This window comes from Niabella aurantiaca DSM 17617, from assembly GCF_000374125.1.
GTDB lineage: Bacteria > Bacteroidota > Bacteroidia > Chitinophagales > Chitinophagaceae > Niabella > Niabella aurantiaca.
The window spans coordinates 115,344-170,875 of record NZ_KB893645.1 but is presented as its reverse complement, the minus strand read 5'-3'; the positions used below and the strand labels follow the sequence as shown (position 1 = coordinate 170,875).

Below are 55,532 nucleotides of genomic sequence, written 5' to 3'. Positions count from 1 at the left end.
CCATGCGAAAACTATTGCTTACTATTTCCAGGGTGCGCCTCAACATAGCTACAAATATAATCACGTTTTTAATGGCCGCAGCCAGTGTTTTTAAAAATAGGTTTAACCCGTCTAAAAAAGCCGGTTATGACGTGGCCCGGGAGTTGCTGGACACACTGATCCGGTACTGCCGCCGGCAACAGATCCACGCGATCTACCTGGGCACCGTTGACCTGCTGAAAGCGGCACAGCGGTTCTATGAAAAAAATGGCTTTACCAGGATAGATGAAACGGCGCTTCCCTCTTTTTTTCCAAAAGTGCCGGTAGATAACGTTTTCTATTATCGTTCACTCAACAACTGAATTGGTCATGAACACTATTGATGATGCCGGCATACTGGCGCTTGCCACCCGGCTGCAACGGCTTAGCGAAAGCATCCGCAAGCAAGGGTTTGAAGTTTACCGGGCCTGCGGCATCGACTTTGATCCCAAATGGTTCCCGGTGATCTACGCCCTGCATAAAAAAACCAGGCTGAGCGTGGTAGCGCTGGCCCAGGAAATCGGATATACCCACCCGTCTACCATCAGCCTGTTAAAAGAGCTGGACAAAGAAAAGCTGGTGCGCTCCCAAAAAGATCCCGGGGACGACCGTAAACGGCTGCTGCTCCTTTCTTCCCGTGGACGGGCCCTGGTGGCACAAATGCAGCCCCTCTGGCAGGTGCTGATACAGGCCATTACACAACTGACGGCTACGCGGAACAACCTCCTAAAGGCCATTACCGAAGTAGAACAGCGATTGCATGAAACAGCCCTGACCGATGCAGCGCTGGCACTGATGAAACGGGAAAATGCGGGTAGCTGACTTCCCGGTGCTGCTCATTTCCGCTCTTCCGCGGCCTCCCGGTAGCACCAGTTAATGATCTGCTCTATTGCTTTAAAAAGCTGCTCCCGGCCTTTTTCTGTTGTGGTGCTGACCCCGCAGATGGTATTGTTGTTGTAGCGGGCATGCAGGATGATGTAGTAGATCGCCGATACCAGGAGGGCGTTGATGGCCCGGAAGTTCACGGATGTACCTTTAAAATATTTATCCGACAGCTGAAACAGCTGCTCGCCAAAACGTTCCCGCTCTTCCAGTATATCCCGCAATAAGGGATTTTTTTCGCACAACTCCCACAGAATGATATGCTGCATCTCTACTGAGTTTTCAAGAAACAGGAACTGTCCTTTCAGGATCTCCACTACCGTATCCGGCTTCAGATCCGTAAGCGGTACTTTTTCTGTTATGGCTTCGGTCTTTTTCCAAAAATCGTTTTTCTTCAGGTAGGCATCTATCAGCCCACCGAGGCTTCCAAAATAATTATAGATCAGTTTTTTATCAAGTTTGGCATGCGCCGCAATGTTATTGGCCTTTAGTGCCTTGTACCCGTCCTTTTGAAGGATCGCTCCCACTGAGTGCAACAGTTTCTGCATGGATTTCTGCTTATCCCGCTTTGGCTCCTGTGTATTCCCTTGTCTCCTTTTCATGGTCGATAGCATCCAAAGGTCAACGTTTTTTCGGAGTTTCCAAAAAAATACATCCATTAGACATATTGAAAATCTTTCGACAAAACATTAAACATTTAAAAATATTTGCAATTATCCATTAAATTTAATCTCAGCTGGAAGCAGCAGCAATATATTTTTTGCAGTTTTCCTGGCCGCTTAATCTTCGCAAGTCACCGATGGGTGACTTATATTGATTTATTGCCCTACCTTTGCTACTTCCGAAATTGCGGGTGCTGTGATGAATTCATTTACAAGATCCGTTTTTTGTTCGTAAGTGTGCCGTTGCTAAAACAGGCCAGCTAAAAATGCTTTTGGGACAACATGGTTTCTATGGGTTGATAATGGATATGCTCTGCTCTCAAAAGTATGTCCATTTTTTTTGCCCGTTATACAGTGCATGTACCGGTGAACGCATGCCTGCTTTCAGGTTTCCAGCCAGAATGCATCCGTATAATCCTCCGTTGCAGGAACGATGTGCGATTCGTGCAGCAAGGCTCCTATCGTTTCCAGCTTCTCCTCCGGAACCGTCGCTTCAAGATGCGGGAACAATACCCGTTCTTCAAAACGGATATGCCGGTCCAGCAGATCGGCAAAAATAGTCAGACGGTCATTGGCTGCCGCTGAAGCAAGGGTCCCTACCAGCGCTTCCAGCTCCCGGTGTTCCGCAATTGCCTGCAGGCTCAGATCGTCCTGCTGAAACAGCCACCGCTCTTCTTCATCAAAATGCTGTTTCAGATAGGTTTTCCAAAAATAGTCCACATACAAACCGATCCGGGCGGCGGCAATCCCCTTTTTGATGCCCTGCCGGATCTTCCAGCAACATAGCAATCCGTAGTGATGGTCCCGGGAAAAGGGCACCAGACTTTTGTGTCGTTTCATGATCTCATTTTTTAAAGGTTTCTCCCGGTCCATCCGTTTATATTGCTGCGCGCAAACCGGGGTATTTCCGGCATTAAGACGTTGCGGTCTTCCCTGCCCGGCTTTGCGACAGGCAGATGCCGCCCGCCCCCGCCAGCAGCAGCATCGCAGCGCCCAGCAGCCCTTCGTTCATAAAAGGAACCGGCATATAGGCGAAGGCCGCAAAAGCCTGTGTGGCCAGAAACAGCTCGTTGAAGACCACGCCGGCCAGCAATATTGCACCCGCGGCCTTTGCCGTTTTCGTAACTGTGATCATCCGCCGGGCAATATAAAAGCCGATCAGGAATAAACTGTACACCCCCAGCAATACCAGGTGCAGATAAGCAATAACGACGGGGCGGGATCCAAATACCGGCTGGCCCAGTGAAGGAAGTACAGACAGGGTCTGAAGAACAAACTTCAGCGTAAGCGCTAATGCAGCTGCATAAAAAAAGACCTTAGCCCGGCAGGAAACGGTCTGTTGCCGGTTTTGCCGGTACCAGGTCTTTGCCCGGACCAGCAAAGCGATCCAGGCGGCCGGCTGCAATACCGCTGCCAGCGTGATGATCAGGTGCAACCACCCCGGAAGCGCAACCCCGTGTATAGACAGGAAAAAAGCCGGTACGGCGGTGATGATAAAAATCCGGAAGTAGGTCTTTAATGAAAAAAAGGATCCCGGCAAAAGCGTTATTGCCAAAGCCATGCTGCCAAAGAAGAACCAGCCATTGTATTGAAAATGTAAATAAAAATAAATTGAGCCCAGGTAAAGCCTGGAATCCAGGTTTTTGGTGGCCATCATATATGCCAGGAAAAAAGGGCCTGCCGATGACAATACATTCAGCAGCAAACCACCGGTAGCCCACGGTACAGAAGGATGTGCGGCCGGCCACTGCCGCCGGTCCCGGATGAACAAACCCGCAAATACCACCGCTACCAGGATGGACCATGTAGAAAAGATGATCGACACGGCCTCATATCCCTGTATGGTGAATGCGATCAGCATCCCAAATGCCCCCAAAAGATTCAGTACGATAAGAGCCTGATAGTGTTTCCGCCTTCGCGGGGTAATGAAGGGCGCGATCAGGAAAGCAAGTCCCGAATACAGCAAATGACTGACCCAGCCGCCGAAGGCAAAATGGGAATGCGCATGCAATAGGTGCTCCTGTTCAAAAAACGGGAAGTTGTACGCGATCTTGTAGCGCATCATCGTTCCATACAGGGCTACGATCACCAGGTTAAACAATCCCCAGCGCACCCACCTTTTTAATAAACCGGCATCCATCAGCAATGATTAATAAGGTTTATGCCCCCGGATCTTTACTTTTTGGCTGCAGCTCGTCCTGATCAGTATACGGATCACGGTTCCGGGCTACGCCGCCATAGGCGATCCGTATGTTATGCCCCACAGGTATATTCTTCCGATGTTTCCGTTACCTGTAGTCAGCGGACCGTTTCCTGTTCCATTTTGATCGCCTTCGGAAACAGGATATTGTTTTCCAGGTGCACGTGCAGGTGCAGGTCCTCTTCAAATTCTTTCAGCAAAGAAAAAGTTACCTTGTAGGTATTACAGGCATCAGCCGGCGGCGTATAATTACCGGTAAGGGTGGCAATCCGCTGAAAGCGCCCACCTTCAATATCATGCTCATGCCTCATAACGCTGATCGGGTTCTCCACTGTACCAAAAGCAGCATGTACGGCGGCCTTGTTCACCGCCATGTTCCGGATATATGGAAAAAGAAAGGTCTCTTCTTTTTTCATATGCGCAGAAAGTTCGGCCGCGGATTCATGAAACAGTGTTTCCACTTCCTTCAATTCCGGATGCCGGTCTCCATGCACCCGTACCACCTTCCCGAGGAACGGCGTGATCTCTGCAACTTTTGCCGTTACGTAACGGTGATGCTTTTTTTCTATATAGTCCGCCAGCAGGTCCGCCGGCCAGCTGTTATAGGCTGCAGCAGCTGTATCCGCCTGGCCGCGCACGTCCTCCAATACGTTGATCAGCGCCCCTGGTTCCAGTGCTTTCTGCCTGCAGGCTTCAGCAATCGTACGGTTGCCGTTACAGCAAAAATCTATACCGTGTCCTTTAAAGATGGAGGCCGTCCGGTAATCTGCCGCTACCAGCTCCCCGATAATGGTTTGTTCATTAATATCCATAATTATACCTACTTAAAGTTAAAAAAACAGTATTACCCTTGTTATCGTTCGCAAAACGGCGGCCGGCCCCTATTTGAATTCCGCCTCCTCCTCTGCGGGTCCGCATGTTGTTCTTAGACCCCGGTCTTCCCCGTCAGCGCCCAAAAAAACGCAACAGCTTCATAGCAAAGATAGGAAGAAAACACAATAGAAGACAAAAATGTCTTTTATTGTCCAGCTTACAGTCATGCGCCGGTATGCCGGTTTATGGCTTACAGCTTCTATGCGGAAAAAGAAGGTCTGGGAAAGGGGTGCTGATACAGGGTCATTACTTTATATTCCTGAACAAATAAATAAACAGCAGGACACTGCATAAGAAGATGAATACAGCGCTCACTTTGACCAGCCAGTCCGAATAAATAAAACTTCCGGATTCCAGCTGCTTTTTGGTTTTTTGGTACCGGAAAAAAGCGAGGAGAATGATGAGCCCCCCCAACGCAACCAGTGTAATTCCTACAACCTGGGAAAAACCGGAACCCCGGGGCAATGCCTGCGGCGCTTCCAGTACCGCAGCCAGCTGCCGCATAAATAATGAGAACTTAACCACAACAAATCCAAAACCCATGATACCGATACTCGTCCGTATCCAGGCCAAAAATGTTCTTTCATTGGCCAGGTGATCGTTTGCGCCTCCTTTTGTTTTGCTGCTCATATTCTCATTCATTTCTGATATCCTCCAATTTTAAAATAACCCGGTTTCCTGCTTCTCCCAAATATAATAAAGATTTATGCGATGCCGGCCTGGGACACATTCCAAATCCGATAGCATCGGGTATCATAGGGGTATATAAAGAGCGACGCGCTTCCTGCCACTCAGGGGCGTGGCAAACTGATCAATTGCGGAAGAGGCAGTAAAGGCAATCCGATCTTCATTCAGCGAATTCCTGCCGTTCGGGATCTCAGGTCTTTCCTGAGAAAAAGAATGATAAGGAAGCCGGTTGCTACAGTTGACAAAGACGGTGTTCTTACCTGCATTGCTCCCGGAGAAGCCATGGCAACCGTGAAAGTAAAAAATAGAGGATCGGCGCTTGTTACATGCAAGGTGCGGATATCCCCTGTTTTGATAAATGAAATGCACTTCGATAAACAGCATATCCCTCTAACAATTGGGAAAAGTCGCAGGTGACTGTATCCGGATGCAACCAGCAAGAAGCTCATTTGGCGTGTCTATAATTCAAATGTAGCGCCTGCAGATCAGACTGGTTAATACTACAGCAGGATTGGGAGATGGCAGCTTGCTCAGAAAAGGGCTTTTAAAAGCGGAGAGCGAGGGATTCGAACCCCCGGACCTGTTACAGTCAACGGTTTTCAAGACCGCCGCATTCGACCACTCTGCCAGCTCTCCGCGGCAAAAGTAAGGGTTGGCCGTTTGATGACAAAAAAATGTTTTTTGATTTTTCCCGGAACAGGATCCCCCGGTCTTCCGGAAGAAAGAACAGCTGCGGTCAGGGCGTGGTAAAGCCATATTTACGGTAAATCGCCCGGGCCTGGCTGCTTTTCAGAAAATGCATAAAATCCTTTGCCGCCTGCCGGTGCGGCGCCTCCTTTAATATTCCGGCTATATACGTGGACCGGATGTTTTCATGATCCGGTACCGGCACCAGCTCCACCGGATGCCCGATCATTACCTGGTAATATGCCTCCGAATACCAGACAGGTCCTGCATCGCTTTTTCCATACAGCATCCACATCGGCGTTTGACGGTGATGGATCCGGGTAAGCCGTGTTGTATGGTCTTTTACTTTCTGATCCATGATCCGGTCTTTCAGCGGCTCACCACCGGCCTTGATGTAGGCGGCTTCAATTTTTTTGCCAATGCCTTCAAATTCGGGGTTGGGCATTGCCACCAATATCTCTTTTCTGCCCAGGTCCTTCAGCCCGCTGATCTTGCCGGGGTTTCCTTTGCGCACCATTATGGCCAGCTTGTTGTAAGCATATGCTGTGGTATCTGCAAAGAGGGGTGCCATTGCATCCATCCTCGTTTTGCCGGCGGTATATACATCCGGTTTCAGGGTAATGCGGAGGTTTCCCATTGTTAATGACCCACCCTCCATTTGCTTTGCAAGGATCCCCGGGGGTAATGTTTCTGCGAATACCCGGGTATAACACGGGTAAGCTTTTTTAAAAGCATTCAGCAACGCGTCCACACACATAAACTGGTTGCCTGCAAAAAACACCACCAGCTGCGGATCATTAATATCGCCAAACAGATCCGGAACATTATCCACACCCGGAACGGTAAACCTTATAGCGCTCTGCGGTGGCTCGTTCCAGGGTGGGTCAAAACGATGCTCCTGCGCCGCTATAAAACCGGCACTGATCTGGCAAAGCACCAGGATCATAAATACTGTTTTCACTTCTGATTATTTTTTATTGCTCCCGGGCAGCACAGCAGCCGGAGGATATGATCAAAAGATCTTCATTGGTGCCACCCCGGCTCTTGCCTCAACGGGCGAACGGAAGTCCGGAATGGCAATCTGCTCTAAAACAGACCCTGGTCAGCCCGCCGTTCTTCACCAGAACGATCTCAGGGTTTGATCACCGACCAGCCTTCGGCCTGACGCAGGATCAGTTCTCCATTGCCGCTGGGCACCAGCCCTATAAAATCATAGATGCTTTCCCGTTCAATTTTCCGTTCCTTCAGGGTATTGGCACATTGCACCACGATCACGCCTTTTGCTACCAGTTGTTTTAACGCGTTCCCGTACTTACTCCCTTTTATGTAAGCATCTGTGCCTCCGCTGAAAGCCACCAGCTCAGCCTGCAATTTCCCCTTCAGCCGCGGATCGTTCAATGCATTGTTCAGGTTGCGCAATACTTTCTCAATTGACTTCGGATCACCGTTATCCATTTGATAGATCACCCGGTATTGTTCCTGCTTTGCCATTGCGCCGGTAAAACTCCGGTTCTTTTCTTCCTGTTTGGTCAATTGCTGTGCGGATATTGCCCCATTCAATATCAGACATCCTATCACCAGTAAGATCTGTTTCATTGTTCTTTTTTTTAAATATGAAATGGAACTATCATTCCATCTAAAGTATTTTTTTCAATGCCGCCTGTGCGATCTCGATCGGGCCGTAAGGGCCATACTTATGCTGCCGTTCAGAAAAGCTGTCGATATAGGGCCCGTAAGGAGCATCAAGCGGTTTTTTTGCAAGCAGCTTCCAGTCTGCCCGCTGATCAAACTGCGGGCGTGGCTGGCTCTCGATGTAGGCCGCAACATCCCATGCTTCTTCATCAGTAAGCCGGGGGCTGCGATACGTGGTTCCCAGCGGCATATTGTTTTTAATAAACCCCGCCATCGCCCGCAGGCGAAACAGCCCCGCGCCGTCATTAAAGCTTCCGGCCCCCCATAAAGGCGGGTACAGATGCCCGGTGCCCCCGGCATCCGGCTGGCCGGCACCATCGCTTCCATGGCAGGTTGCGCACCGGTCCCGGTAAACGCTCTTTCCCTTTGCCGGATCGGCGGCCCTGTCCAGAAAGCGCAGTTTCATAATGGTCGTTCCAGGCAATGCCCTGCCCTTGGGAACCCCATCCCCTACCCACCGGATGTAGGCATAAAGGGCCTGCATCTCTTTTGAAGCCGTATCCAGCGTCTTCCCGTTAAGACTTCGCTGAAAACAATCGTTCACCCTTGTATAAATATCCTGGATACCGTTATTCCGTGCCCGGTACAACGGGTAGGTTGCAAACACCTTTCCAAAATTGTTTCCATAAGGTACTGTTCCTCCTTTCAGATGACAGTTCTGGCAGTTCATACCATTAGTCAGCGCCGCTACGGTTCCCTTCGGACCCAGGTAATAAGACGTATTTGTGATCAGGTCATAGCCATACCGGATCAGCCGGCCTTCTTCTGTGTAGTCCGGTATCTGGTAACAGTTCCAGCCCGTCCAGACGGCCTCCTCTTCCGGGGCAGCCGCTCCTGTATTTCTGTCCTGTCCGGAACCGGAGCGTTCCCGTCCGGCGCATCCGTTTTCCAAAAGGATCACAAGGATCATCACCAAAAATATAACTCCGGGTATCAAAAAAGCTTTCATCTGTGCTGCATCTTTTATACAGCAAAACTAAGCGGACCCGCAGGAAGAAAGAAATGATGAATCCAGATAGCCCATAACTTCAAATTATAACGACAACAGTCTGCTATTCAAATAGGATATTACGATCCGGACCTGTCCGGAGGGGCTTTCCACAGCAGTCATTCCTGTTCCAGCTGTTTCTTATATTGCCGGATATGGTCCTTTATTTCCTTTCCGGGTTGGGGATAGCAGATATCCTTATAGGTCTTCAGCCGCTCCAGGAGAATGGAAGCCACCAGAAAACGGCAGATATCCTTATCATCAGCGGGGATCACATGCCAGGGCGCTTTTGCCGGACTGGTATGCCGGAGCGCATCTTCATAACAAGACATATAGCGCCCCCATAATTTTCTTTCCGCAAGGTCGCCCGGTGAAAATTTCCACTGATGTTTTTCTTTTTCCAGCCGTCTGAGCAGGCGTGCCTTCTGCTCTTCTTTACTGAGATGCAGGAAAAATTTAAACAGGAGGGTCCCGTTATCAACCAGCTGCGCCTCAAAATGATTGATCTGTTCAAAGCGTTTTTTCCAGAAATCCTCCGGCAGGTCGTTTACGGTTTCCACGCCCGGTATATTCTCGTGAAGCAAGTATTCCGGGTGCACCCGGGTCACCAGCACATTTTCATAATGCGTCCGGTTGAATACACCAAATTTCCCCTTTTGCGGCAACGCAATGGCATGACGCCACAGATAATCGTGCTGCAACTCAAGCGCAGAGGGCGTTTTAAAGCTGTTGACCACCACACCCCGGGCGTTGAACTCTTCAAATACCTCACGGATCAGGCTATCCTTGCCTGCGGTATCCATTCCCTGCAGGCAAACCAGCACACTGTACCGGTTGTGCGCATACAATTTCTCCTGAAAGGCGCTTAATTCTTTGCGGATTTCTTTCAGCCGCTCTTTCGCATCTGCAGCCTTTATTTTGGAGGAGATGTCGGTGGAATAATTTTTTAATTTAAAATTCCCGTCTGCCTTAAATTGTTTTTCGAAGTCCGTTTTCATATGCATTTCTTTGGAAGATGAAAGATACTAAATTAGAGATTCTAAACGCCAATTTCTAAATCCCAGGGATCCGGGAACCAAAATTACACCAGCATGTACCCAAAAAACAAATAGCGACCCTATTGTTTTGAGGATAAAGTAAAACCCTTCGAAATTCAATCATTAACAAGGCGATACCTTCATTTCGCCAATAACCTAAAGAAAAAATGAGAACAAAAGTCACATTCTTTGCTATCATTGCTGTGGTCTTACAATTAGCAGCATGTTCAAAAGACAGGAACGGTCATAAAGAAGGATACTATTTTGATGCAAAGGTTGACGGAACCACTAAAAGCTACCTTTACGGAGCAGACATTTTGCCTTATTTCCAGGGAATAAGGAACGCCGCGGGCACCAAATGGGAAAATGTATTACTAACTGCCGGCTCGGCTATGGTCAATGACAATTCCTCGTCGGTATTTTTACTTCAACTATATAACGATGGCGGAAACATCGGAAAAGGGACCTATACATTGGGCAAATATAAAAATTAGTCTCCCCTTCAGCATAGACATTCGTCTGTCATACAGTTGTTGCGCGATCAGCCCCCCTCTGTATCAGCACAGGATCTTCAGGTTCCGCTCCCCTGTCACGAATCCATCGCCTTCCGGCTGTTCCGCTTCAGGATCACTGCATGCAGGATCAGGGTGAGGCTGATGATGGTAAACCCCAGGTAGAACCCGTTGTTCAGCGATTTGTTCTCCTTCAGGATGATGAACGCCATCAGGATCCCGTACAAGGGTTCCAGGTTGTAGGACAAACTTACTGTAAAAGCGGAAAGCTTTTTCAATGCGCTCATGGAAAACTGAAAGGCAACCACGGAACAGAGCCAGGCCAGCACCAGCAACCATAAAAGATCGCTTACGGAAGGCAGCAGCGTTTGCACCGGGAACATCCGGAGGTAAAAAGGCATAAGGAGCGAAAGCGTGATAAACCCACCGGTCATTTGCCAGGTCAATACCGTTTGCATGTTGACCCGCTTCATTGAAAACTTCAGCAGGATGGGGAACAGCGCTGCAAAAAAGGAAGAAACGAACCCCAGTATGATCCCCAGCTTGTATTGGGCATCAAAATGAAAAATAAGATAGATCCCGAATACCGAGCAAAGCCCCAGGATCAGTTCCGCTCTCTTTATCGGAACCCGGTTAAGCAGGGGTTCCAGCAGGGCCGAAAAAAATCCTACTGCCGACAGGCAGACCAACCCGATGGACACATTGCCGTATTTGATGGACGCATAAAAAAATACCCAGTGTAATGCCGACAAAAAGCCGATCCCGGATATTTTCAGAACCTCTTTTACCGGCAATTTTTGCAGCTTGCCCGTTACGCGCATCAGCACCCAAAGCGTCACCGCTGCAATCAGCAACCGGTACCAGACCAGCAGCCCCTCATTTAACGTGATCAGCTCTCCCAAAATACCCGTAAACCCCGCCAATAACACGGCGATATGCAATTGTAAAAACGCCTTTTTCATCAGCATGCAAGCTAATTAAAAGAACTTGGATGCGGAACATTTTGCCGGATACCATTTTGTATTAAGAGCAGCGGACACTATACCGCACCAGGGCCGTGTTGCCCCCGAAACTCTCACCGGCCTCCCTTCTCCGCTATAAAAACGCCTGCAGCAAAAAATGTTAACGCACCGAACGTTGACCGAAAACATTCATTCCCTTATTTTTGTTAATAACAAGCGTTAGCTTTCAATTATTCTATATGCAAATAAATGTAACGTCGGAGATCGGTTTACTAAAAAAACTATTGGTGCACAGCCCGGACAGTGGTATCGGAAAAGTGATCCCTTCCAAAGCACAGGACTGGCTGTTTGAAGATATCGTGCACCTGGACACCATCCGGCGGAAGGAGTACGATTATTATACAAAGTTGCTCCTGTATTTTCTGGATCCTGCACGGATAAAAGGACGTTTACGATCCATCGATGACCCCAAAAATGATCATCATTTTTTCAAGCCCGGGAAAGCCGGTTTCCACAATTCGCGGAACGTTATTGAAATAGAGGTACTGCTGGCAGAAATACTCCGGACCGCCGCTATCAAACAAAAACTGGTAGCTTCCGTGTGTGCGATCGAGAACTGCTCCTACCAGACCCAGGAAATGCTGCTGACGCAAAAGCCCGAAGAGTTGGCCAAAATATTCATCAGCGGTACCGGCAACGACCTGGAGATGCTGTTTCCCCCGGTGCCCAATTTTATTTTTACGCGCGATATCGGTATTGTTATAAAGGACCACATCCTCCTGAACAAACCAGCAAAAAAAGCTCGGCTGCGGGAAGCATTGCTGATGAAGTATATTTTCTTTAACCACCCGCTCTTTAAGGACTACCGCCAGAACATCATTGAACTGTCTGACAGCCCCTATCATTTTCTGCTGCCGGTAGACGCTGATGAGTACAATGTTACGCTGGAGGGCGGTGATGTTATGGTGGTCAGCAGCAACCATGTGGTCATCGGCATCAGCGAACGCACCAGCATGGCTGCGGCGCACCAGGTGGCCACCACGCTTTTTAAAAAGAATATCGTCAGCAAAGTGACCCTGGTGCAGATCCCGCAAAAACGGGAGTACATGCATATCGATACGATCTTTACGCAGGTAAAAAAAGACACCTGGGTCATGCTTGGAGCCTTTTCAAAAAAACGTGCTAAAAAAGAAATGAGCGATGTGATCCTGAGAGCCATCGAAGACCAGAAGCCCGAAATGGCGGTTTCCATTATCCAGTTCCGGAAAAACAATCTTTCCCATCCGGTGCGCTTTACAAATCTTGAGGACCTGCTGACTGACATCAGCAGGAACGACCTTAAGGTAAAAGGAAAGGTAACGATCATTCATTCCGGCAATGACGAATTTCCTTTCGACCTGAGGGAGCAGTGGACGGACAGCTGCAACCTCCTGGCCCTGAAAGACGGCGTAGTGGTGGGTTACGACCGGAACGACAAGACCCTGGAGGCTTTTCGCAAAGAAGGATTCCGGATTATCGACATTAAAACCCTGCTGCCGCAACTGGAAAGCGGAGCTGTTGAGCCGGAAAAGCTGAACAATGCATTCATCACTATTCCGTCGGCAGAGCTTTCAAGAGCCAGGGGTGGCTTTCATTGTATGAGCATGCCGCTGTTGCGGGAAGCACCATAGGGATATGTCCCCCCTGGGGGAATGCCTCCTGCCGGGTTTGTGAAAACAGGCACCAACGCCGGTGCGCCGACGGCATAAACTTTTGTATCTTTAACAATTGCTCATTTATTAACAGATATGCAGACAACCGCTCACTTATTGATGATCCGGCCCATTGCCTTTGGTTATAACGCCGAAACGGCAGTGAACAATGCTTTTCAGAAAAAGAACAATGATTGGAACGTTAATGAAAAAGCCCAGGAAGAATTTGACCGGTTGGTAACCCTGCTAAGAAGTCATCAGATCGACGTTCATGTTCTGCAGGACCAGCCCCAGCCTTACACGCCCGATGCTGTTTTTCCGAATAACTGGATCTCCATGCATGCAGACGGGCAAATCGTGCTCTATCCCATGTTTGCACCCAACCGGCGAACGGAGCGGGCCAAGGACGTTGTTCATCAACTGATGGAACAGTTCATTATTTATTCAAAAGTAGATCTCACCGGCTACGAGAAAGAAAATCTTTTCCTCGAAGGAACAGGCAGCATGGTGCTGGACCGTGTTCATCAAAAGGCTTATGCCTGCCTGTCGCCCCGTACAGACGAAAAGGTGCTGCGCGATTTTTGCGAAGTGCTCGACTTCACACCCGTGCTCTTTCATGCTGCCGACGACAGCGGCACCCCGGTATACCATACCAATGTGATGATGAGCCTTGCGGAGGACTATGCCCTCATTGCAGAGGAAACGATCACCGATGAAGCAGAGCGCAACCAGGTGCTTGGATCACTTACCGGAACGGGAAAAACGATCATCCCCATCAGCATCGATCAAATGGAACACTTTGCGGGCAATGCCTTACAGGTAAGAAATACAGAAGGACAGCGGTTCCTGGTTATGTCCTCTGCCGCTTTTGATTCGTTAACGGAAACGCAACGGCGGCAGCTGGAGGCGTACAATCCCATTTTGCATACCCCCCTTACCACCATTGAACAAAACGGCGGGGGAAGCGCCCGCTGTATGATCGCAGAGATCTTTCTTCCGCAACAAACACATCATTCATCGCAACAGCACTTATGAAACAAATGATCCTCTCTATCCTTGTCCTGTCTTTTGCGGCCACTGCAAGCACACAGGAACTTTACAAAGACAGTATCGACCGGTTTATTGCTGACTATGTAAAGAACCACCAGGTGGTTACCGGTGCGCACAAAAAGCAGTTCCGTTTTTTTCCCGTTGATGAAAGCTACCGGGTAACCGCCCGTTTCACAAAAGAAACAAACAGCACCTGGATGCCGGTGGCCACTTCCAGCGGTAAACCCAAACAATACCGCATTTATGGATGGCTGGAGTTTACCCTGGCCGGAAGCAAACAAAAACTGGCCCTTTACCAGTCGCAGTTCTTACTGCAGCAAAAAGTATATGCCGATTATTTGTTCCTGCCCTTTAAGGATGCTACCAACGGCAAGGAAAGCTATGCCACGGGGCGGTACCTGGATCTGAAGACAACCGATATCCGCAACGGGCAGTTAATTTTGGATTTCAATAAGGCCTATAACCCTTATTGCGCTTACGTTAGCGAAGGGTACAGCTGCCCGGTTCCGCCCCGGGAGAATCATCTGAAGATCGCCATAAACGCGGGCGAGCAGCAATTTGCAAAAGAAGAATAGGCGCTTTATCCCCCAAGCGTTCTTTGCAACCCTTCCTGAAAAGATAAGGGCCTGTAGCCCAGCAGTTGTTTTGCGCGGGACACGTCCAGGCCGCTTTTTAACGGGCGTTTTGCCACGGCATGCAGCGAAGCCGTGGTTACCGGCTCCAGCAAATGATCTGCAATGCCCATATACTCCGCCACCTTCATTGCCATCCGGTAAGGCGACAACACATCCTCACCACACAGGTGAAAGATACCCGGCGCTCTTTTTTCGATGATCGCCGCAATTCCTTTTGCCAGGTCGCCGGCATACGTGGGTGTCCGCTCCTGGTCGTCCACCACTTTATACGGTTCACGATCCCGGAGTTTTTTGGAGATCATGGTCACAAAGCAATCACGCCCATGCAGGGGCTTTCCATACACAAATACCGTACGTACAACCGCCCAGCCATGCGCATATTCCTGCACGGCCTCTTCCGCTTCCAGCTTGGTCCGGCCATAATAGTTGACCGGGTCTGCCGGATCCTGCTCCCCATGCATGCCTTCCTTCCCGTTAAAAATAAAATCGGTTGATAAAAAGATAAAAAAGCTCCGGCACGCGGCTGCATTCAACAGCAGCTGCACCGTTCCCACCGTATTGACCCTATAGGCTTCCGCCTGGTCTTTTTCACAATCATCTGGTTTGCTTTGGGCACCGCTGTGCACCACTACTTCCGGCTGTATCGCTTCAAAAGCGGCATCCAGCGCATACGGATCAGTAAAATCCATTTGTACAAAGCGGTAATTGGGCGCTTTAAACGCAGATCGGTCTTCCGTACGCGAAGACGCAAACACGGTGTGCCCGGCCTCCAGCAATTGCTGCACCACATAACTTCCTACCAGCCCGTTTGAGCCTGTTACTAGAATTTTCATGCTATTTTAATTGATTCATGATTTCAGCATTGCTTCCAACTACGTTCACCTCCCATTTACCGGTATCGGGATTCTTTTTAAGCGGCGTGCCGGTACTGACTTTACGGATCACTCCGTTACGGTCTATAAAGAAATGAGCGGGATAACCATCAATCCCGAGTTCTTTAAATAGTGCACTGCTGCTTACAATATTAAAATTAAACGGATGGGCTGCCAAAAACGTTTTGAGCTCCGCCTCAGATTCAGGGGCAATGGCAAAGAATAAAGCTTTTTTGCCTTTATACAAGTCCTTCAATTGATTGAGATCCGGTATTTCTGCTACGCAGGGACCGCAGAAAACCGACCAAAAGTTGAAGTAAAGCACATAGCCTTTTAATTTCCGGCTATCGTAACGCCTGCCGCGTATATCCGAAAAAGAGAGTGCCGGCAATTGCTTCTTTTCATATTTTCCCACGATCTCCTGTGGGGCTATTTTATTTATCTTGCTGTTAACAAAAATGGTATCCCCTTTTTTTTCACTGCTGATCAGGGATATGGCCACATTTCCGGCACCCAGAATACTATCAAACTGCCTTTGATCGTAAACCGGACCGTTGTCCAGCCGGTACATTTTGATCTCATTTTGTCCCGATGCATTCCAAACGCATAATACCACGCAGTGTAATGCAACCACTTTCTTCATAGCGGAAAATAAATCTACTCCGGCAAGAACAAAAAAAAACCCCGAAAATAGTCCGAAGCTTTTTATTACTTTATCAAAAATTCAACCTATCCCAGGTATGATTTCAGTGCACTGCTATAACGTGCTTTCTGCAAACGCTTGATGGCTCTTTCCTTTATCTGGCGGATACGCTCCTTGGTGAGGTCATATTTCTGACCGATCTGCTCGATCGTCACACCATTTTCCCCATCCAGGCCAAAGTACGCGTTTACGATTTCAGCTTCTCTTGGAGAAAGTGATTTCAAAACACGGCGGATCTCATTGCGCAACGAATCCTTCATCACATCATCATCTGTATCCGAACCGCCTTCCAGCAGGTCGCCCATGGCCACATCTTCGGCTTCATGCACCGGGGCATCCAGTGAAGTATGGCGGGTATTGCTCTGAAAAATATTATTGATCTCTGTTTCACTCATTTCCAGCAGCTCCGACAACTCTTCTGTGGAGGGCTCCCGCTCGTGCTCCTGTTCAAAAGCCATATACGCCTTATTGGCTTTATTATAGGTTCCGATCTTGTTCTGTGGCAAACGCACCAGTCTTCCCTGCTCTGCCAGAGCCTGCAAAATGGACTGGCGGATCCACCAAACCGCATAAGAAATAAACTTAAAACCTTTGGTTTCATCAAAACGTTGCGCAGCCTTGATCAACCCGAGGTTCCCCTCGTTGATCAGATCGCTTAACGAAAGCCCCTGGTGTTGGTATTGCTTTGCTACGGACACCACAAAACGCAGGTTCGCCTGAACCAGTTTATCCAATGCACGCTGATCACCCATTTTTATCTTCTGGGCCAGTGTTGTTTCCTCCTCAGGCGTGATCATGGAAATCTTCGAAATTTCCTGCAGATATTTTTCGACCGCCTGAGAATCACGGTTAGTAATTTGTGTAGCAATTTTTAGCTGGCGCATAATAAAATTTAGTTATAATAGCCTTCCGGAAAGGGCCCGGATTTCCTATAGGATAATATTAACAGTTTTTTTAAAAACATTCAAAGATACAACAGAATTTGCGAAAAACCATCTGGTATCAGAACTTATCTGTAATATAACAGTTTTTTAAAAAGATAGTTATCCTTAGATTATGACGTTTTTAAAGGGGTGTTTCCTTCCCGGTTCATGCGTTTTAATGCAATGATCATCAGAATTCCGCCAATGACCATCAAAAACGAGATCAGTTCCGCCTGTGTGATCTGCATGCCGAGGAATTCCATTTTCACGTTTACCCGGATCTTTTCTATGAAAAATCGTTCCAAGCCATTTAATATCAAATAGATGCCAAAAAGCATGCCGGGTGTTTTAAAGCGCTTCCGGATCAGCCACAGTAGGCCAAAAAGAAGAAGTCCCATAATGATCTCATAAAGAGAGGTAGGAAATACGGGAACCGGGAGGTGATTGCAGTATTTGCCGGTGCAGCCTGCAAGGGCTATACCGGTTTCGTTCACATTGTGCGGAAAATCATAGGCAAAAAACCAGTCGGGCAAAAAGCTCAGGAATCCCGGTTTCGGAAAAAATGCATGATGTGTGGAATTGTGTGCAAAGAAGTCTGCCTGCTGCGCCACGGTTGCCTGAAAATCGCTCAGGGAGGCCGGAACAACTCCTCCGGCTGCCGTTGTTTTGAACGCAGCATTATAAATGCCCCAGTCCCCATCGCCGGCAACCTGGCAGCCGATGCGCCCCAGGCCGTATGCCAGCATCATCACCGGGGCCATTACATCGAGGAAATGCCGGAAAGGGATCTGGTGCTTACGGGTATACCACCAAAGGGCGATACCGGCACAGATCAGTCCGCCATAAAAGGTCAGCCCCGACATCGAAAAAATAGAGGACGGGTCTTTAATGAATGAATCCCAGTTCTCAAAAGTGTCGAACAATTTAGCGCCCAGCAACCCGAAAATGATCGCGATCATGGTGATCTCCCCCACCCGGTCGTGCGGCCAGACCCTGATCGTGCGCGTTTCGGGCGTGGCCAGCTTCTGCCGGTTCTTTTCGCGCCATTTTATAAAAGCAAATACCAATCCCAGCCCGATGCCCGCCAGCCAGTTGCCGCGGGAAGAAAAGATATATTCCTGCGGGTTAACAGCATTGCCGTTTGCAAGGAACAGTCCGATGATCTTGTATCCAAGCAGAAAACCAAGGCCAAAGTTCGCGCCCAGCTCCGCCGTTGAAGCCGGTTTGCCCACCACCACTTTTTCCTCTACCGGGCCCAGCAGCCCTTCTTTTCCTTTCCGGCGAAGCTCCTTTGCCAGTACAATGGAACAGATGATAAAGGCCAGCGCAACAAAAAAACCAAAGGAATTTACAAAATGCAGAAAGTTCCACTCAATTCCGAAAAAATCTTTAAATACGTAATACAGGTTTGGATACATGCGTTAAAATTGAGCACAATATTACAAATATAAGGCAGGTTTAAGGTTTAAACACTTAAAAGTTTTCCTTTTAGCACCCGCTGTAGTTTCGAAACGGGCAAAAGAAAAGGTCCTGCATTCTTCCATGTAGGACCTTCTGTTCATTAACCCCCGGGGCGTAATTAATTGCAATACTCGTCAAAAGCAGCGATCAGATTCTGAGCGATCATTTGCGCAGAGCGCCCCTCGATCTGATGACGTTCGATAAAATGCACCAACGCTCCGTCTTTAAACAAAGCAATGGAGGGAGAAGACGGCGGGTAGGGTAACAAATGCTCCCGTACCTTGCTTACCGCATCCATATCGAACCCGGCAAAACTGGTGGTCAGATGGTCCGGCTTTTTTTCCGTATTGGCTACTGCCAACAAAACACCGGGCCGTGCCGTTCCGGCAGAACATCCGCATACCGAATTAATTACCAAAAGATTGGTTCCTTTTTTTGCTAATGAAGCTTCTACAGCTTCCGGGGTGGAAAGATTTTCAAAACCGTTGTCGGTCAATTCTTCCATCATCGGGATCACTATTTCCTGTGGATACATAATTTATATTAATTTAAAACGATAACACAAAAATAGATAAAAAGTTGGTGCGATGATGAAGAGGAGCATTCCGGTTCTTGACGGTGATTTATAAAAGAGCCGAATGACGCCCCGGAGAACCAGGGGAGGCGCAAGAAAATATGTAAAAGGGCCTTACGGATTTCACAGACTGGCACAGACTTAAAATGATTCAATACAAATCTGTAAAACTCTGTGCCATCTGTGAGCATAAAAAACGCTGCGGATCCGCGGCACTTATACTATGAAGTTCTTAATTCTTTGCCGCCGATGCGCAGATCATGAATGGCCGGCAAGTGAATCGCGGCAACATCCAACCGATGGATCTGCGGCATCCTCTCTCCAGCAAACTGACAATTCATACGCTAAACACTATCGAATAATGACATTTTGTCAATAAAATTGGACAAATAATGTCATTATTTCCGATACTTTGAATTGGTCGCTAATTTGAACTATTGGAAACGAATCAAAATTTTAAAATTTATTAAAACGAATAGCAATGACAAACGTAAAATTCAACGGTACCCCTTTCGAAAGAACATTGACCAGCCTGGTAGACGATTTCATGACGGAGATCCCCACTCTTTTCAAGACGGAAGTAAAAAATCCGAATATTAAAGGATTCGTACCCGTAAACATCCTTGAAAAAGAAAACGAGTACCAGATCGAAGTTGTAGCGCCCGGATTTGAAAAAGGCGATTTCAAGATCAACCTTGACCAACAAATCCTGACGATCGCTGTTGATAAAAGCGAGGAAGCCTCTGCCACAACGGGTAAAACGATCCGCAAGGAGTTCCGGACCCGGTCTTTTAAAAGGACCTTTACCGTTGACGACAAAGTGGATACGGATAAAATTGAAGCCAAATATGTTAATGGTATCTTAATAGTGACCATTCAGAAAAAGGAAAATATAAAAACGGCGTCAAAAGATATAGAAGTTCTTTAATGATCTAAAAAGACACATAAATTTTTCTCATAAGCAGTTAGTTTTGGTTTAGAGCCCGTTGTTTCTACAATGGGCTTTTTTATTTTCCGCGCTTCAAATAAAACCTTATTCCCGCGCAGTTCGTCATAATCCAGTAAATTCGCAAATCATTTTAACCGCCCATTATGATCATGCTTAGAAAAATAATATTTTTTACAGCGCTTGTGCTTACCGGTTCCGGAGCACTCAATGCCCAGGTTATAAATGACTCTGTAAACCTTCCCTCGATCAATAACAATGTTTACCGTCATATCGATACAGCCCTGAGGATCATTAACCTGAACCCATTTTTTTCGTTGCACGTAGACTCCAGCCTGTCGTATAAACTACAGATCAACAAGCCTGTCAAAAACTATTACTGGTTCCTGAAGGATGCGCCAACCGGATTGCGGATCGACAAGGACAATGGTACCCTCTCCTTTAAGGCCAATAAATCCCTGTTCATGGCCGGCAGGTTGAAATACGACACCAAATATCCCGTACAGATCGGGGTACAGAACCTTTCGGATCCCAATGACCGGGTAGACACTTCGTTTACGATTTCATTTTACAGCACCGATATTATTTTTCCACGGGTAAAGCCGTCCGTTGTAAGCCCGGTGTATATTGAAGAAGGCAATAAACTGGCCTTCAATATTCTTTGCGATAACGGAAATTTTTCCATTGAGCGGATCCTCGTTTCCAGTAACATCTCCATTGGCAATTTTAAACTGCCCAAGAGCTGCGATGATACCTTTGAATGGACGCCGGGCTACGACTTTGTGAACGAAAAAGACTCAGCCCGTGTAAAGATCGTAAACCTGATGTTCATCGGTACCACCCAGTTTAATTTTACGGATACAGCCCGCGTACGCGTCGTTATCAGAAACGCCCTGAATTTTGACATCGCTACCCGGGAATATAATGACGCCGTGGAAAATATGAACCGCTGGCTCCTGCGGTATAAATACACTTTTCTCCAGCTGGATAAAAAGCTAAAGAATACAAAAAGCTGGCGGTCTGGTTTCGACATTACCACGGCAACCACTACCCTCACCGGAACTGTTCTGGCAACCACTGCGGATCCTAAAGATGAAAAGGACAAGGGAAGGGCCAATACCGGGAAGATCCTGCCAAGCATCGGCATAGTGGCTTTGCCGGTAAAGGAAGCTGCAGCACCGGTAAAAAATGTGGAACAAAACCAGGCCAGCCTGCTCCGGGCCAATATTAAACGGCTCGAATATGTGCTCTTTGATAATAAACTGTCCAGCGACCGCGACCCGAATATTGCAACAAAAACGGAAGCTATTAAAAAAGAGCTCCGGCAAAGCCAGACCCAGCTGGCAGAAGTGCCCACCGAAATAGCGGAGACGATGTCGGAAGACCAGATCAATAAATACTTTGACAGTCCCCGGGTGCAGCGCAAATACCGTTTAAAATAACGCTTTCTTCATCCTTTTTGGCGCAGTTTCTGTTTTAGAATGGAAGAGAATAAGATTTCTGACATCCTAAACCGCTATATTATGCAACAAAAAACAGAAATGACCACACTTACCCAGGTGTTGGAAAAACTGAAGCAAAAAGATATTGATCAGGAAATCACGATGAACGACCGGAAGCAGATGGTTTCAGAAAAGCACCGCCTCGTATACCAACCCGAAGACCTCCTGATCATTAAAACCTTCCGTTTTGAAGACGAATCGGATCCGGATAACAATACGGTACTCTATGTAACAAAGGACCAGGAGGGTAACCACGGTTATATCCTGGATGTTTATGGCCCGTACAGCAGCCATGAAGGCCCCGAGTTTGACGATTTTATCAAAAAGATCCCGATGGATGAACGGAACGACCAGGAATTGTTTGAATAGAATATTTCCGCACGCGATCAACGGAACAGCCGGCTAATCCTTTTTCCTTTTCACATCCTTTTCGTGTTTTCTTTTCAGATCTTCTTCTGAAGAGGGATGATGCGGAAAACCAGGCAGATCCTGTGTGATCTTCGGATCATTGCTTTGCTCCACTTCCTTTTTTTTATCGATCGGATTTGCCGTCTTATGCTTTTTTACACCCATAACACCTCCTGTTTTCTATAAATAAGACAAAATATGATGCCAAACACCCAGGCTACCGCTGTTAAAACCGGAAGATCTTTTCATCGCTTATCACAAAAAAACGGGGATTATTTTCCTTATTGAACGATGTGCATAAGCCGGTAAAAGCGCTGAAGGCAGGTAACAGCAAATGATCGGGCCCATGCACAAAGCAAGGCAGGCAAAGCGATTGCCGGGCTTTTCCGCTGATCGTATAGCCCGGATGTATGTGCCCGGAGATCGTGATCCACTCTTTACATACCGTCTCCGCGGCGTGTATAAAACGGAACGGGGTCTGAAAATATTCCGGACCGGTAACCTGTACTGCCAGCGCTCCGTAGTCCATATCCATATGCCGGTCATGATTACCGGGTACCAGCACAAACTGTAATGCCTTGTAGGATTGCCGCCAGTCTTTAAAAAACAGGATATCCTTATTAAACCGGTGATGAAACAAGTCGCCGGCCACCAGTACCTGCTCCGGCTTAAACTGTTCAATCAGTTCCGCCAGGCGCTGCAGGTCATCCTGCGTTACCCCGGTAGAAACGGGGATGCCATGCGAACGGAAATAACCGGTTTTTCCAAGATGCAGGTCTGCCAGCACCAGCATTTTCTGAGCAGGCCAGTAAACCGCTCTTGCGGCAGAAAGGATCAGCAATTCATCCCTGTAAACGATTTCCACACTATTTGTTCCCGGCATCTTTTCTCCTTGTTTTATGTTGGGCCTCTTCCTGCATCCGCCGGATCTTCGTGTCCAGCTCTTCGCTGCTTAAATTCTGACGGAGGCTGTCCACCTTTATCGGAAAACTCAGTGGTGTAAACGCCCCGGCCCGGATGATCACTATTTTGCTTCTGAGTATACGCTGCAGGGCAGCCATCAGCCGCGGTTCTTCCAGCTGCTGATAAAACACTTCATCAAATGCCTGCCGCAACAAAAGGTTCTGCGGATCATATTGCTCAAAGATCCGGAAGATCAGGCCCGAAGACGACTGAAGGTTTTTATTGTTTTTTAAATGCCCGGCATAGTTGCGCATTACCAGGCCCGCTATAACCGAAATATCCCTGAATTTACGGCCCGCCATCTCTGCTGCGTTAATGCTTTTGCTGATATCTGCCGTCAGGTTTTCGGTTGAAAAGATCGTTTTCAGTTGCTCCGGGGTAAATTCCAGTTGCTGATCGCTCAGCAGCTCAAAGCCATAATCATTCATCGCCATGGAAAAGGTGATGGGCCGGATCCTGCTAAAGCGATAGGCTACCAGTGCCGCCATCACTTCATGCACCAGCCGTCCTTCAAAGGGGTACATATAGATATGATGGCCGTCCTTTGTTTCGATCAACTCGATCAGGAATTCGTCTTCCGCCGGTACATGGGATACCTGCTGCTGCTGTACAAATAAAGGATATAACGCTTTCAACTCTTTGTCGTGGGTACCGGGGTTCAATGCATCCGTGTACTTGTGCCGCAATAAGGCACTGAGGTTGGAAGAAAGCGGCAGCCGCCCGCCCATCCAGCTGGGGGTGATCGCCCGCTTCGCCTTGCTATGCCGCACCAGTACCGTCATCTCTTTGATCATCACGAACTCCACCACTTTTCCGGCCAGGCCGAAGGTGTCGCCCGGCAGCAACCGGGCAACAAAATATTCCTCCACCATTCCAATATACCCCCCCGACAAATACTTCACTTTCAGCATGGGGTCGCTGACGATCACACCCAGGTTCATCCGGTGCATCATCGCGATCTTCCGGCTTTTTACCCGGTAAAGGCCCTCCTCTATGACCACTTTCTGGAATTCGTCGTAAGCATGCAGCACGTCACCGCCCCAGGTCACGAACCGCAGCAGCCATTGCCATTCTTCCGGCTTCAGCAGGTGGAAACAGTAGGTTTGTTTTACTTCTTCAAACAGCGCTTCTTCCCGGAAGCCCTCACCCACGGCCAGCGTTACCAGGTATTGTACCAGCACATCAAACGCAAGCACCAGCGGCACGCGGTCCTCGATGATCTTTTCCTTTGCGGCTTCCTTCAGCGCTGCAGCTTCTACCAGCTCCAGCGAATGCGTGGGCAAAAAATAGATCCGGGAAGTTTCAAACGGCGAATGCCCGCTGCGCCCCGCCCGTTGTAAAAACCGGGCTACACCCTTTGGCGAACCGATCTGTATAACGGTATCCACCGGTTTAAAATCGACCCCGAGATCGAGCGACGATGTACAGATCACCACTTTCAGCTGACCGGTATGCAACCGTTCCTCGATCCAGGCGCGCAATGCGGCATCCACAGAACCATGGTGCAGGGCTAGTTGCCCTGCCAGGTCCGGTGCTGCGCTCAGCAGCACCTGGTACCAGAGCTCCGACTGACCGCGCGTATTGGTAAAGATCAGGGTGGTATTGCTTTCCTGGATCACCGGTAGCAGGCGCTTTGCCAACCGGGTACCCAGGTGCCCGGCCCAGGGCAACTCCTCAATATGGTCCGGTATGATGGACAGGATGGACGTTTTCTTTTGCTCCTTTGCCTGTATCCGGATCCGCCGGCCCGATGCATGCGGCAGCAACACCGCCAGCGCTTCGTCCACATTCCCGATCGTTGCCGAAATACCCCACACCCGCATGCCAGGAGCAATTCCCTTTAAGCGGGCAATGGCCAGCTCGGTCAATACCCCCCTTTTGCTTCCCAGCAGCTCGTGCCATTCATCCACCACAATGCATTGCAGGGACTTAAAAAGAGCCGTATTATTTTTTTGGGCAAACAACAGATGCAGGCTCTCCGGGGTAATGATCAGCACTTCGGGCATTTTCTTTTTCTGCCGCTGGCGCTCGGCCACCGGGGTATCGCCATTCCGCACTCCTACCTCCCAATCCAGTCCGATCTCCTCCAATGCGGTCTTCATGGCCCTTCCCAGGTCTTTGGCCAGCGATCTCAGGGGTGTTACCCACAATAGTTTCAGCCCGTTGCCATAGGAACCGGGATCGTTTAAATAGTGGATCACCAGGGCCAGGAACACGGAAAACGTTTTGCCAAAACCAGTTGGTGCGATCACCAGGCCGGAATACCCTTCTGCAAACCTTTTCCAGGTTTCCTTCTGAAAATGAAAAGGGCGCCTGGACGCGCGTTGCATCCACTCATCAATTATCTGATACCCCACCGATCTTTCAAAACGCGCCACACCATGATGTTTTTGTAGTAAGTGCCTCGAATTCGTCTTAAATTGAGGACGAAACAGGTAAAATTACTTAGAAAAATGCGTTTAAGAACATTCGAATCTTTTTGGCTGATCAAGAACGGGCTGCTTTACAGCTACCCGTCCCTGCAGCAAAACCTGGATTCCGAGATCATTGTGATCGGTGGCGGAATCACAGGCGCGCTGATCAGCCATGCGCTGTTGGATGCCGGGTACGAGGTAACCCTGCTTGATAAGAGGGATATTGGCCAGGGAAGCACGGCCGCCACTACCTCCGTACTCCAGTACGAAATTGATGTACCGCTTTATAAACTGGCAGAACAGATCGGAGCACCGGAGGCGGCCCTTTGCTATACCGCCGGCATCAAAGCCATTGACCGGCTTGGGGAGCTGGTAAACCAGGAGGCGATCGAATGCGGTTTTGAGCCAAAGCAATCGCTCTATTTTGCGCATAACAGCAAAGCTGCCCGGTGGCTGAAAGAGGAGTATGAAGTGCGGAGCCGGTACCAGCTGGGCGTGGAATGGCTTTCCGCCGGGGCCATTGATCGGCGCTACGGGATGAGCACGCATGGGGGCATCCGTTCTGCAAAAGCGGCCAGCATGGACGCCTATCAATTCACCCACGAGCTCATCCAAAAAAATATAGCAAGGGGACTCAAAGTATTTGACCAGACAGCCATCAAAAAGATCAGCTATGCGCCTGCAGGTGTATCCCTTCAGCTGGAGGGCGATGTGATGGCTTCCTGCAGGAGGATCGTTTTTTGCTCCGGTTTTGAAACCGTATCCATGTTCCCGGAAAAGACGGCCAACCTGTTCAGCACATTCGCCTGTGTTAGTGAAACAAATACTCCGATGCCCGAAGCCCTTCGGGAGCTGGTGGCGTGGAATACCGAAGCGCCCTACCTGTATTTACGATCCACGGACGACGGAAGGCTATTGGTGGGCGGAGCAGACAGCCCGTTCAATTCCGGCACTTTCAGGCAACGGGTCAAGGAGAAAAAGACAACCCAGCTGATAAAAAAGCTCAACCGGACCATACCCGGCGTCCAGTTCATTGATGACTTTTCATGGGCAGGATGCTTTGGGGCTACCCGGGATGGCCTGCCCTATATCGGGCGGCATGAAAAATACCCGGGCGCTTTTTTCGTATTGGGATTTGGCGGCAACGGAATTACCTTTTCGGTTCAGGGGATGGAGCTGATCTTAAAACTGCTCCGCAATGAGCCGGACCCCCTGCTGGAGTTGTACCGGTTTGGCCGTTAACCATCTAATGAAGAGACCGGCCGGTCAATGCACATCGCTGCGGCCGATGCTCTCATAATGAAACCCGAGCTCTTTCATCTTCTCCAGTGAATACACATTTCTTCCGTCAAAAATGACAGGTGCCTTCAGGTTGTTCTTAATTTTTTCAAAATCAGGGTTCCGGAATGCGCTCCATTCCGTTAAAATAAGCAGGGCATCCGCATCCTTTAATGCCTCATACTGGCCATCGGAATAGATCAGTTGGTCGCCAAACACCTTGCGGACATTTTCGATCGCTACGGGATCGTACACCGTTACCGTAGCACCGGCCGTTAACAACTCACGGATGATCTCAATGGATGGTGCATCCCGGATGTCGTCCGTTTCCGGCTTAAAAGCCAACCCCCATATGGCAAATTGCCTGTCTTTCAGCTGCTCCTTAAAATACCGGTTCAGCTTCTGAACGATCCTTCGTTTTTGAAGCGCGTTTACCGTAAGGACCGATTGCAGCAGCTGAAACTCATAATCGTGCTCCTGCGCGGTAAGGTTCAGAGCCAGCACATCTTTCGGAAAACAGCTTCCACCGTAGCCGATGCCCGGAAAAAGAAAGCGCTTTCCAATACGCTGATCACTGCCGATCCCGATACGTACCCAATCCACATTGGCGCCGGTGCGCTCGCACAGGTTGGCGATCTCGTTCATAAAGGAGATCTTCATCGCCAGGAACGAATTGGCGGCATATTTGGTCATTTCGGCACTACGGGCATCCATAAAATAGATCGGGTTTCCCTGCCGCACAAAGGGGCTGTACAGATCGGTCATGATCTTAATGGCCCGCTCCGATCCCGCGCCCACTACCACCCTTTCGGGTTTCAGGAAATCGTCCACGGCAACGCCCTCTCTTAAAAATTCGGGATTGGAGACCACATCAAACAACCCCCGGGACAGCTTTTCCGACAGGATAGCGCTCACTTTTTCGGCGGTTCCCACAGGCACCGTGCTTTTGTTCACGATCACCTTATAAGAAGTAATAAGCCCGGAAAGCCGTTCTGCTACCTGCAGCACATATCTGAGATCTGCAGCCCCATCTTCGCCGGAAGGCGTAGGCAGGGCCAGGAAGATCACCAGCGCTTCTTTTGCGGCCGTTTCCAGGTCATCGGTAAATGCGATCCGCTGTTCTTTGATATTCCGGGTCAGCAACACTTCCAGCCCTGGTTCATAGATGGGGGTAATACCCTTTTGCAGGGCTGCGATCTTTTCCCTGTCCACATCCACACAGATCACCTGGTTGCCCGTTTCAGCAAAACAGGTGCCTGTCACAAGTCCTACGTATCCTGTGCCAATAACCGCTATTTTCATATATTTCTATTAAGACCGGAGAAAGTGCTTCCCGTTGTTTTTTCCAAGAAAAATCAGGAATTCAGCCTGCACACAAACAACTCCGGGTTTTGTTTTTCTGCTTCCTCTATAGTTGCATAGTTGGAGAGTACATCGGCTTTCCCTGGCCGGATGCATACATCATGTTCAAAATGCACCGAGGGGCTTCCATCCTTTGTGCGCACCGTCCAGCCGTCGTCTTCCGTAAATACTTCTTTTTTCCCCAGGTTGATCATCGGTTCTATGGCCAGCACCATTCCGCTCTGGAGCTTCATGCCGGTGCCTCTTTTTCCATAATTGGGAACCTGCGGATCTTCATGCATCCGCTGTCCCAGTCCATGCCCGACCAGCTCCCTTACCACGCCATAGCCGCGCTCCTTTTCGGTATAATGCTGAATGGCGAAACCAATATCGCCGATCCGGTGCCCTGTGGTGGCCTTTTCAATACCCTTGTATAAGGAGGCTTTTGTAACAGCGATCAGCTGCTGCACTTCGGGAGCGGGCTCTCCGATTGCAAAGGTGTAAGCATGGTCACCATGCCATTTATCCAGGATCACACCTACATCGATGGAAACGATGTCGCCCTGCTTCAAAACGGACTTGTTCGGAAAACCATGCACCACCACGTCATTTACTGAGATACAGGAATTGAACGGGTACCCGTTGTAGTTCAGAAAAGAAGGGACCGCATTATGATCAGCTATGAACTCACCGATCATCCTGTCCAGGCTCAGTGTTGCAACACCGGGCTTCAGAATCTTTGCGATCTCCGTTAGCGTTTTACTTACCAGCAACGCGCTCCTGCGCATCAGTTCCACCTGTTCGTCCGATTTGATTTTTACCATAATATTCATTAAAAAAGCCCCGCAACTTGCGTTGCGGGACTGCAAAGTTATTGAATTTCTTATAACGAATTAAATCTGAATAGCTGAAGAGCTCTGGCGTCCCTGGATGCGGCCACTCTTCATAAGGCCATCATACTGACGCATCATCAGATGGGTTTCTACCTGCTGCAGCGTATCCAGGATAACCGCTACGTTGATCAGCAGTGAAGTACCTCCAAAGAACATAGCAAACCCTTGTGTCATGCCAAAAAGCTTCTGGATCACGCCCGGCAAAATACCTACCAATGCCAGTAAAACGGCTCCGGGGAAGGTGATCCGGTCCATGATGGTACCAATATAGTCCGTTGTTGGCTGACCTGGTTTTACACCCGGGATAAAGCCATTGTTTTGCTTCAGGTTGTCGGAGATCTGCTTGGGATTAAAGATCAATGCCGTGTAAAGGAAGGTAAAGCCGATCACCACTACTGCGTAAATCAGCATGTACCAGCCATTGGTATGATCGGTAAACATCCTTCCCAGATCCGCGTTCTTGCTCCCCATGGTAAACAGGGTGGGCACAAACATAATTGCCTGGGCAAAGATGATGGGCATTACCCCCGCAGCATTTACTTTCAGCGGAAGAAATTGCCGGGCACCGCCAAACTGCCGGTTCCCAACGATCTGTTTCGCATAATTTACCGGTACTTTCCGTACACCCTGAACCAATACAATACAACCCAGGTTGATGGCAATGAATAAGGCGATCTCGATGATAAAAATAAGGATGTCGCCGGTACGTGTGGAGCGGAAGGTCAATTCCTGCGCGATCGATTGCGGAAGACGTCCCAGGATCCCCACCATAATGATCAGGGAAACCCCGTTTCCGAGGCCTTTATCGGTGATCTTTTCCCCGAGCCACATTACAAACAGGGTGCCGGTGGTCAAAAGGATCACGGTGGTCAATGAAAAATAGAAGCTGCCGTATGCGGCCATAATCGCCGGACCGGAAGTCTGCTGCAGGTAGGCCAGGTATGCAAATGCCTGCACGAATGTTACCAGTACGGTCAGGTAGCGGGTGATCTGGTTGATCTTTTTACGTCCGCTCTCTCCTTCCTTCTGCATTTTCTGGAACGAAGGTACCAGTACTGTTGCCAGCTGCATAAAGATGGAAGCGGTAATATAGGGCATAACCCCCAACGCAAAAATAGAGGCCTGCTCAAAAGCGCCTCCCGCAAAGGTGTTGATCAGGTCCAGGATCCCGTTCTGCGCGTTATTCTTTTGCAGGGCCTCCAGGGTTACCGGGTTGATGCCGGGCAAAGGAATGTATTTACCGATCCGGTAGATAAAGACAAGCAACAAAGTGAAAAGAATTTTACTCCTTAGCTCTTCAATGCTCCATATATTCTTAAGTGTAGTAATTAGTTTTTTCACCTGATTCTTCTTAAATTGTCAATTCTCCAAAATTAAAAGACGCACTACGTGCGTCAAAATTTATTTTTGAGAAATTATTTTAAAATCTCAACGGATCCGCCGGCGCCTTCAATCGCAGCTTTGGCTTTTTCGCTGATGGCGTGAACTTTAAAAGTGAATTTGCCCTTAATTTCTCCATTACCCAAAACCTTTACTTTGTCGGTTTTGCCAATAAAGCCCATTGCGTAAAGATTTTCAGCAGAAAAATCAGAGATATTATGTGTTTCGGCCCATTGATCAACCTGACCAATGTTGATGATCTTATAAACAATTTTGTCCGGGTTCTTAAAGCCCCTTTTGGGTGTACGGCGCTGAATGGGCATCTGGCCCCCTTCATGTCCTAATTTCCGCTTGTAACCGGCACGGCTTTGGCCTCCTTTATTTCCTTTTGTAGAAGTACCGCCATAACCACTGCCTTCACCACGGCCAATTCTTTTTTCTTTGTGTACAGCGCCTTTTGCAGGCTTCAATTCATGTAATTTCATTGCTTTATTTTTTACTTACGCTCCAAAAGCGGGAGCTCGCTTTTTGTAAACTTTTTCCGGGTTTTGCAGCCCGGAGCGGTGCAAATATAGATATCAAATCGGAATTTACAATTCTTCCACCTTCAGCATATGCTCCACTTTGCGGATCATTCCCAAAATCTGCGGAGTAGCTTCTACTTCTTTGCTGCTGTTGGTCTTATTCAATCCTAAAGCCTTCAAGGTAAGTTTCTGCCTTTCCGGGCGGTCAATCGGGCTTTTAACTAAAGTAACTTTTATCTTTTTCATAATCTCAGATTTGAGATTTGAGATTCGGGATTTGAGATTTTTATCTGCCTCAAACCATCAACCTCAAACCATAAATATTTCTTATCCGTTAAATACTTTCTTTAAACCTAAAGAGCGGGTCTTTGCAACATGCACCGGTTCCCGCATCATTGCCAAAGCCTTAAAGGTTGCCTTTACCACGTTGTGCGGGTTTGCGGAGCCCAGGTTCTTTGCCAGCACGTCTGTAAGGCCTGCTGCTTCCAATACGGCCCGCATAGAGCCTCCGGCGATCACACCGGTACCTGCAGATGCCGGTTTTACCATTACCTTGGCTGCACCTTCTTTCGCCCACTGATCATGCGGAATGGTTCCTTTCATGATCGGAACTTTAATAAGGTTTTTCTTGGCGTCTTCTATTCCTTTTGTAATTGCTTCCTGTACTTCCTTTGCCTTTCCCAGACCATGTCCTACAACACCGTTGCCATCTCCCACAACAACCAACGCGGAAAAGCTGAATGCACGACCGCCTTTAGTTGTTTTTACTACACGATTAATAGCTACCACCTTGTCTTTCAATTCAAGGTCGCCGGCTTTAACATTGTTGAAATTAACTGTTGACATTATTTCGTTTTAGATTGAATAACTTTTTAAAATTGCAAACCACCCTCTCTTGCGCCCTCAGCAACGGCTTTCACGCGTCCATGATACAGGTATCCGCCTCTGTCAAAAACCACTCCGGTTACTTTCAGCTCTACTGCTTTGCGGGCGATGGCTGCGCCTACCAACTTACTCTTTTCAGATTTGGTACCTGACTGAGCCTTGATATCCTTGTCTTTTGTAGAGGCCGCAGCAATGGTTACACCACTGTTATCATCGATCAACTGGGCATAGATGTCCGTATTGCTACGAAATACAGCCAGTCTCGGCTTTTCGGACGTACCGCTGATTTTCTGACGAATGGAGCGGCGGATGCTGGTTCTTCTTTTAACTTTTGCGTTTGACATTATTTCTTTATTTATTCCCTGATGCTGCCAGGGCCTTTTATGTTTCAAGTTCAAGATTTCAGGTTTTGCGTTCGAACATGAAACTTAAAACCTGAAACTTCAATTATTTACCTGCAGACTTACCTGCTTTCTTACGTACCACTTCACCCACAAAGCGTACCCCTTTTCCTTTATATGGTTCGGGTTTACGCAGGCTGCGGATCTTTGCACAAACCGCGCCAACCAGCTGCTTATCGCTTCCGCTGATGGTAATGGTAGGATTCTGTCCCTTTACGGTTTCTGTAGCAACCGTCAGTTCCTTGGGAATATCGAAAATGATGTTGTGGGAATAGCCCAGGGAAAGATCCAGCTGATTGCCCTGGTTGGTTGCTTTATAACCTACCCCTACCAGCTCCATTTTCTTTTCAAACCCGTTGGTAACGCCCTGTACCAGGTTGGCTACCAGCGCACGGGTTAATCCATGCAGCGCACGGTGATGGATCTGATCCGAAGGACGGGTGATCGCGATCTCTCCGTCTTTTACTACTACTTTGATATCGGCGTTTACGGATTGTTTCAACTCTCCTTTCTTCCCTTTAACAGTAACAACATTGTCGTTTCCTACTGTTACCGTAACTCCTTCCGGAACTGCGATGATTTGTTTACCTATACGAGACATAATCTTAATTTGAAAATTTGAAAATTTATATACTTTGAAAATGTAAGTCTGAATGCTTTCAGTTATCGTATAAAAAACTTAAGATTCCCATTCATCCCCTTGAACTTATAACTTGAAAACCATCTTCAAATTTTCAAATTATCTCATCCGCACATTTAATAAATGTGACAAAGTACTTCTCCGCCTACATTTTGATTACGGGCATCTTTATCGGTCATTACGCCTTTAGATGTAGACATGATCGCTATGCCCAGCCCGTTCTTTACCCGGCGGATATCCGCCGGTTTGGCATATTGACGCAAACCGGGGCGGCTTATTCTTTCCAGGCTTTGAATGGCCGGCTGCTTGGTAGTAGCATCGTACTTCAAAGCGATTTTAATTACCCCTTGCTTATTATCTTCTTCAAACTTATACTTCAGGATGTATCCCTGACTGTACAAGATCTCGGTCATACGTTTCTTCAAGTTAGATGCAGGAATGTCCACGATGCGGTGGCCTGCCATTTGAGCATTACGTATTCTTGTTAAAAAATCTGCAATTGGATCTGTTACCATTTTATATGAGTTATATCAGTTCTAAATTTAGTGGGTGGTTTATTTTAAAAGCCCATACCCTGTCTTACGGCTTTGGAATATCTGTTATTTGTTACTGGCGATCCGTTATCAGGTATCCTATTAACGACTCGTCATTAACGATGCACTGGTATTACCAGCTTGCTTTTTTCAGTCCCGGAATTTTACCATTCAATGCCATATCCCTCAAGGCTACCCGGGAAATCCCAAAGTAACGTACATACCCTTTAGGGCGGCCTGTTAATTGGCAGCGGTTTTTCAAACGCACTTTAGAAGAGTTTTTAGGAAGCTTGTCTAAAGCGGCATAGTCACCGGCTTTTTTCAGCTCCTCTCTTTTAGCGGCGTATTGCTCCACCATTTTTTCTCTTTTTAACTGACGGGCTTTAATTGAAGTTTTTGCCATGTTTCATTAAATTCTAAATTCCAAATCCTAAGTTTTCCGGCGGTTGCCGTTTCAAGCTTCAGAACCTGTGAATTGTGATTTTATAATATTACTTTTTAGCGTTTTTAAAGGGCATTCCCAGTTCTTTCAACAACTCATATGCCTCTTCATCGGTACCGGCGGTGGTCACAAAAGTGATATCCATACCGGTGATCTTGTTCACTTTATCAATGTCGATCTCGGGGAAGATGATCTGTTCGGTAACGCCCATGGTATAGTTTCCGCGGCCATCAAAGGATTTTTCATTCACTCCTTTAAAATCGCGCACGCGAGGAAGCGCTACAGCGATCAGGCGATCCAGAAACTCGTACATCTTCTCTCCGCGAAGGGTTACCCGTGCACCGATCGGCATGTTCTTACGCAGTTTGAAGTTAGAAATATCTTTTTTAGAGTTGGTTACCACTGCTTTTTGTCCGGTAATGGTGGTCAGCTCATCAACCGCCACATCAACCAGTTTCTTATCAGTTACCGCGCCATTCACACCACGGTTGATGCAGATCTTTTCCAGTTTGGGAGCCTGCATTACAGATTTGTAAGCAAACTTCTTCACTAATGCCGGAGCCACTTCATTTTTATATTTTGTGGCCAGCCTGGGGATATATGTTTTAGTACTCATGGTCTATTACTTTATTTGCGATACACAAAAGATTAGATTTTCTCTCCCGATTTTTTAAAGATGCGCAGCGTTTTACCTTCTTCCCGCACACGCTTCACTTTAGAAGGTGCTTTTGCCTTGGCATCCCACAGCATGACATTGCTGATATGGATGGGAGCTTCTACTTTTACAATACCACCCTTTGTGTTCTGGGCGGAGGGTTTGGTATGTTTGGTTTTAATGTTGACACCTTCCACCAGCACTTTTCCTTCGTCTACCAGGACCTCTTTCACTAAACGTGGTTTGTAGTCAAACTTACCATTATCATCTTTGCGGGGTTTTGCGGCGCCGCTGATAACAATAACCAGATCACCTTTTTTAATATTGTACTTGGGTTTAAATCTTTTGCTCATTTTATTTAGCTTTTAGCTATCAGCATGTAGCCTTTAGCTGATTATCTATATTTTAAAATGTCTTTACTAATAGCTAATGGCTAATAGCTGACTGCTTTTGTTTACAATACCTCAGGAGCTAATGAAACAATCCTCATGTATCCCTTATCACGAAGCTCCCGGGCTACCGGCCCGAAAATACGGGTACCTCTTGGCTCATCAGCTGCGTTCAGGATAACAACAGCATTGTCATCAAAACGGATATACGAACCATCTTTACGACGCAATTTATTGGTAGTGCGTACGATCACCGCTTTTGCCACTGTTCCTTTTTTGATACCTCCTGCCGGAGTAGCGTCTTTAACCGTTACAACGATCTTGTCGCCAATTTTTGCATAACGCTGGCCACTATTACCCAGTACACGGATGCAAAGCACCTCTTTCGCGCCACTGTTATCCGCAACATTCAACCGGCTTTCTTGCTGAATCATTTTCTTAGAGATTTGAGATTTGAGAGTTGAGAATTGAGATACTCATTCCCCAAAATCTATTTTAAAAAATATTACCTGTTTTCTAAATTTTGAATACTGACAGCTCAATACCCAATGCTTATTTTACTTTTTCGATCACCTCAACCAGTCTCCAGCGCTTCAATTTACTCAAGGGGCGGGTCTCCATAATTTTTACGGTATCGCCTATGTTGCACTCATTCTTTTCGTCGTGTGCGTGAAACCGGGTGGTTTTTTTAAGGAATTTACCGTAAATAGGGTGCTTTACTTTTCTTTCAACCGCAACGGTGATGGTCTTTGTCATCTTGTTGCTGGTAACCACGCCTATTCTTGTTTTTCTTAAATTTCTTTCAGACATTTTATTTACCTTTTGGCTTGTACAAAATTGCGGTTACGCTTTTGCAGCTTCGCTGTTTTGACTTTGTTTTAAAAACGTTTCAATCCGGGCGATATCTTTGCGCAGTGCACGGATAGACATCGGATTTTCAAGCGGAGAGATCGCGTGTGCGAATTCCAACTTTTTCAGGCGTTGTTTGGACTGCTCCAGCTGAACCTTCAGATCTTCAGCGCCTAATCCTTTTATGCCGTCTACAAATTCTTTTTTCTTTGACATCTTAATTTGATTTATTAGTGAGTAACTAAATCCCTACGCATGGTGAACTTAGTCTTGATCGGCAATTTACCAGATGCTAAAGCCAGCGCTCTGCGTGCCACTTCCTCGCTTACACCGTCCACTTCAAAAATGATACGGCCTGGCTGTACAACGGCAGCCCAGTATTCCAGGTTACCTTTACCTTTACCCATACGTACCTCTGCAGGTTTCTTGGTGATGGGCTTGTCCGGGAAGATACGGATCCATACATTCCCTTCCCTTTTCATGCTACGGGTAAGCGCCTGACGGGCGGCCTCAATCTGCCGGTCAGTAATCCAGTGAGAATCCTGGGCCTTTAAAGCATAAGAACCAAACGAAATGGTCGTACCTCTTTTCGCGTCGCCTTTCATGCGACCTTTTTGCATTTTCCTGTGCTTTGTTCTCTTCGGTTGTAACATCTTTCTTAATTTGAAAATTTGAAAATGTGAGAATGTGAAAATGAACCCTCACAACCAAACAACTATTTTATACGATGGATACCAGGAAACACAAATTTTCACATTCCCTAATTTCCACATCTACACATTAATTAATTCCTTTTATCTCTTCCACCGCCGCGGCGATCTCCCCTGCGGTCATCTCTCCGGTGATCCCTGCGATCTCCACCGCCTACATTCTTATCGTTTCCGGAAATAAAGTTGGGGTTCAGGTCGCGTTTTGCCAATACTTCACCCTTACAGATCCATACCTTGATCCCGATCTTTCCGTAAACTGTTTGTGCAAATACGTTGGCATAATCAATATCCATCCGGAAAGTATGCAACGGAACACGTCCCTGTTTGAACTCTTCGCTACGGGCAATTTCAGAACCACCCAAACGTCCGCTCAGCTTTACCTTGATCCCTTCGGCACCCATCCGGAGCGCGGAAGCAATGGCCATTTTAGTGGCGCGTTTAAAGTTGATCCGGTTCTCGATCTGGCGGGCAATGGTATCCCCAACGATCATCGCATCTGTTTCAGGACGGCGGATCTCCAGGATGTTGATCTGCACATCATCGTTCTGTGTCAACTTTTTCAGCTCCTCTTTGATGCGGTCCACCTCGCCACCACCTTTACCAATGATGATCCCCGGCTTTGATGTATGAATGGTGATGATTAACTTACCTAAGGTTCTTTCGATAACAATCTTAGAAATCCCCCCCTTGTTAATGCGGGCATTCAGGTAGGTTCTGATCTTATTGTCTTCGATTAACTTAGAAGCAAAGTCTTTTTTGCTTCCATACCAGTTAGATTCCCATCCGCGGATGATGCCTAACCTGTTACCAATTGGATTTGCTTTTTGACCCATATTTATTGGTTATGCTTTTTTAGATTCTTTAGTTGACTTTTTTGCAGCAGCTGTTTTCTTAGCCGGAGCCTTTGCGCTTGTTTCCTGCGCTTCTGCAACGGGCGCGACCTTAGCGGCGGCCTTTGCTTTTTTTTCCGCTTTCTTATCGACACCATTCACATCTACAATGAGTGTTACGTGGTTGCTGCGTTTGCGCACGCGGTAGCCACGGCCTTGCGGAGCGGGGCGCATGCGTTTCAATGTACGGCCGCCATCTACGTAAATGGTTTTTACGATCAATGCAGATTCATCTTCTCCCTCGTTTGCCTGTTTCCAGTTGGTAATGGCGCTCAATACCAGCTTACGCAAAGGTACTGCAGGGTGTTTGGGATTGTGCTCCAATTCGGCCAACACCAAATCCACTTTCTGGCCACGAATCAAATCAGCCAACAACCTCATTTTCCGGGGTGAAGTTGGATAATTCCTAAGTTTTGCTACTGCTTCCATTATTTTAGTTTGAAGTTTGAGGTTTCAGGTTTTATGCTTTGCATCTTTCCCTGTGAACGATCAAACGATCTTTTTTATTAATGCTTTTATTGAATGTTACTTCTTGTCGCCCGCGTGTCCTTTAAAGTTGCGGGTGGGTGCAAATTCACCCAATTTATGTCCTACCATAAACTCTGTAACATACACGGGAATAAACTTATTACCGTTATGTACCGCAAAAGTGTGGCCTACAAAATCAGGTGTAATTGTAGAGCGGCGGCTCCAGGTTTTAATTACAGCCTTTTTTCCTTTTCCTTCATTGATAGCCAACACCTTTTTTTCCAAGTGAGTTGCTACATAAGGACCTTTTTTTATCGAACGAGCCATATTTATTTTTTAAATTCTAAAGTTCAAATTTCAAATTACTTAGCCAGTTTGCTGCCGTTTTTACGCTGGATGATGAGCTTATCACTCGCCTTACCCACGGTTCTTGTCTTTTCTCCTTTTGCGTATTTACCGGTACGGCTGCGGGGATGACCTCCAGAAGCCCTTCCTTCACCACCACCCATCGGGTGATCTACGGGGTTCATGGCCACACCTCGGTTCCTCGGGCGGATACCTCTCCAACGGTTCCGGCCGGCTTTACCCATGCTTTGCAGGCTGTGATCGCTGTTGCTTACTACACCAACAGTAGCAAAACAATTGATCAGCACTTTCCGCAATTCACCGGAAGGCATTTTTAATACCGCGTACTTTTCTTCCTTGTTGGTCAACTGGGCAGAAGCACCGGCACTGCGGGAGATCTTACCACCCTGGCCCGGGTTCAGCTCTATGTTGTGTACGTTGGTACCCAGGGGCATATTCTTCAATTGCAGCGCATTTCCGATCTCAGGAGCTACGGCATTACCGCTGATCACAGCTGCACCCACCTTTAATCCTTGCGGAGCAATGATATAACGTTTTTCACCATCAGCATATTCCAGCAGCGCGATGAATGCAGTACGGTTCGGATCGTATTCGATGCTTACTACTTTTGCAGCAACATCATGCTTATCTCTCTTAAAATCAACAACACGATATTTTTTCTTGTGGCCACCCCCTCTGTAACGCATGGTCCGATGACCGGAAGAGTTCCGTCCACCAGTGCTCTTCTTGGTTTCTACCAGGCTCTTTTCGGGCTGGTTGGTGGTTACCTCGGAAAATGAATTCCCGATTCTCCAACGCGTACCGGCTGTTACCGGCTTAAATTTTCTTACTGACATCTTTTAAAAAATTTCAAACTCCAAAAATCAAATCTCAATTCCAGATCGCTTGCTATTTGCTTTTTGTTATTTGGCTCTTGGTTATTTTTACAAATTCAACACTTCGCGGCGGCTGATTGCCCTTCTTTTTGTTATCTGTTGATGGTTATTCGTTATTGGTATTTCCAATTAACGATTCACCATTTATTTATATGTTCGCATACAGGTCGATCTCTTCGCCTTCTGCAACGGTTACATATGCCTTTTTGTAACCGGGCTTCCGTCCCTGAATAAATCCGGCTTTTGTATAGCGGGTTTTATTCTTCGCAGGAGCCACAACTGTATTTACGCTGGTAACGGTAACACCATAAAAAGTTTCAATTGCCTTTTTGATTTCCAGCTTGTTTGATTTTTTTGCTACCTTAAAAGCATACCGGCGCAGTTTTTCCTGTTGGGCGTTCGCCTTTTCGGTTAAAATCGGTTTGATTAATATTTCAGATGGTTTCATTTTTTGAGATTTGAGATTTGAGATTTGAGATTTATGCCTCTACAGCTTCTTCTAAATCTTCAGAAAATATTTTTGCCGCACCTTCAGACAGTACCAGTACTTCTGAATTCACAATATCATAGGTGTTGATATCGCTCAGGGGAAGGGCCAGTACGGAAGGCACATTGCGCAGGGACAATTCAACATTTTCATTGGGCTCGGCCAAAACGAACATTGATTTTTTATCGCCTACATTCCATTTGCTTAAAGCAGTGGTCAATGTTTTTGTTTTTGGAGCTTCCAGGCTAATATCTTCTACCACCAGGATGGCGTTTGCTTTTGCTTTATAAGAAAGTGCAGAGATCTTTGCCAGGTCTTTTACCTTCTTGTTCAGCTTAAAGCTGTAATCGCGGGGTTTGGGTCCAAAGATGGTACCACCACCTTTGTATAACGGGTTCCGGATATTTCCCTTACGGCTGCCACCGGTTCCTTTTTGCTTGTGCAGCTTCCGGCTGGCACCCTGCACTTCTGCGCGTGTCTTTACTTTGTGGGTTCCCTGACGCTGGGCTGCCAGAAACTGTTTTACAGCCAGATAAATTACGTGGTCATTAGGCTCGGCTCCAAAAATATCATCAGGCAGTTCAACAGAACGACCGGTGCTTTTACCTTCTATATTTAAAACTTCAATTTGCATTTTCAAAAAATTTTATCCTTCGCTGGGCTCAGGATGACATTAACAAATACTAAATTATTTTTGGACAAAAACAATGGAACCGATATGGCCCGGTACGGAACCGCTTACCAGGATGTAATTTTTTTCAGTGAAGATCTTTACCACTTTCAAACCTTTCAGTTTTACGCGGTCGCCACCCATACGGCCTGCCATGCGCATACCTTTCATTACACGGCTGGCATCGGAAGAGTTACCCAAAGAACCGGGAGCGCGCTGACGATCGTGCTGACCGTGTGATTGCTCACCTACCCCGTGGAAACCATGACGCTTTACAACGCCCTGAAAACCTTTACCCTTTGTTGTACCTACAACATCAACTTTTTCACCTTCTTCGAAGATGTCTACTGTAATGGTATCACCCAGACTTTTTTCTAAGGAATAATCTCTGAACTCTTTTGAGAATTTTTTTGCGGAAGTGTTAGCTTTGGCGAAGTGGTTTTTCTCTGGTTGTGTGATGCGATTTTCTTTTTTATCGCCGAAAGAGATCTGAAGCGCATTGTAACCATCTGATTCTGTTGTCTTTACCTGCGTTACAACACAAGGACCTGCTTCAATGATCGTGCAGGCTGTTTGTTTACCTGAGGGATCATAAATGCTGGTCATTCCCAATTTTTTCCCAATAATACCTTTCATTGTTATGTAGTTTTACGCCCTGCAGGATTATTGGGACTTCCGGTTATATACCGGAATCGATCCCCGTTTGCTGCCGACCTTTTCCGTTGTTTCCCGCCTACAGCGGGATTGGGAAGTACCGGCAGTAAACAAACCCTGAACGGCTTGTTTTTATGTTTTACTTCGTTTGATACTCTAAGAAGTTGGATTTCAGAGCTCTTTTCGTCCCAAAACGGGATTTGAGAGATGAAAATATTTTAAAAAGAACTAACGCCACAGGCTTTCAAAGCCAGCCGGGACTTAGGCTTTGATCTCCACTTCCACACCACTGGGCAGATCCAGCTTGGAAAGCGCATCTACGGTACGGGAAGAAGAAGTATAGATATCCAATAATCTTTTATGTGTAGCCAACTGGAACTGCTCACGGCTCTTTTTATTTACGTGCGGAGAACGCAACACAGTAAAAATTTTGCGGTGAGTGGGCAAAGGAATGGGCCCTGTAACAACTGCACCAGTGCTGCGCACTGTTTTTACGATTTTTTCTGCTGATTTATCAACCAGATTGTGATCGTAGGACTGTAATTTAATTCTGATTCTCTGTGACATTGGATAAACCCAATTTTATTTGGGAGTGCAAATGTACAGCTAAGTTTTGAAACTATCTAATTTTTTATCACTTTATTTCATATTCCTGTCCGATTTATTCACCGGGTCTACGCTTTATTGTCCGGATCCGGTTCACGGCTTCCGCATTGCCGGAATGACAAAATCATAAAAATGTGATAATAAGTTCATTACAAACGATCCGGAACCTCACAGCTGCCAATCGGTACAGCAATCCTCCCACCGGCAGGAAAAGAGACCCGGCAGCATGCTGCCTTATTTTAGATATGCCGAAAGTTCTTCTATTTTATCCGTGTTGAGATACCCTACCCCCAGCTTTTGAAGGACCGACCAGGCTTCCGCGTTATCGGGAGCGCCCCAAAAACGGATGGGTTTTTGTGCACGGTCTGCGATCCTTATTGCGTTTATCAGGGCCGCTTTCGAAGCACTGTCGGGCGCGCCTGCTCCGTTCCATTTTGAATAATTCTTAAAATTAGCGCTGAAAAGCGCGACCCTGGCCAGGTTCTCAGGAGTATAGGTATGGGTAAGATCCCCATCGAACCCGATGAATGCGGGGTAGGCGAACAGGGAGTCTTTGTTGGGCTGGTTGCCCGTGATTACGATCCTTATGCTTTTGTTCTGAATGATCGCGGGGTATTGCTCCACCTGTGCGATGATGGCCTTCAGGGTACTCCCGCCCTCCGTTTTACAATCGATCAGCAGGAGCAGCTTCTTTGCGGAGTCCTTGTAAACCGATCCGCCATTTTTCCGGATACACTCCTGCAACGGGTTCAGGTACAGTTTTTTGAGGTCATTTCCAAACCGGATGTCTTTTGCATTGTGAGCTACGGGAAGCCGCCCGTTTACCAGAAATACATCCGCTTCTATGGAACCAAATCCGTGGTTGTAGGCCTCCCAAAAAGGCCGTTCCTGTTCATAATCATTATGGGAGTGGGCATTCTGTACGGTATAGGTCCCGGGCTGCGCCCCGGCGGCCAGTGCTGTAAAAAAACAGATAAAAAACAGGTTGATCCTCATAATTCCGGAATAAACAGGTTTAAAGCGACGGACGCTTAATTAAATGACATCTTATAATCTACCCGGATCTTTCCGTTGGCGATATCATTCAGCTTGCCCTTGATCAGTTTTTTCTTTAAAGGAGGCAAATAATCAATAAACAGCTTTCCTTCAATATGATCATACTCATGCAGGATCACCCGGGCAGTAATGCCGCTGAAGGTACGGGTATGCTGCTCAAATTTTTCATCCTGGTAGGTAATGGTCACGGTTTCATTGCGGGTTACGTCTTCCCTGATCTTCGGAATGCTCAGGCAGCCCTCATTATAACTCCACAACGCGCCTTCAAGCGTTTTTATATGCGCATTGATAAAGGTCTGTTTAATGCCTTCATCACCCGGGTACAGGTCTTTTTCATCCTCTTCCAGGTTTTCAATGATCTGCCGGCTATCCACTACAAAAAGCCGGATCGCCCTGTTTACCTGCGGGGCCGCCAGCCCTACCCCGTTACTGGCATACATGGTTTCCCACATGGATCCGATCAGCGATTCCAGCCCCGGGTACGCGGCGTCAATATCTTCAGCTACTTTTCTTAAAACAGGATTGCCATAGGCAACGATTGGTAATATCATAGCTGCAAAGGTACCAAAAATAGGGTTGTCGATTTGAGGTTGCACGCTTAAAATTTCACGTTTAAGGCCTGATCCCGGTCCGTCCGGAGGAACGGGCTTCGGGATCGGTTCTGAGAAGCGGGTATCCGTTTTAAAAGAACGCCTGCCCTTCCGGCTTTATGATTAAAATGCGTTTGCCCTGACAAGACTGCCATACCGATTGCTTCACCGGATGTAGACACGCCTGTCACCCTGTAAGGCCGGATCTGAGGTTTGAGCTGGTGTTGCTAATGGTATAGCGCTGTTGCACTTTGCCGGTTGTTGCCGTCTTTATTTATATGAGAAGAAAGACACTGCTTACGATACTGCTGTTTACCAACCTTCCTGCATTTTCACAGGATACCATTTTTTTAACGGATCAGCGAAAACTGTATGCCAAAGTTTATGAGGTGAACCGGATTTTTGTGAAACTCCTTTTTCCCGGTAACAAGAGCTTCAGAAGGATCACCCTGAGTGTTGTTGATTCCATCAAATACGAAGACGGCAGTATCGACGAAACCGTCAGCAACTATTGGCTCTGGCGGCATGCCGCCCAAAATGCCCGCCGGGAAAAAAGCAGGATCGCCCGTGAAAAGGCAAAACGGGCTGTAGCCAACAGAAAAAGACGCAACAGCTTTATTGATCCCAATCCCAACGGTTTTTCTATAGGTGCCCAGGCCATCAGCACTTCGCTGTTTATGGCCAAGGTGCTGAGCCGCGGTGCAGATATTTCTGCCGCACTCGGCATGCACGCCACTTATGAAAGAACCCTGGTTAAGAACCGGGTCGGAATTGCGGCATCCGGTTTTTGGAGCTGGAATCAGACAGCTACAGGCGGTATGATCACCGCAAAGTACTTTCCTGTTAACAGGCCAGCCTTCCGTCTTGGTGCAGGGCCGATGTTTGCGTACTCAAAAATGTATTTCAGACCCATAAAAAAAGGGGGAAGATATCGCGCGTATGATATCGACACCGATCCGGATCTTATTCATAAGGATACAACCATACAGACCCGGGCTACAAGCATCGGGGCCACTGTCGGGGTACAGATAAATACCGGAAAGCGATTCTTCATCGCACACGATTTTTTTGTTGGCGTCACCAATTATGAAAACAGCAGTTCCGAAAAAGCCATTTTCATGTATCGGTTAGGGTTTGGCATCCGGTTTTAAAGCCGCCCGTTATTTGTGATTTGCTGTTTGTGATTTAGAATTTAGTACTTAGTACTAACCCTTTTTCCCCAAATACTCCTGCAGCATGATGGTAGCGGCTATTTCATCCACCAGGGCCTTGTTCCGTCGCTGCATTTTTTTCAGTCCCATTTCCAGCATGGCATCTTTGGCCATTTTTGAAGTGTACCGCTCATCCACAGTTTCCAGCGGCAGGTCCGGAAAATTCTTTTTGATCTCCCCGATTGCCTTTTTCACCAGCGGGGTGGCATGCGTATCCGAGTCATCCCAGTTCCGGGGCTCCCCGATGATGATCTTTTCCACCGGTTCCTGCGCCATGTATTTTTTCAGGAAGGCGATCAGCTCACGCGAATCGATCGTGGTCAGCCCTGTGGCAATGATCTGCAGGGGGTCTGTTACAGCGATACCGGTGCGTTTTAAGCCATAGTCAATGGCGATGATTCTGGACATGGGGATTTGAAATTTGAAATTTGAAATTTGATGTTTGAAACCGGGGTGGCTGGTTTCCGGATCCTCAATTCCGGCTACCGGAACCTTAAACCCTCGAGCTTTAAACCCTGGGCCTGATCATCTCAGGAACAGGTCTGCAATCACCAATACCGCAAAAACCACCGAAGCAATACCGTTGGCCGTCATAAAAGCGAGGTTCACACGGCGCAGATCTCCTGGTTTTACGATGCTGTGCTGGTACACCAGCATCCCCACAAAAACGGCAACGCCGGCCCAGTAACATCCTCCAAAGCCTCCTTTAAAGGCGGCAGCGATCACGGAGGTGGCGCTCAGCAGATGCAATAGCTCCGATACCCGCAGGGCCCTTTTTCCACCCAGCACGGAGGGAATGGAATACAATTGGTTCGACCGGTCAAACGATTCGTCCTGCAAGGCATAAATAATGTCAAACCCGCTTACCCAGAAAAGCACGGCAAAGGAAAAAAGAATGGGCAGTGTATCAAAAATACCGGTAACCGCCAGGTAAGCGCCGATGGGAGCCAGCGACAGCCCCAACCCCAGCACCAGATGGCAGAGCGCCGTAAACCGCTTGGTATAACTATACCCCAGTACCACCAGCAAGGCAACCGGCGACAAAAAGAAACAGATGCTATTGATGAAATAGGCCGACACCATAAACAACAGACAATTCAATACCGTAAACCACAAAACACTTTTTGGAGAAAGGATGCCCGAAGGAATTTCACGCACCGCCGTGCGCGGATTGAGGGCATCATACTTACGGTCGAGGTACCGGTTAAACGACATGGCCGCATTGCGTGCAAAGACCATGCACAGCAGCACCAGCAGGAAAAGCCATCCTTTTTCCCGGAAAAGATATAGGGTCTTGTTCCACATGGTTGGCAGGATACCGGTAGCATTGGGCGACTGATCACTGATATCAAGGTTGCGGATCCCCAGGCAGAAGCCAATAAACGCAAAGGGCATGGCAAAGATGGTGTGCGAAAATTTCACCAGGCTCAGGTAATTCTTTGTAACAGACATTCGGCAAATGTAGGCTCTTTCCTTTCACAGAAAGCATCCTTTTTCAACTTTAGGCGTCCGGTGCTGAGCGGCTTCCCGTTGGTATTGAGATTTGAGAATCGAGCATTGAGATGGCTGCATCCACTATCAGCCATCAGCCTTGAGCATCAAATGTCAACCCGAAGCCAACCTCAAATCTTTATCGTAAAACATGACCGAAGGAAGCTTTTGAAGAAACCTGAAACAACAATCAGCTTTCGGATTCAGCATTGGACCCTAAACTGCGAAATACCCGTCAAACAGCAACCGGTGCCAGCTTGAACACACACATTAAACCTAACACTTTAAACGTCGAACTTCATCCCCCACCCATCCTGGTGCGCACCAGCTCCCATAAAACCACACCCGCCGCCGTGGCAATGTTCAGGGAATGCTTCATACCCAGCTGGGGGATCTCCAGGCAGCCGTCACATAAGGCAATGGTCGACTGCTCTACCCCGCTTACTTCATTGCCGAACACAACAGCGATTTTTGCCCGGCCGTCCCAGTTCAGCTGGTGAAGTTTTGTGCTTTGGGCCACCTGCTCCACCGCCAGTACGGTATAATTTGCCTCCCTCAGTGCGGCGATCGCTTCCCCCGCATGGGCAAAATGCGTCCAGCGCACGGTCTCTTCCGCTCCCAGTGCGGTCTTCTTTATTTCTTTATGAGGGGGTTTTGCAGAATAGCCGGTAATATAAATGGCCTCGATGAGGAAGGCATCACTGGTCCGGAACACGCTACCCACATTATAAGCACTGCGGATGTTTTCCAGTACGATCACAATGGGGATCTTTTCCGACTCTTTAAATTCCGCCACCGTCTTCCGCCCCAACTCTTCCATGCTTAATTTACGCATGGCGCAAAAATAATAAACCATAATAGCAGCGTAAAATCATTTTCACCAAGGCCGGCTATTTTTAAAAAAAACAATACTATTGCAGGAAATATATTATGCAATATGAACTTTACAGCACATAATATCCGGCTTAACGGACAAACAACTACTATGCCTGCAGATACCCCGATACTGGCAGAGAGCGTTATGTGGCAAGCTATTGCTGAAACGGTTGACCTTTTTTTCCCTAAAGGCCGGGAGGAACGGTCTGGCATGAAAGTAGTAGACCTGGGCTGCCTGGAAGGGGGTTATACCGCAGAATTTGCCCGAATGGGCTTTGATGCCCTGGGTATTGAAGCAAGAGCCGATAATTTCCGGAACTGCAACCTGGTCAAAGAGAACTTAGGCCTTCCAAATCTGAATTTTGTTCAGGACGATGTCCGGAATATGGCGCGCTATGGCCCCTTCGATATTTCCTTATGCTACGGATTGCTGTATCATTTAAATGATCCTGTTCATTTTTTAAAAACTGTTGCCGACAGTACAAAAAAATTATTGCTGCTCAATACCCATTTTGCACCGGAACATGACATACGATATTATTTAGGACCCGTTAACCGTTACTTCCTGGCACCCATTCAGAAAAGGACCCGTTTTCTGGAACACCAAAAGAATTTCCGGCTTTCCCCCATCACCCTGCACGAGGGATACCGCGGCAGGTGGTATAAAGAATGGAACAAGCATGCCAATAAAAGCAAGGTCGAAAAAATCCTGTGGGCGTCCTACAATAACAACCGGTCCTTCTGGCTCTGCAAAAAGGATCTGACAAAAGTACTTCATAACGCAGGATTCAAACATGTGTTCGAACAATTTAACTTCACAGGCGATCTGGTACCAGACCACTATACCAGCCGTTACAACCGTACCATGTTTGTAGCATTGAAAGCCTGAAAATAAAAAAATTGCATTATCGGGCCCTGTCATCGCTGAACCGACTTAAACAACCGGCCGCAGTGAAGCAGGCATTCAAAAATGGAGCCGGCTGGAAGCAGCGCCGGGCAGCAGAACACATAGTAACGGCTTTCCGGGATGGAAACGATAAGGGACGGCAGCAACAGACCTGCCCGCTATGTCAGTAACCCTAAAAAACAGGAGATCAGGACCGACAACGCTAAGCAAGCCGAAGGATATAGCTACATTCATACACCTCCCCTTCACGGTCTTTCCCAAAAGGAAAGACCGCCCCAAATACCTTGAGACGGTCTTTTATCACTTTCTGCTATAACAAACAGCGCGTTCTTATTTATTTCATTTCATCGCGTACCTGTTTCAGCTTCGATCCCGGCAAATGGATCTGGAAGCCCAGGCTCAGGCTCGGAGCAAATGCGGCGCTCTTATCGCCGGCGCCGGTTATAAAATTGGCTTTTGCCAACAGCTCCAGGGCCACATTTTCCGTTACAAAATAAGCCAGACCCGGCCCGATGCCGCCCTCAAAGCCATTTGTAGAACTTCCGCCCCCATTTGTTCCGCCAACCCCGGCATTTGCTTCCCCAAAAAAGCGGGTCTGCTTTACCAGGTTCACCTGGTCCTCACCAAAATAATACCGTGCCATAGGTCCTACAAAATAATTAAAAGAAGGTCCCCGGCCGCGGCCGGCATCAATCCCAAAACGCAGTTCACCTCCTAATGCCAGGTTGTCCTGTATAAACCAGGCTGCTTTGGGCGACAAATTCAGTTTGAAGCTTTTCTCAGTGGTGTTTCCGCTAATACCTGCAATACTACCGCCGATAATGTAATATCCTTTCTGGGTCTGCGCCTGCGCAGTCAATGCCATCGTAGCAAGAACTACGGTTGAAAGCAATAATTTTTTCATAAACTATCTATTTAAAAGAACCATGCCCAACAATTATGCCACAACCGGAAATATCCTTGTAAATCAATTCGTTTATCGATATACCGCCGCGCCGGACCCTTCTTTTTTGCCCGCTGTTACTGCCAGAACAAACGCGGTTTTACCCTATTTTTGCGCTCCATGGCAAAGGCAAAGAATCATAACCCACAGGATACCCCGCTGATGCAGCAGCACAAGGCAATCAAACAAAAATACCCCGATGCCGTGTTGCTGTTCCGTGTAGGCGATTTTTACGAAACCTTTGGCCAGGAAGCCGTCATTGCCTCCCAGGTGCTGGGCATTACGCTTACCAAAAGAAACAACGGGGCCGCCGCATCCCTGGACCTGGCGGGTTTTCCCCACCATTCGCTGGATACCTACCTGCACAAATTGGTGAAAGCCGGCTACCGCGTGGCGATCTGTGATCAGCTGGAAGACCCCAAACAGGCAAAAGGGATCGTTAAGAGAGGGGTTACGGAAATGCTGACGCCCGGAACAGCAATCAACGACAAACTACTGGAGCACAACAGCAATAATTTTCTGGCGGGCATTCATTTTGCGGACGATGACCAGTTTGGCCTTGCCTTCCTCGACCTCTCTACCGGGGAATTCTTTGCAGCCGAAGGCGACCGCGAATATGCCGACAAGCTCTTACAAAGCTTCCGCCCGGCCGAGGTTGTGTTCCAGCGCCACCAGCAAAAGAAATACAAAGAATATTTCGGCAGCAAAACCTATACCTATACACTGGATGAATGGATCTTCGACAAAAATTATGCGGCGGATGTATTGTTAAAACATTTTCAGACACATTCGCTGAAAGGATTTGGGATCGAAACAATGGAGCACGGTATTACCGCAGCGGGCGCTGTGATCCACTACCTCAAAGATACCGAGCACCCCAACCTGCAGCATATTACTTCCATCGGCAGCATTCATAAGAACGAATTCTTATGGATGGATAAATTCACCATCCGCAACCTGGAACTTGCAGGCGGGCCGGCAGACGGTCATACCCTGTTGAAAGTGCTGGACAATACCGTGTCTCCGATGGGCGCGCGCCTGCTCCGGCGGTGGATCATCTTCCCCCTGATCGACATCCATAAAATAAACGAACGGCTGGATGTTGTTGAGGTCATGATCAAAGACCCCGGGCTCCGGCAGTCATTGATACAGGCCATTAAGCTCTGTGGCGATATTGAGCGGCTTGTGGCTAAAATACCTACCAAAAAGATCAACCCGAGGGAGGTGCTGCAGCTTGCCCGGGGATTGCAGCAGGTAGCCCTCATCAAACAGGTATGCCTGGGCCAGGCCAACCCCTACCTGAAACGGATCGGTGATGCGCTGAATCCATGCCCCGTCATTGCGGCAAAGATCACCGCAGAGATCGTTGAGCAGCCGCCCGCTACGATCATCAAAGGCGGCGTGATCCAAAGCGGCATACTGCAAGAACTGGATGAGCTGCGCACCATCTCCAGGGATGGGAAAGCTTACCTGACCCAGCTACAGGTAAAGGAAGCAGAGCTGACCGGCATCAGCTCCCTGAAAGTGGGGTTCAACAATGTATTCGGCTATTACCTGGAGGTAACGCATGTACATAAGAACAAAGTGCCTGAAAACTGGATCCGCAAACAAACGCTGACCAATGCGGAGCGCTATATAACACCCGAGCTGAAGGAGTACGAAGAAAAGATCACAGGCGCCGAGGAAAAGATCTTACAGCTTGAGCAGCAATTATACGACCAACTGCTGACAGAACTATCCGACTACCTGGCCCCGGTGCAGGCAAATGGCAACCTGATCGCGATTTTGGATTGCCTGGGCTGCTTTGCCCACAATGCCATCCACTACCAGTATAAAAAACCAACCGTTCATGAAGAAGTGGTCTGGAGTGTAAAAGGAGGGCGCCATCCGGTTATTGAGCGCAACCTGCCCGTTGGGGAAACATATATCCACAACGATCTTGAACTGAATAAGACCGACCAGCAGATCATCATCCTTACCGGTCCGAACATGAGCGGTAAATCGGCACTGCTGCGTCAGACCGCGCTCATTACCCTTATGGCCCATATGGGCAGTTTTGTACCCGCTACGGAGGCCAGCATTTCGCTGACCGACAAGGTCTTTACACGGGTGGGCGCATCCGATAACCTCAGCGGCGGGGAGAGCACTTTTATGGTGGAAATGAATGAGACCGCCTCCATCATCAACAACATTACCGATAAAAGCCTGGTGCTGCTGGACGAGATCGGCCGGGGCACTTCTACCTACGATGGTATCTCCATTGCCTGGAGCATTGCAGAATACCTGCACCAATCGCCGCATCAACCCAAGACCCTGTTTGCCACACATTACCACGAGCTCAATGAGCTGGAAGAAAAGCTGCAGCGGGTAAAAAACTACCACGTTACTAATAAAGAGATCGGCAATAAGATCATCTTCCTTCGCAAGCTGGCCCGGGGTGGCAGCACCCACAGCTTCGGGATCCATGTGGCCAAAATGGCCGGTATGCCGCCGGCCCTTATCCAAAGGGCCAATGAAATCCTCAGCCAGCTGGAGAATAAACATATGCATGAAGCAGACGGAGATGCAGGAACCATCAGGGATAAGATCAAAGAGGTCAACGCTCCAAAATTCCAGTTGTCGATCTTTGACGAGCACAGCGAAACCTTTGATGCCATCCGGAAGGCACTGACCGATATCGATATCAACCGGCTTACGCCTGTGGAAGCACTGCTGAAGCTGCAAGAGATCCGGGATAAGATCAAATAGCAGCAGGCGGTGGGGTTTTAGGTCCGCGCCCAACCACTCTTTTTTCCGTTGCAGGTGCCTGTTCCGTTTTTCTAATATACCCCGATTGGCCCTGTGGATTTTATGTTTTCTTATTATATAAAATAACTATATTGCTATCCTGTTTGCTGATAGCTGGGCATTTATATAACGATTCAACATTAACAACCATTCATGAAAAAGAACATACTGCTGCTTATCGCCCTATTGAATATTGCCGCCTTGTTTGGCCAGCAAAAAAAAGTTATTGTACACGGAAAAATTGAGCAGGTAACTTATTCCAATTATATACGGTTTGGCTTCAACGGCGTAAAAGTGCCGGTCAGCAAGGACGGGTCATTTGAATACCAGGATACCATCAGCGCTTCCAGGTACACGCAGATCTGGTCCGCAAATTCCCAGATGGCTTATGTAATCTGGTTACAACCCGGTACCTATACGATTACCTGTAAAGAAACAATGGTTCCCGACGCTGCAGGCAACCAACTGATCGTGCTTTTGGGCAAAATACTGGATGGCCCTCAGGACTCAAAATTGTACGACGGGTTGATCGAAAGGCTTTATGAAAAAACCGATGCTTCCTTTAACGAAAACAAAAAGCAACTCAGGATAACCCGGTACATGGATAGCGTGTTGCGGCGATATCCGCATCATGTCCTGGCGCCCTACCTGATCAGCAAAGCCTACTCTTATGTGAGTGACGCTTCAACTAAAAAATATATTGGCCTGCTTGACCAAAAGCAACAAAATAACGAAGCAATTGCAGTCATACAGGAAGACTTTAAGAGAAAAGAAAAACTGACCGGCGAAAAACGGTTCTATGACTTCAGCATGAAAACGATTGACGGTGCTGCTTTTAAACTCTCCGATATTAAAAACAAAAAACTGATCCTGATCGATATCGGCTACCGCACCTGCCCGGGATGCAGGGCCGGGCATCCCGCACTTACCAGATTATATGAAAAGTATGCCGGCAAGGGGTTTGAAATCGTATCCGTGTCCTTTGACAAGCGCAAAGAAGACTGGTTAGCAACCGTTAAGGAAGATAAAATAGACCGGTGGATCAATGTATCCGATCTAAAAGGCTTTGACTCGGAGCTTGCCCGATATTATAACCTCAAATGGGTACCTTTCCGCGTTCTCCTCAATAAAAACAAAAAACTCGTGAAAATACTGGATCTTGTACCCTCCGAGGAAGATATTGAGGCATTTCTCTAAAACGCAGAAAGGACCTGTGAGCAGGACAGCATTGAAACCTCCGTCTCTTCCGCTCTTTGCAGTTAACGGGCAACCGTCAGGTTTGTAAGGCTCCTTTTCGCCATCCCGGGCCGTCCGCTACCCGGCAGGAGCGATCCGGATCGCTCCTGCCGGAACCACCGGGGCTCAATTCCCGCCCCGCTTTAAACTTTCTTGCTTTTTCTTTTGTTTCTTTGCCGGTGTATTAAGAGTTTCTTACAGCCCGAAAAAAACAAACACTCGTTCATGAAATTAGATATCCTTGCAATTGGCGTGCATCCGGATGATGTGGAGCTCTGCTGCGCCGGAACACTGCTCAAAGAGATCCGGTCCGGCAAAAAGGCCGGCATTATCGACCTTACCCAGGGGGAACTGGGTACCCGGGGCACCAGTGAAACCCGTCACCGGGAAGCGGCCGAAGCAGCCCGCATCATGGGCGTGTCCGTACGGGAGAACCTGAAAATGCGGGATGGCTTTTTCAGGAATGATGAAGAGCACCAGATCCGCCTGATCCGTGCGATCCGTAAATACCAGCCGGATATCATTTTGGGCAATGTGCTGGCAGACCGCCATCCGGATCATGGCCGTGCCGGGCAGCTGATCAATGACGCCTGCTTTTTATCGGGCCTGTCCAAAATTGAAACAACCGGTGATGATGGCATTCCACAACCAAAATGGCGGCCCTCTTATTTTTTCCAGTATATGCAGGACTGGTACCACGAGCCCAATGTCCTGATCGATATTACGCCGGTCATCGACCTCAAAATGAAAGCCATTGAGGCTTACGCAACCCAGTTCTACACCGGCAAAACCAATACCGATGATCCTGAGCCTCAAACCTATATCTCCACACCGGACTTCCGGGAAAGCATCCTGGCCAGAAGCCGGATGCTCGGAAAGCGCATCGGGGTGAAGCACGCAGAAGGCCTGCTCACCACCAAGCTGATCGGTTTGGAAAACCTCTCACCGGTGATCCTCAACGAAACCTGACGTAGAAATGTTAAAACAAAAGAAAATATTTTATCATAATTTGCCACAGAAGGCTAACGCATTTTAGTTACCTTTGCAGCCCAATAAAATAATTCTAACAATGGCCTTTCCAAAGTTTGCGACTCCTCCACCTCCCTCATTTCATACGGTTCTCAAAAACCGGATACACGACTATTTTGCGTCAAAAGGGGTGCGCAGCACAGGTAATTTCCGCCTGTATTCAAAAGCCTTGTTCCTTGTGGTGGGGTTTCTGGCCACTTATATACACCTCGTATTCTTCACTCCCGCAACCGTCTGGGCAATCGGCGAATGCCTGTTGCTGGGTTTGTTTACTTCCGCCATCGGCTTTAACATCATGCACGACGGGGCACACGGAAGCTTCAGCAGCAAGCCCTGGGTGAACACATTGGCCGCCTCCTCATTAAACTTCCTGGGCGCCAATACATTTATGTGGAAAATGAAGCACAACGTCATTCACCACGCTTATACCAACATCGACGGTATTGACGATGACCTGGATGCCAAGCCCTTCCTGAGGCTGTGCGAATCCCAGAAGTACCACAAAATGCACCGGTATCAGCATCTTTATTTCTGGCTTGCTTACTCCCTGTTGTATCTTTTCTGGATCTTTTTTTCCGACTACAAAAAATATTTCACCGGAAAAGTGGGCGATATTCCTTTGAAGAAAATGAAAGCAAAGGACCATATTACCTTCTGGGGATTCAAGCTCCTGCACATTTTTTTATTTGTAGGGTTCCCCATTTACCTGCTGGGCTTCCAGGATTGGTTAATCGGGTTTCTTGTTTATACACTGTTTTCCGGCTTTGTACTGAGTGTCGTTTTTCAGCTGGCGCATACAGTAGAGCATACCCATTTTCCCGTTGTTAACGCGCAAAATAACAAAGTCGATGACGAATGGGCGATCCATCAGCTGAAGACCACTGCCAATTTTGCCACAAAGAACAGGCTGGCCTGCTGGTTCATGGGCGGTCTCAACTTCCAGGTGGAGCATCATCTTTTTCCGAAGATTTCCCATATCCACTATCCCCGGATCAATAAGATCATCAAAAACACCTGTGCTGAGTTTAACGTAAACTATATAGAATATCCCCAGGTGCGGCATGCTTTTGTTTCCCATGTATCCTATTTAAAGGACCTGAGCCGGCCGTAAGGCAGGCATCTATACTGCCCGGGAAAAACCTGTGGGGTCTGTAATCCGCGGATTGCAGACCTCACAGGTTTTTAACAACGTCCCCAAACCGGCATCCGGAATCCCACAGGCCGGTGTTACTTTTCATTTATAAAATCGATACATTTGACCTATTAATGCTTTGCGGTCATGAAAAAAATTCAATCAATCCTTATTCTCATTTTCTTTTCAGCTATGAGCCTACATGCACAGGAACAAAAAAAATCCGTCGTATTGGCGAACCATCAGGCCATTTATGTAACCGATCTGAAAAAAGCAGCCGCTTTTTATGCCGATATCATCGGGCTGGAACAGGTGGAAGAGCCTTTTAAAATAGGCAAGCATGCCTGGTTCAGGACCGGTCCCAAAACCACATTGCACATTATTTTAGGTGCTGAAAAGCCAAAGGAATACTTTAAAAATAACCATATGTGCTTTTCCGTACCTTCCCTGGAAGACTTTATCAGCAAGCTGAACAGGAATAAGGTTCCCTACGAAGATGTCAGCGGCAAACGGTCGGCCGTTACCACCCGCGTGGATGGTGTAAAGCAGATCTGGCTCCGGGACCCGGACCATTACTGGATCGAGATCAATAATGATCCGTCGGTGTTTGAGTAAGCTTTCAGCATTGAGCCCTAAACTGCAAACGTTAAACCTGAAACATCAAACCGTTCTAAACCCCCTTCAACGCTTTTTTAACCAGCTGTTCCAAACTGAGCTCCGGCTCGCGGGTAAGGATCTGCTGTACCGACTGCTCTGCCTGTGAACGCTGAATACCCAATGCCTGCAGGGCCTCCACTGCATCCTGCCGCACAGAAGGAACCGCAGCAGCCGGCAATTCCACCGGCAGATCCGTATGCAGCTTGCCCAGCTTATCCTTTAGTTCGAGCACAGCGCGTTCAGCCGTTTTTTTCCCGATACCCTTTATACGTTCGAGGCTCTTTGCATCACCATAGGTAATGGCCTTAACGATCTCATCGGGCTTCATATAAGAAAGGA

At 47.7% G+C, this 55,532-nt stretch carries 67 protein-coding genes and 1 tRNA gene (2 of these 68 cut by a window edge); 17 read left to right on the top strand and 51 right to left on the bottom strand.

Annotated features, from left to right (window positions below):
- Positions 1–46 carry the 5' portion of an ABC transporter permease gene (locus B160_RS0121980; RefSeq protein ID WP_040680271.1) on the bottom strand. The gene continues 1,202 nt to the left of window position 1, outside the view, so 46 of the gene's 1,248 nt are visible here — the first part of the coding sequence; the start codon lies at positions 44–46; its stop codon lies off the left edge, out of view.
- 25 nt (positions 47–71) lie between these two features.
- On the opposite strand from B160_RS0121980, the gene B160_RS29860 reads away from it, so the two are divergent.
- Both B160_RS29860 and B160_RS0121970 read left to right on the top strand, forming a co-directional pair.
- Positions 72–341, top strand: a complete 270-nt coding sequence (locus B160_RS29860; RefSeq protein ID WP_018630100.1) for a GNAT family N-acetyltransferase — start codon at positions 72–74, stop codon at positions 339–341.
- 7 nt (positions 342–348) lie between these two features.
- The gene (locus B160_RS0121970) at positions 349–840 is read left to right on the top strand and encodes a MarR family winged helix-turn-helix transcriptional regulator (protein ID WP_018630099.1); all 492 of its coding nucleotides are present in this window, start codon (positions 349–351) and stop codon (positions 838–840) included.
- A gap of 14 nt (positions 841–854) precedes the next feature.
- Here the strand turns inward: B160_RS0121970 and B160_RS0121965 are convergent, their stop codons facing one another.
- The 10 genes from B160_RS0121965 to B160_RS0121900 form a co-directional block, all read right to left on the bottom strand.
- Positions 855–1,502 (bottom strand): TetR/AcrR family transcriptional regulator, encoded by a 648-nt coding sequence (locus B160_RS0121965; RefSeq protein ID WP_040680314.1) that lies wholly within the window; start codon positions 1,500–1,502, stop codon positions 855–857.
- Between the two features lie 444 nt (positions 1,503–1,946).
- Entirely contained in the window at positions 1,947–2,402 is a 456-nt protein-coding gene (locus B160_RS0121960; protein WP_040680313.1) for a hemerythrin domain-containing protein, read from the bottom strand.
- A 73-nt stretch (positions 2,403–2,475) separates the two neighbouring features.
- The gene (locus tag B160_RS0121955; RefSeq protein ID WP_018630096.1) at positions 2,476–3,702 is read right to left on the bottom strand and encodes a hypothetical protein; all 1,227 of its coding nucleotides are present in this window, start codon (positions 3,700–3,702) and stop codon (positions 2,476–2,478) included.
- A 158-nt stretch (positions 3,703–3,860) separates the two neighbouring features.
- Entirely contained in the window at positions 3,861–4,574 is a 714-nt protein-coding gene (ric, locus tag B160_RS0121945; RefSeq protein ID WP_018630094.1) for an iron-sulfur cluster repair di-iron protein, read from the bottom strand.
- A gap of 307 nt (positions 4,575–4,881) precedes the next feature.
- The gene (locus tag B160_RS0121940) at positions 4,882–5,277 is read right to left on the bottom strand and encodes a YidH family protein (RefSeq protein WP_018630093.1); all 396 of its coding nucleotides are present in this window, start codon (positions 5,275–5,277) and stop codon (positions 4,882–4,884) included.
- Positions 5,278–5,873: 596 nt separating this feature from the next.
- Positions 5,874–5,958, bottom strand: a tRNA-Ser gene (locus tag B160_RS0121925).
- A gap of 100 nt (positions 5,959–6,058) precedes the next feature.
- Positions 6,059–6,970 (bottom strand): molybdate ABC transporter substrate-binding protein, encoded by a 912-nt coding sequence (locus B160_RS0121920; protein ID WP_245562259.1) that lies wholly within the window; start codon positions 6,968–6,970, stop codon positions 6,059–6,061.
- 170 nt (positions 6,971–7,140) lie between these two features.
- Positions 7,141–7,605: a DsrE family protein gene (locus B160_RS0121910; RefSeq protein WP_018630088.1), complete on the bottom strand. Its 465-nt coding sequence runs from the start codon at positions 7,603–7,605 to the stop codon at positions 7,141–7,143.
- A gap of 40 nt (positions 7,606–7,645) precedes the next feature.
- Positions 7,646–8,650, bottom strand: coding sequence for a c-type cytochrome (locus B160_RS0121905; protein WP_018630087.1), 1,005 nt, complete (start codon positions 8,648–8,650; stop codon positions 7,646–7,648).
- A 158-nt stretch (positions 8,651–8,808) separates the two neighbouring features.
- Positions 8,809–9,687 (bottom strand): PPK2 family polyphosphate kinase, encoded by an 879-nt coding sequence (locus B160_RS0121900; protein ID WP_018630086.1) that lies wholly within the window; start codon positions 9,685–9,687, stop codon positions 8,809–8,811.
- Between the two features lie 206 nt (positions 9,688–9,893).
- Between B160_RS0121900 and B160_RS0121895 the strand changes: the two genes are divergently transcribed.
- Entirely contained in the window at positions 9,894–10,220 is a 327-nt protein-coding gene (locus B160_RS0121895; RefSeq protein ID WP_018630085.1) for a hypothetical protein, read from the top strand.
- A gap of 95 nt (positions 10,221–10,315) precedes the next feature.
- On the opposite strand, the gene B160_RS0121890 is transcribed toward B160_RS0121895, so the two are convergent.
- Complete coding sequence (locus B160_RS0121890; RefSeq protein ID WP_026309940.1) at positions 10,316–11,200, bottom strand: DMT family transporter; 885 nt, start codon at positions 11,198–11,200, stop codon at positions 10,316–10,318.
- Positions 11,201–11,439: 239 nt separating this feature from the next.
- Between B160_RS0121890 and B160_RS0121885 the strand changes: the two genes are divergently transcribed.
- The 3 genes from B160_RS0121885 (at position 11,440) to B160_RS0121875 (ending at position 14,516) form a co-directional block, all read left to right on the top strand.
- A complete protein-coding gene (locus B160_RS0121885) occupies positions 11,440–12,870 on the top strand; it encodes an arginine deiminase family protein (RefSeq protein ID WP_026309939.1) in 1,431 nt (476 codons plus the stop codon).
- Between the two features lie 117 nt (positions 12,871–12,987).
- A complete protein-coding gene (gene ctlX / locus B160_RS0121880) occupies positions 12,988–13,926 on the top strand; it encodes a citrulline utilization hydrolase CtlX (RefSeq protein WP_026309938.1) in 939 nt (312 codons plus the stop codon).
- Entirely contained in the window at positions 13,923–14,516 is a 594-nt protein-coding gene (locus B160_RS0121875; protein WP_018630081.1) for a DUF1684 domain-containing protein, read from the top strand. Before ctlX ends, B160_RS0121875 begins: the two co-directional genes overlap by 4 nt.
- A 5-nt stretch (positions 14,517–14,521) precedes the next feature.
- Here B160_RS0121875 and B160_RS0121870 read toward each other — a convergent pair whose 3' ends face one another.
- From B160_RS0121870 to B160_RS0121850, 5 genes are all read right to left on the bottom strand, one after another.
- Complete coding sequence (locus B160_RS0121870) at positions 14,522–15,409, bottom strand: SDR family oxidoreductase (RefSeq protein ID WP_018630080.1); 888 nt, start codon at positions 15,407–15,409, stop codon at positions 14,522–14,524.
- A gap of 1 nt (position 15,410) precedes the next feature.
- Positions 15,411–16,091, bottom strand: coding sequence for a TlpA disulfide reductase family protein (locus tag B160_RS0121865; protein WP_040680267.1), 681 nt, complete (start codon positions 16,089–16,091; stop codon positions 15,411–15,413).
- Positions 16,092–16,177: 86 nt separating this feature from the next.
- Positions 16,178–17,035: a sigma-70 family RNA polymerase sigma factor gene (locus tag B160_RS0121860; RefSeq protein ID WP_008585204.1), complete on the bottom strand. Its 858-nt coding sequence runs from the start codon at positions 17,033–17,035 to the stop codon at positions 16,178–16,180.
- A gap of 170 nt (positions 17,036–17,205) precedes the next feature.
- Positions 17,206–18,492 (bottom strand): prolipoprotein diacylglyceryl transferase, encoded by a 1,287-nt coding sequence (locus B160_RS0121855; RefSeq protein WP_018630078.1) that lies wholly within the window; start codon positions 18,490–18,492, stop codon positions 17,206–17,208.
- A 161-nt stretch (positions 18,493–18,653) separates the two neighbouring features.
- Positions 18,654–19,070, bottom strand: a complete 417-nt coding sequence (locus tag B160_RS0121850; protein WP_018630077.1) for a BrxA/BrxB family bacilliredoxin — start codon at positions 19,068–19,070, stop codon at positions 18,654–18,656.
- Positions 19,071–19,590: 520 nt separating this feature from the next.
- On the opposite strand from B160_RS0121850, the gene B160_RS0121845 reads away from it, so the two are divergent.
- From B160_RS0121845 to B160_RS0121835, 3 genes are all read left to right on the top strand, one after another.
- Positions 19,591–20,037: an Hsp20/alpha crystallin family protein gene (locus B160_RS0121845; protein ID WP_018630076.1), complete on the top strand. Its 447-nt coding sequence runs from the start codon at positions 19,591–19,593 to the stop codon at positions 20,035–20,037.
- A 170-nt stretch (positions 20,038–20,207) separates the two neighbouring features.
- Positions 20,208–21,497 (top strand): hypothetical protein, encoded by a 1,290-nt coding sequence (locus B160_RS0121840; RefSeq protein WP_157558188.1) that lies wholly within the window; start codon positions 20,208–20,210, stop codon positions 21,495–21,497.
- An 81-nt stretch (positions 21,498–21,578) separates the two neighbouring features.
- Positions 21,579–21,926 (top strand): hypothetical protein, encoded by a 348-nt coding sequence (locus tag B160_RS0121835; protein WP_026309937.1) that lies wholly within the window; start codon positions 21,579–21,581, stop codon positions 21,924–21,926.
- A gap of 33 nt (positions 21,927–21,959) precedes the next feature.
- Here B160_RS0121835 and B160_RS31830 read toward each other — a convergent pair whose 3' ends face one another.
- From B160_RS31830 to B160_RS0121820, 3 genes are all read right to left on the bottom strand, one after another.
- The gene (locus B160_RS31830) at positions 21,960–22,130 is read right to left on the bottom strand and encodes a hypothetical protein (RefSeq protein ID WP_018630073.1); all 171 of its coding nucleotides are present in this window, start codon (positions 22,128–22,130) and stop codon (positions 21,960–21,962) included.
- 61 nt (positions 22,131–22,191) lie between these two features.
- Positions 22,192–22,848 (bottom strand): ligase-associated DNA damage response endonuclease PdeM, encoded by a 657-nt coding sequence (gene pdeM / locus B160_RS0121825; protein WP_018630072.1) that lies wholly within the window; start codon positions 22,846–22,848, stop codon positions 22,192–22,194.
- Entirely contained in the window at positions 22,832–25,306 is a 2,475-nt protein-coding gene (locus B160_RS0121820) for a ligase-associated DNA damage response DEXH box helicase (RefSeq protein ID WP_026309936.1), read from the bottom strand. Before B160_RS0121820 ends, pdeM begins: the two co-directional genes overlap by 17 nt.
- 75 nt (positions 25,307–25,381) lie before the next feature.
- Here B160_RS0121820 and B160_RS0121815 point away from each other — a divergent pair, with 75 nt between their 5' ends.
- The gene (locus B160_RS0121815; protein ID WP_018630070.1) at positions 25,382–26,584 is read left to right on the top strand and encodes an NAD(P)/FAD-dependent oxidoreductase; all 1,203 of its coding nucleotides are present in this window, start codon (positions 25,382–25,384) and stop codon (positions 26,582–26,584) included.
- Between the two features lie 24 nt (positions 26,585–26,608).
- On the opposite strand, the gene B160_RS0121810 is transcribed toward B160_RS0121815, so the two are convergent.
- The 26 genes from B160_RS0121810 to def all read right to left on the bottom strand — a co-directional run bounded on the left by B160_RS0121810 (position 26,609) and on the right by def (position 42,930).
- A complete protein-coding gene (locus tag B160_RS0121810; RefSeq protein WP_018630069.1) occupies positions 26,609–27,922 on the bottom strand; it encodes a UDP-glucose dehydrogenase family protein in 1,314 nt (437 codons plus the stop codon).
- Positions 27,923–27,975: 53 nt separating this feature from the next.
- Positions 27,976–28,785 (bottom strand): type I methionyl aminopeptidase, encoded by an 810-nt coding sequence (gene map, locus B160_RS0121805; RefSeq protein WP_026309935.1) that lies wholly within the window; start codon positions 28,783–28,785, stop codon positions 27,976–27,978.
- Between the two features lie 69 nt (positions 28,786–28,854).
- Positions 28,855–30,195 carry a preprotein translocase subunit SecY gene (gene secY / locus B160_RS0121800; protein ID WP_026309934.1) on the bottom strand — a complete coding sequence of 447 codons (1,341 nt, stop codon included), beginning with the start codon at positions 30,193–30,195 and terminating at the stop codon, positions 28,855–28,857.
- 74 nt (positions 30,196–30,269) lie between these two features.
- Complete coding sequence (gene rplO, locus B160_RS0121795) at positions 30,270–30,719, bottom strand: 50S ribosomal protein L15 (protein WP_018630066.1); 450 nt, start codon at positions 30,717–30,719, stop codon at positions 30,270–30,272.
- Positions 30,720–30,824: 105 nt separating this feature from the next.
- Complete coding sequence (gene rpmD / locus B160_RS0121790) at positions 30,825–31,004, bottom strand: 50S ribosomal protein L30 (RefSeq protein ID WP_018630065.1); 180 nt, start codon at positions 31,002–31,004, stop codon at positions 30,825–30,827.
- 81 nt (positions 31,005–31,085) lie between these two features.
- Positions 31,086–31,604, bottom strand: coding sequence for a 30S ribosomal protein S5 (gene rpsE, locus B160_RS0121785; RefSeq protein WP_018630064.1), 519 nt, complete (start codon positions 31,602–31,604; stop codon positions 31,086–31,088).
- Between the two features lie 26 nt (positions 31,605–31,630).
- Positions 31,631–31,987 (bottom strand): 50S ribosomal protein L18, encoded by a 357-nt coding sequence (gene rplR, locus B160_RS0121780; RefSeq protein ID WP_026309933.1) that lies wholly within the window; start codon positions 31,985–31,987, stop codon positions 31,631–31,633.
- Between the two features lie 103 nt (positions 31,988–32,090).
- A complete protein-coding gene (rplF, locus tag B160_RS0121775) occupies positions 32,091–32,645 on the bottom strand; it encodes a 50S ribosomal protein L6 (protein WP_018630062.1) in 555 nt (184 codons plus the stop codon).
- Positions 32,646–32,800: 155 nt separating this feature from the next.
- Complete coding sequence (gene rpsH / locus B160_RS0121770) at positions 32,801–33,199, bottom strand: 30S ribosomal protein S8 (protein ID WP_026309932.1); 399 nt, start codon at positions 33,197–33,199, stop codon at positions 32,801–32,803.
- A gap of 151 nt (positions 33,200–33,350) precedes the next feature.
- Positions 33,351–33,620, bottom strand: a complete 270-nt coding sequence (gene rpsN / locus B160_RS0121765) for a 30S ribosomal protein S14 (protein WP_018630060.1) — start codon at positions 33,618–33,620, stop codon at positions 33,351–33,353.
- 88 nt (positions 33,621–33,708) lie between these two features.
- Positions 33,709–34,275, bottom strand: coding sequence for a 50S ribosomal protein L5 (rplE, locus tag B160_RS0121760; protein ID WP_018630059.1), 567 nt, complete (start codon positions 34,273–34,275; stop codon positions 33,709–33,711).
- 32 nt (positions 34,276–34,307) lie between these two features.
- Positions 34,308–34,667, bottom strand: coding sequence for a 50S ribosomal protein L24 (rplX, locus tag B160_RS0121755; RefSeq protein ID WP_018630058.1), 360 nt, complete (start codon positions 34,665–34,667; stop codon positions 34,308–34,310).
- Positions 34,668–34,768: 101 nt separating this feature from the next.
- Positions 34,769–35,137 (bottom strand): 50S ribosomal protein L14, encoded by a 369-nt coding sequence (rplN, locus tag B160_RS0121750; RefSeq protein WP_018630057.1) that lies wholly within the window; start codon positions 35,135–35,137, stop codon positions 34,769–34,771.
- A gap of 118 nt (positions 35,138–35,255) precedes the next feature.
- The gene (gene rpsQ, locus B160_RS0121745; RefSeq protein ID WP_018630056.1) at positions 35,256–35,513 is read right to left on the bottom strand and encodes a 30S ribosomal protein S17; all 258 of its coding nucleotides are present in this window, start codon (positions 35,511–35,513) and stop codon (positions 35,256–35,258) included.
- 33 nt (positions 35,514–35,546) lie between these two features.
- The gene (rpmC, locus tag B160_RS0121740; RefSeq protein WP_018630055.1) at positions 35,547–35,768 is read right to left on the bottom strand and encodes a 50S ribosomal protein L29; all 222 of its coding nucleotides are present in this window, start codon (positions 35,766–35,768) and stop codon (positions 35,547–35,549) included.
- Positions 35,769–35,782: 14 nt separating this feature from the next.
- Entirely contained in the window at positions 35,783–36,205 is a 423-nt protein-coding gene (rplP, locus tag B160_RS0121735; RefSeq protein WP_018630054.1) for a 50S ribosomal protein L16, read from the bottom strand.
- A 131-nt stretch (positions 36,206–36,336) separates the two neighbouring features.
- The gene (gene rpsC, locus B160_RS0121730) at positions 36,337–37,095 is read right to left on the bottom strand and encodes a 30S ribosomal protein S3 (RefSeq protein WP_018630053.1); all 759 of its coding nucleotides are present in this window, start codon (positions 37,093–37,095) and stop codon (positions 36,337–36,339) included.
- A 9-nt stretch (positions 37,096–37,104) separates the two neighbouring features.
- Positions 37,105–37,581, bottom strand: coding sequence for a 50S ribosomal protein L22 (rplV, locus tag B160_RS0121725; RefSeq protein WP_018630052.1), 477 nt, complete (start codon positions 37,579–37,581; stop codon positions 37,105–37,107).
- A gap of 96 nt (positions 37,582–37,677) precedes the next feature.
- A complete protein-coding gene (gene rpsS, locus B160_RS0121720) occupies positions 37,678–37,947 on the bottom strand; it encodes a 30S ribosomal protein S19 (RefSeq protein ID WP_018630051.1) in 270 nt (89 codons plus the stop codon).
- Positions 37,948–37,982: 35 nt separating this feature from the next.
- Positions 37,983–38,822, bottom strand: coding sequence for a 50S ribosomal protein L2 (rplB, locus tag B160_RS0121715; RefSeq protein ID WP_018630050.1), 840 nt, complete (start codon positions 38,820–38,822; stop codon positions 37,983–37,985).
- A 187-nt stretch (positions 38,823–39,009) separates the two neighbouring features.
- A complete protein-coding gene (rplW, locus tag B160_RS0121710) occupies positions 39,010–39,309 on the bottom strand; it encodes a 50S ribosomal protein L23 (RefSeq protein ID WP_018630049.1) in 300 nt (99 codons plus the stop codon).
- A gap of 31 nt (positions 39,310–39,340) precedes the next feature.
- Complete coding sequence (rplD, locus tag B160_RS0121705) at positions 39,341–39,982, bottom strand: 50S ribosomal protein L4 (protein WP_018630048.1); 642 nt, start codon at positions 39,980–39,982, stop codon at positions 39,341–39,343.
- A gap of 54 nt (positions 39,983–40,036) precedes the next feature.
- Positions 40,037–40,654: a 50S ribosomal protein L3 gene (gene rplC / locus B160_RS0121700; RefSeq protein WP_018630047.1), complete on the bottom strand. Its 618-nt coding sequence runs from the start codon at positions 40,652–40,654 to the stop codon at positions 40,037–40,039.
- A 279-nt stretch (positions 40,655–40,933) separates the two neighbouring features.
- On the bottom strand, positions 40,934–41,239 hold the full coding sequence (gene rpsJ / locus B160_RS0121695; RefSeq protein ID WP_008584585.1) for a 30S ribosomal protein S10: 306 nt from the start codon (positions 41,237–41,239) through the stop codon (positions 40,934–40,936).
- 273 nt (positions 41,240–41,512) lie between these two features.
- The gene (locus B160_RS0121690) at positions 41,513–42,274 is read right to left on the bottom strand and encodes a phosphatidylinositol-specific phospholipase C/glycerophosphodiester phosphodiesterase family protein (RefSeq protein ID WP_018630046.1); all 762 of its coding nucleotides are present in this window, start codon (positions 42,272–42,274) and stop codon (positions 41,513–41,515) included.
- A 35-nt stretch (positions 42,275–42,309) separates the two neighbouring features.
- On the bottom strand, positions 42,310–42,930 hold the full coding sequence (gene def / locus B160_RS0121685; protein WP_245562258.1) for a peptide deformylase: 621 nt from the start codon (positions 42,928–42,930) through the stop codon (positions 42,310–42,312).
- A gap of 272 nt (positions 42,931–43,202) precedes the next feature.
- On the opposite strand from def, the gene B160_RS0121680 reads away from it, so the two are divergent.
- On the top strand, positions 43,203–44,075 hold the full coding sequence (locus B160_RS0121680) for a hypothetical protein (RefSeq protein WP_040680266.1): 873 nt from the start codon (positions 43,203–43,205) through the stop codon (positions 44,073–44,075).
- A gap of 54 nt (positions 44,076–44,129) precedes the next feature.
- On the opposite strand, the gene ruvX is transcribed toward B160_RS0121680, so the two are convergent.
- The 3 genes from ruvX to B160_RS0121660 form a co-directional block, all read right to left on the bottom strand.
- Positions 44,130–44,543: a Holliday junction resolvase RuvX gene (gene ruvX, locus B160_RS0121675; RefSeq protein ID WP_018630043.1), complete on the bottom strand. Its 414-nt coding sequence runs from the start codon at positions 44,541–44,543 to the stop codon at positions 44,130–44,132.
- Between the two features lie 117 nt (positions 44,544–44,660).
- A complete protein-coding gene (locus B160_RS0121665) occupies positions 44,661–45,587 on the bottom strand; it encodes a UbiA-like polyprenyltransferase (protein WP_018630042.1) in 927 nt (308 codons plus the stop codon).
- A 337-nt stretch (positions 45,588–45,924) separates the two neighbouring features.
- Positions 45,925–46,461 carry an RNA methyltransferase gene (locus tag B160_RS0121660; protein ID WP_026309931.1) on the bottom strand — a complete coding sequence of 179 codons (537 nt, stop codon included), beginning with the start codon at positions 46,459–46,461 and terminating at the stop codon, positions 45,925–45,927.
- Between the two features lie 102 nt (positions 46,462–46,563).
- Here B160_RS0121660 and B160_RS0121655 point away from each other — a divergent pair, with 102 nt between their 5' ends.
- Positions 46,564–47,391, top strand: coding sequence for a class I SAM-dependent methyltransferase (locus B160_RS0121655; RefSeq protein ID WP_018630040.1), 828 nt, complete (start codon positions 46,564–46,566; stop codon positions 47,389–47,391).
- Positions 47,392–47,743: 352 nt separating this feature from the next.
- On the opposite strand, the gene B160_RS0121645 is transcribed toward B160_RS0121655, so the two are convergent.
- Complete coding sequence (locus B160_RS0121645) at positions 47,744–48,313, bottom strand: hypothetical protein (protein WP_018630038.1); 570 nt, start codon at positions 48,311–48,313, stop codon at positions 47,744–47,746.
- 159 nt (positions 48,314–48,472) lie between these two features.
- Here B160_RS0121645 and mutS point away from each other — a divergent pair, with 159 nt between their 5' ends.
- From mutS to B160_RS0121620, 5 genes are all read left to right on the top strand, one after another.
- A complete protein-coding gene (gene mutS, locus B160_RS0121640; protein WP_018630037.1) occupies positions 48,473–51,100 on the top strand; it encodes a DNA mismatch repair protein MutS in 2,628 nt (875 codons plus the stop codon).
- A gap of 192 nt (positions 51,101–51,292) precedes the next feature.
- Positions 51,293–52,336: a TlpA family protein disulfide reductase gene (locus B160_RS30840; protein ID WP_018630036.1), complete on the top strand. Its 1,044-nt coding sequence runs from the start codon at positions 51,293–51,295 to the stop codon at positions 52,334–52,336.
- A gap of 264 nt (positions 52,337–52,600) precedes the next feature.
- Positions 52,601–53,344 (top strand): bacillithiol biosynthesis deacetylase BshB1, encoded by a 744-nt coding sequence (gene bshB1 / locus B160_RS0121630; protein ID WP_018630035.1) that lies wholly within the window; start codon positions 52,601–52,603, stop codon positions 53,342–53,344.
- A gap of 100 nt (positions 53,345–53,444) precedes the next feature.
- Positions 53,445–54,515, top strand: coding sequence for a fatty acid desaturase family protein (locus B160_RS0121625; protein WP_018630034.1), 1,071 nt, complete (start codon positions 53,445–53,447; stop codon positions 54,513–54,515).
- Between the two features lie 252 nt (positions 54,516–54,767).
- Complete coding sequence (locus B160_RS0121620; protein WP_245562257.1) at positions 54,768–55,151, top strand: VOC family protein; 384 nt, start codon at positions 54,768–54,770, stop codon at positions 55,149–55,151.
- A gap of 55 nt (positions 55,152–55,206) precedes the next feature.
- Here the strand turns inward: B160_RS0121620 and ruvA are convergent, their stop codons facing one another.
- Positions 55,207–55,532 carry the 3' portion of a Holliday junction branch migration protein RuvA gene (gene ruvA, locus B160_RS0121615; protein WP_018630032.1) on the bottom strand. 262 nt of this gene lie beyond the right edge of the window, so 326 of the gene's 588 nt are visible here — the last part of the coding sequence; its start codon lies off the right edge, out of view; the stop codon is at positions 55,207–55,209.

Excerpts from the sequence above, each read along its gene's own strand:
- rplF (WP_018630062.1), bottom strand. The coding sequence starts at position 32,645 with ATGTCTCGTATAGGTAAACAAATCATCGCAGTTCCGGAAGGAGTTACG.
- B160_RS0121680 (WP_040680266.1), top strand. The coding sequence starts at position 43,203 with ATGAGAAGAAAGACACTGCTTACGATACTGCTGTTTACCAACCTTCCT.
- B160_RS0121645 (WP_018630038.1), bottom strand. The coding sequence starts at position 48,313 with ATGAAAAAATTATTGCTTTCAACCGTAGTTCTTGCTACGATGGCATTG.
- B160_RS0121855 (WP_018630078.1), bottom strand. The coding sequence starts at position 18,492 with ATGTATCCAAACCTGTATTACGTATTTAAAGATTTTTTCGGAATTGAG.
- B160_RS31830 (WP_018630073.1), bottom strand. The coding sequence starts at position 22,130 with ATGGGTGTAAAAAAGCATAAGACGGCAAATCCGATCGATAAAAAAAAG.
- rpmC (WP_018630055.1), bottom strand. The coding sequence starts at position 35,768 with ATGTCAAAGAAAAAAGAATTTGTAGACGGCATAAAAGGATTAGGCGCT.
- rpsN (WP_018630060.1), bottom strand. The coding sequence starts at position 33,620 with ATGGCAAAAACTTCAATTAAAGCCCGTCAGTTAAAAAGAGAAAAAATG.
- B160_RS0121960 (WP_040680313.1), bottom strand. The coding sequence starts at position 2,402 with ATGAAACGACACAAAAGTCTGGTGCCCTTTTCCCGGGACCATCACTAC.
- rplP (WP_018630054.1), bottom strand. The coding sequence starts at position 36,205 with ATGTTACAACCGAAGAGAACAAAGCACAGGAAAATGCAAAAAGGTCGC.
- B160_RS30840 (WP_018630036.1), top strand. The coding sequence starts at position 51,293 with ATGAAAAAGAACATACTGCTGCTTATCGCCCTATTGAATATTGCCGCC.
- B160_RS0121885 (WP_026309939.1), top strand. The coding sequence starts at position 11,440 with ATGCAAATAAATGTAACGTCGGAGATCGGTTTACTAAAAAAACTATTG.
- B160_RS0121845 (WP_018630076.1), top strand. The coding sequence starts at position 19,591 with ATGACAAACGTAAAATTCAACGGTACCCCTTTCGAAAGAACATTGACC.
- B160_RS0121625 (WP_018630034.1), top strand. The coding sequence starts at position 53,445 with ATGGCCTTTCCAAAGTTTGCGACTCCTCCACCTCCCTCATTTCATACG.
- rpmD (WP_018630065.1), bottom strand. The coding sequence starts at position 31,004 with ATGAAAAAGATAAAAGTTACTTTAGTTAAAAGCCCGATTGACCGCCCG.
- rplO (WP_018630066.1), bottom strand. The coding sequence starts at position 30,719 with ATGAAATTACATGAATTGAAGCCTGCAAAAGGCGCTGTACACAAAGAA.
- rplW (WP_018630049.1), bottom strand. The coding sequence starts at position 39,309 with ATGAAACCATCTGAAATATTAATCAAACCGATTTTAACCGAAAAGGCG.
- rplE (WP_018630059.1), bottom strand. The coding sequence starts at position 34,275 with ATGAGTACTAAAACATATATCCCCAGGCTGGCCACAAAATATAAAAAT.
- rplD (WP_018630048.1), bottom strand. The coding sequence starts at position 39,982 with ATGCAAATTGAAGTTTTAAATATAGAAGGTAAAAGCACCGGTCGTTCT.
- B160_RS0121840 (WP_157558188.1), top strand. The coding sequence starts at position 20,208 with ATGCTTAGAAAAATAATATTTTTTACAGCGCTTGTGCTTACCGGTTCC.
- ric (WP_018630094.1), bottom strand. The coding sequence starts at position 4,574 with ATGGATATTAATGAACAAACCATTATCGGGGAGCTGGTAGCGGCAGAT.
- rplR (WP_026309933.1), bottom strand. The coding sequence starts at position 31,987 with ATGTCAAACGCAAAAGTTAAAAGAAGAACCAGCATCCGCCGCTCCATT.
- B160_RS0121870 (WP_018630080.1), bottom strand. The coding sequence starts at position 15,409 with ATGAAAATTCTAGTAACAGGCTCAAACGGGCTGGTAGGAAGTTATGTG.
- B160_RS29860 (WP_018630100.1), top strand. The coding sequence starts at position 72 with ATGGCCGCAGCCAGTGTTTTTAAAAATAGGTTTAACCCGTCTAAAAAA.
- B160_RS0121835 (WP_026309937.1), top strand. The coding sequence starts at position 21,579 with ATGCAACAAAAAACAGAAATGACCACACTTACCCAGGTGTTGGAAAAA.
- B160_RS0121860 (WP_008585204.1), bottom strand. The coding sequence starts at position 17,035 with ATGCGCCAGCTAAAAATTGCTACACAAATTACTAACCGTGATTCTCAG.
- B160_RS0121890 (WP_026309940.1), bottom strand. The coding sequence starts at position 11,200 with ATGAAAAAGGCGTTTTTACAATTGCATATCGCCGTGTTATTGGCGGGG.
- rplN (WP_018630057.1), bottom strand. The coding sequence starts at position 35,137 with ATGATTCAGCAAGAAAGCCGGTTGAATGTTGCGGATAACAGTGGCGCG.
- B160_RS0121690 (WP_018630046.1), bottom strand. The coding sequence starts at position 42,274 with ATGAGGATCAACCTGTTTTTTATCTGTTTTTTTACAGCACTGGCCGCC.
- rpsH (WP_026309932.1), bottom strand. The coding sequence starts at position 33,199 with ATGGTAACAGATCCAATTGCAGATTTTTTAACAAGAATACGTAATGCT.
- B160_RS0121955 (WP_018630096.1), bottom strand. The coding sequence starts at position 3,702 with ATGGATGCCGGTTTATTAAAAAGGTGGGTGCGCTGGGGATTGTTTAAC.
- B160_RS0121965 (WP_040680314.1), bottom strand. The coding sequence starts at position 1,502 with ATGAAAAGGAGACAAGGGAATACACAGGAGCCAAAGCGGGATAAGCAG.
- map (WP_026309935.1), bottom strand. The coding sequence starts at position 28,785 with ATGGTAAAAATCAAATCGGACGAACAGGTGGAACTGATGCGCAGGAGC.
- B160_RS0121815 (WP_018630070.1), top strand. The coding sequence starts at position 25,382 with ATGCGTTTAAGAACATTCGAATCTTTTTGGCTGATCAAGAACGGGCTG.
- rpsS (WP_018630051.1), bottom strand. The coding sequence starts at position 37,947 with ATGGCTCGTTCGATAAAAAAAGGTCCTTATGTAGCAACTCACTTGGAA.
- ctlX (WP_026309938.1), top strand. The coding sequence starts at position 12,988 with ATGCAGACAACCGCTCACTTATTGATGATCCGGCCCATTGCCTTTGGT.
- B160_RS0121665 (WP_018630042.1), bottom strand. The coding sequence starts at position 45,587 with ATGTCTGTTACAAAGAATTACCTGAGCCTGGTGAAATTTTCGCACACC.
- rplC (WP_018630047.1), bottom strand. The coding sequence starts at position 40,654 with ATGAAAGGTATTATTGGGAAAAAATTGGGAATGACCAGCATTTATGAT.
- rpsE (WP_018630064.1), bottom strand. The coding sequence starts at position 31,604 with ATGTCAACAGTTAATTTCAACAATGTTAAAGCCGGCGACCTTGAATTG.
- B160_RS0121655 (WP_018630040.1), top strand. The coding sequence starts at position 46,564 with ATGAACTTTACAGCACATAATATCCGGCTTAACGGACAAACAACTACT.
- rpsC (WP_018630053.1), bottom strand. The coding sequence starts at position 37,095 with ATGGGTCAAAAAGCAAATCCAATTGGTAACAGGTTAGGCATCATCCGC.
- bshB1 (WP_018630035.1), top strand. The coding sequence starts at position 52,601 with ATGAAATTAGATATCCTTGCAATTGGCGTGCATCCGGATGATGTGGAG.
- rplX (WP_018630058.1), bottom strand. The coding sequence starts at position 34,667 with ATGAGCAAAAGATTTAAACCCAAGTACAATATTAAAAAAGGTGATCTG.
- mutS (WP_018630037.1), top strand. The coding sequence starts at position 48,473 with ATGGCAAAGGCAAAGAATCATAACCCACAGGATACCCCGCTGATGCAG.
- ruvX (WP_018630043.1), bottom strand. The coding sequence starts at position 44,543 with ATGTCCAGAATCATCGCCATTGACTATGGCTTAAAACGCACCGGTATC.
- B160_RS0121810 (WP_018630069.1), bottom strand. The coding sequence starts at position 27,922 with ATGAAAATAGCGGTTATTGGCACAGGATACGTAGGACTTGTGACAGGC.
- rpsQ (WP_018630056.1), bottom strand. The coding sequence starts at position 35,513 with ATGTCTGAAAGAAATTTAAGAAAAACAAGAATAGGCGTGGTTACCAGC.
- B160_RS0121865 (WP_040680267.1), bottom strand. The coding sequence starts at position 16,091 with ATGAAGAAAGTGGTTGCATTACACTGCGTGGTATTATGCGTTTGGAAT.
- B160_RS0121875 (WP_018630081.1), top strand. The coding sequence starts at position 13,923 with ATGAAACAAATGATCCTCTCTATCCTTGTCCTGTCTTTTGCGGCCACT.
- rpsJ (WP_008584585.1), bottom strand. The coding sequence starts at position 41,239 with ATGTCACAGAGAATCAGAATTAAATTACAGTCCTACGATCACAATCTG.
- B160_RS0121900 (WP_018630086.1), bottom strand. The coding sequence starts at position 9,687 with ATGAAAACGGACTTCGAAAAACAATTTAAGGCAGACGGGAATTTTAAA.
- rplB (WP_018630050.1), bottom strand. The coding sequence starts at position 38,822 with ATGTCAGTAAGAAAATTTAAGCCGGTAACAGCCGGTACGCGTTGGAGA.
- B160_RS0121910 (WP_018630088.1), bottom strand. The coding sequence starts at position 7,605 with ATGAAACAGATCTTACTGGTGATAGGATGTCTGATATTGAATGGGGCA.
- B160_RS0121970 (WP_018630099.1), top strand. The coding sequence starts at position 349 with ATGAACACTATTGATGATGCCGGCATACTGGCGCTTGCCACCCGGCTG.
- rplV (WP_018630052.1), bottom strand. The coding sequence starts at position 37,581 with ATGGAAGCAGTAGCAAAACTTAGGAATTATCCAACTTCACCCCGGAAA.
- B160_RS0121905 (WP_018630087.1), bottom strand. The coding sequence starts at position 8,650 with ATGAAAGCTTTTTTGATACCCGGAGTTATATTTTTGGTGATGATCCTT.
- B160_RS0121850 (WP_018630077.1), bottom strand. The coding sequence starts at position 19,070 with ATGTATCCACAGGAAATAGTGATCCCGATGATGGAAGAATTGACCGAC.
- B160_RS0121660 (WP_026309931.1), bottom strand. The coding sequence starts at position 46,461 with ATGCGTAAATTAAGCATGGAAGAGTTGGGGCGGAAGACGGTGGCGGAA.
- pdeM (WP_018630072.1), bottom strand. The coding sequence starts at position 22,848 with ATGCCGGGAACAAATAGTGTGGAAATCGTTTACAGGGATGAATTGCTG.
- B160_RS0121895 (WP_018630085.1), top strand. The coding sequence starts at position 9,894 with ATGAGAACAAAAGTCACATTCTTTGCTATCATTGCTGTGGTCTTACAA.
- B160_RS0121940 (WP_018630093.1), bottom strand. The coding sequence starts at position 5,277 with ATGAATGAGAATATGAGCAGCAAAACAAAAGGAGGCGCAAACGATCAC.